The 57,671-nt window shown below is 61.5% G+C and carries 47 protein-coding genes (2 of these 47 cut by a window edge); 26 read left to right on the forward strand and 21 right to left on the reverse strand.

Translation table 11 applies throughout. The features are described 5' to 3' along the window. On the reverse strand, positions 1-7,976 hold the 5' portion of the coding sequence (locus KI237_RS21095; protein WP_212796904.1) for a non-ribosomal peptide synthetase. Its footprint begins 5,011 nt before the window's first position; the window shows 7,976 of its 12,987 coding nt (coding positions 1-7,976); the start codon lies at positions 7,974-7,976; its stop codon lies off the left edge, out of view. A 283-nt stretch (positions 7,977-8,259) separates the two neighbouring features. Between KI237_RS21095 and KI237_RS21100 the strand changes: the two genes are divergently transcribed. Further along, positions 8,260-8,808 carry an RNA polymerase factor sigma-70 gene (locus KI237_RS21100; RefSeq protein ID WP_024619408.1) on the forward strand — a complete coding sequence of 183 codons (549 nt, stop codon included), beginning with the start codon at positions 8,260-8,262 and terminating at the stop codon, positions 8,806-8,808. Between the two features lie 150 nt (positions 8,809-8,958). Here KI237_RS21100 and KI237_RS21105 read toward each other — a convergent pair whose 3' ends face one another. From KI237_RS21105 to KI237_RS21115, 3 genes are all read right to left on the reverse strand, one after another. After that, positions 8,959-9,972 (reverse strand): GNAT family N-acetyltransferase, encoded by a 1,014-nt coding sequence (locus tag KI237_RS21105; protein WP_212796905.1) that lies wholly within the window; start codon positions 9,970-9,972, stop codon positions 8,959-8,961. Positions 9,973-10,042: 70 nt separating this feature from the next. After that, a complete protein-coding gene (locus tag KI237_RS21110) occupies positions 10,043-10,819 on the reverse strand; it encodes a substrate-binding periplasmic protein (RefSeq protein ID WP_212800669.1) in 777 nt (258 codons plus the stop codon). A gap of 115 nt (positions 10,820-10,934) precedes the next feature. Then, positions 10,935-11,561 (reverse strand): TetR/AcrR family transcriptional regulator, encoded by a 627-nt coding sequence (locus KI237_RS21115; RefSeq protein WP_212796906.1) that lies wholly within the window; start codon positions 11,559-11,561, stop codon positions 10,935-10,937. A gap of 180 nt (positions 11,562-11,741) precedes the next feature. Between KI237_RS21115 and KI237_RS21120 the strand changes: the two genes are divergently transcribed. The 6 genes from KI237_RS21120 (at position 11,742) to ppnP (ending at position 19,607) form a co-directional block, all read left to right on the forward strand. Next, positions 11,742-13,556, forward strand: a complete 1,815-nt coding sequence (locus KI237_RS21120; RefSeq protein ID WP_212796907.1) for an acyclic terpene utilization AtuA family protein — start codon at positions 11,742-11,744, stop codon at positions 13,554-13,556. Between the two features lie 157 nt (positions 13,557-13,713). Beyond that, positions 13,714-15,330: a geranyl-CoA carboxylase subunit beta gene (atuC, locus tag KI237_RS21125; RefSeq protein WP_212796908.1), complete on the forward strand. Its 1,617-nt coding sequence runs from the start codon at positions 13,714-13,716 to the stop codon at positions 15,328-15,330. A gap of 33 nt (positions 15,331-15,363) precedes the next feature. Continuing rightward, positions 15,364-16,521: a citronellyl-CoA dehydrogenase gene (gene atuD, locus KI237_RS21130; protein ID WP_212796909.1), complete on the forward strand. Its 1,158-nt coding sequence runs from the start codon at positions 15,364-15,366 to the stop codon at positions 16,519-16,521. A 132-nt stretch (positions 16,522-16,653) separates the two neighbouring features. Beyond that, positions 16,654-18,624: an acetyl/propionyl/methylcrotonyl-CoA carboxylase subunit alpha gene (locus KI237_RS21135; RefSeq protein WP_212796910.1), complete on the forward strand. Its 1,971-nt coding sequence runs from the start codon at positions 16,654-16,656 to the stop codon at positions 18,622-18,624. Between the two features lie 62 nt (positions 18,625-18,686). Next, positions 18,687-19,229 carry a 3'-5' exonuclease gene (locus tag KI237_RS21140; protein ID WP_057451016.1) on the forward strand — a complete coding sequence of 181 codons (543 nt, stop codon included), beginning with the start codon at positions 18,687-18,689 and terminating at the stop codon, positions 19,227-19,229. Between the two features lie 93 nt (positions 19,230-19,322). Beyond that, positions 19,323-19,607: a pyrimidine/purine nucleoside phosphorylase gene (ppnP, locus tag KI237_RS21145; RefSeq protein WP_212796911.1), complete on the forward strand. Its 285-nt coding sequence runs from the start codon at positions 19,323-19,325 to the stop codon at positions 19,605-19,607. A gap of 211 nt (positions 19,608-19,818) precedes the next feature. Here the strand turns inward: ppnP and KI237_RS21150 are convergent, their stop codons facing one another. Beyond that, the gene (locus KI237_RS21150) at positions 19,819-20,628 is read right to left on the reverse strand and encodes an MOSC domain-containing protein (protein WP_212796912.1); all 810 of its coding nucleotides are present in this window, start codon (positions 20,626-20,628) and stop codon (positions 19,819-19,821) included. A gap of 71 nt (positions 20,629-20,699) precedes the next feature. Continuing rightward, positions 20,700-21,623, reverse strand: a complete 924-nt coding sequence (locus KI237_RS21155) for a chemotaxis protein CheV (protein ID WP_003183670.1) — start codon at positions 21,621-21,623, stop codon at positions 20,700-20,702. A gap of 482 nt (positions 21,624-22,105) precedes the next feature. On the opposite strand from KI237_RS21155, the gene KI237_RS21160 reads away from it, so the two are divergent. From KI237_RS21160 to KI237_RS21170, 3 genes are all read left to right on the forward strand, one after another. After that, a complete protein-coding gene (locus KI237_RS21160) occupies positions 22,106-22,576 on the forward strand; it encodes a hypothetical protein (RefSeq protein WP_212796913.1) in 471 nt (156 codons plus the stop codon). 233 nt (positions 22,577-22,809) lie between these two features. After that, positions 22,810-23,703, forward strand: a complete 894-nt coding sequence (locus KI237_RS21165) for a sensor histidine kinase (RefSeq protein WP_212800670.1) — start codon at positions 22,810-22,812, stop codon at positions 23,701-23,703. Further along, positions 23,700-24,359 (forward strand): response regulator, encoded by a 660-nt coding sequence (locus KI237_RS21170; protein WP_212796914.1) that lies wholly within the window; start codon positions 23,700-23,702, stop codon positions 24,357-24,359. The genes KI237_RS21165 and KI237_RS21170 overlap by 4 nt, the downstream gene beginning before the upstream one ends. Here KI237_RS21170 and yegS read toward each other — a convergent pair. Continuing rightward, positions 24,343-25,260 carry a lipid kinase YegS gene (gene yegS, locus KI237_RS21175; RefSeq protein ID WP_212796915.1) on the reverse strand — a complete coding sequence of 306 codons (918 nt, stop codon included), beginning with the start codon at positions 25,258-25,260 and terminating at the stop codon, positions 24,343-24,345. The two genes, KI237_RS21170 and yegS, sit on opposite strands and share 17 nt — an antisense overlap. A gap of 30 nt (positions 25,261-25,290) precedes the next feature. Between yegS and KI237_RS21180 the strand changes: the two genes are divergently transcribed. Next, complete coding sequence (locus tag KI237_RS21180; protein WP_212796916.1) at positions 25,291-25,449, forward strand: hypothetical protein; 159 nt, start codon at positions 25,291-25,293, stop codon at positions 25,447-25,449. Positions 25,450-25,606: 157 nt separating this feature from the next. Beyond that, on the forward strand, positions 25,607-25,915 hold the full coding sequence (locus tag KI237_RS21185; RefSeq protein WP_502937068.1) for a hypothetical protein: 309 nt from the start codon (positions 25,607-25,609) through the stop codon (positions 25,913-25,915). A 59-nt stretch (positions 25,916-25,974) separates the two neighbouring features. Here the strand turns inward: KI237_RS21185 and KI237_RS21190 are convergent, their stop codons facing one another. Beyond that, positions 25,975-27,162 carry a molybdopterin molybdotransferase MoeA gene (locus KI237_RS21190; protein WP_212800671.1) on the reverse strand — a complete coding sequence of 396 codons (1,188 nt, stop codon included), beginning with the start codon at positions 27,160-27,162 and terminating at the stop codon, positions 25,975-25,977. 22 nt (positions 27,163-27,184) lie between these two features. Then, positions 27,185-27,724 carry a molybdenum cofactor biosynthesis protein B gene (gene moaB / locus KI237_RS21195; RefSeq protein WP_212796917.1) on the reverse strand — a complete coding sequence of 180 codons (540 nt, stop codon included), beginning with the start codon at positions 27,722-27,724 and terminating at the stop codon, positions 27,185-27,187. A gap of 78 nt (positions 27,725-27,802) precedes the next feature. Between moaB and mobA the strand changes: the two genes are divergently transcribed. Together mobA and KI237_RS21205 are read left to right on the forward strand one after the other, a co-directional pair. After that, complete coding sequence (mobA, locus tag KI237_RS21200; RefSeq protein ID WP_212796918.1) at positions 27,803-28,405, forward strand: molybdenum cofactor guanylyltransferase MobA; 603 nt, start codon at positions 27,803-27,805, stop codon at positions 28,403-28,405. Positions 28,406-28,480: 75 nt separating this feature from the next. Next, positions 28,481-28,702, forward strand: a complete 222-nt coding sequence (locus KI237_RS21205) for a YgdI/YgdR family lipoprotein (RefSeq protein ID WP_003199454.1) — start codon at positions 28,481-28,483, stop codon at positions 28,700-28,702. A gap of 936 nt (positions 28,703-29,638) precedes the next feature. Here KI237_RS21205 and KI237_RS21210 read toward each other — a convergent pair. From KI237_RS21210 to KI237_RS21220, 3 genes are all read right to left on the reverse strand, one after another. Continuing rightward, on the reverse strand, positions 29,639-30,529 hold the full coding sequence (locus KI237_RS21210) for a pseudouridine synthase (protein WP_212796919.1): 891 nt from the start codon (positions 30,527-30,529) through the stop codon (positions 29,639-29,641). 70 nt (positions 30,530-30,599) lie between these two features. Beyond that, entirely contained in the window at positions 30,600-30,920 is a 321-nt protein-coding gene (locus KI237_RS21215) for a transcriptional regulator (RefSeq protein ID WP_212796920.1), read from the reverse strand. A 92-nt stretch (positions 30,921-31,012) separates the two neighbouring features. Further along, a complete protein-coding gene (locus KI237_RS21220) occupies positions 31,013-31,249 on the reverse strand; it encodes a glutaredoxin family protein (RefSeq protein WP_212796921.1) in 237 nt (78 codons plus the stop codon). Positions 31,250-31,439: 190 nt separating this feature from the next. On the opposite strand from KI237_RS21220, the gene KI237_RS21225 reads away from it, so the two are divergent. Beyond that, complete coding sequence (locus KI237_RS21225; protein WP_212796922.1) at positions 31,440-33,152, forward strand: cation:proton antiporter; 1,713 nt, start codon at positions 31,440-31,442, stop codon at positions 33,150-33,152. Positions 33,153-33,160: 8 nt separating this feature from the next. Here the strand turns inward: KI237_RS21225 and KI237_RS21230 are convergent, their stop codons facing one another. Next, positions 33,161-34,369 carry an ammonium transporter gene (locus tag KI237_RS21230; protein WP_212796923.1) on the reverse strand — a complete coding sequence of 403 codons (1,209 nt, stop codon included), beginning with the start codon at positions 34,367-34,369 and terminating at the stop codon, positions 33,161-33,163. A 339-nt stretch (positions 34,370-34,708) separates the two neighbouring features. On the opposite strand from KI237_RS21230, the gene KI237_RS21235 reads away from it, so the two are divergent. From KI237_RS21235 to KI237_RS21265, 7 genes are all read left to right on the forward strand, one after another. After that, positions 34,709-35,023: an ElaB/YgaM/YqjD family protein gene (locus KI237_RS21235; RefSeq protein WP_092166820.1), complete on the forward strand. Its 315-nt coding sequence runs from the start codon at positions 34,709-34,711 to the stop codon at positions 35,021-35,023. 2 nt (positions 35,024-35,025) lie between these two features. Further along, positions 35,026-35,415 (forward strand): phage holin family protein, encoded by a 390-nt coding sequence (locus KI237_RS21240; protein WP_003199439.1) that lies wholly within the window; start codon positions 35,026-35,028, stop codon positions 35,413-35,415. Continuing rightward, the gene (locus tag KI237_RS21245) at positions 35,412-35,747 is read left to right on the forward strand and encodes a hypothetical protein (protein WP_058545502.1); all 336 of its coding nucleotides are present in this window, start codon (positions 35,412-35,414) and stop codon (positions 35,745-35,747) included. Before KI237_RS21240 ends, KI237_RS21245 begins: the two co-directional genes overlap by 4 nt. A 275-nt stretch (positions 35,748-36,022) precedes the next feature. Next, entirely contained in the window at positions 36,023-37,351 is a 1,329-nt protein-coding gene (locus tag KI237_RS21250; RefSeq protein WP_003199435.1) for a deoxyguanosinetriphosphate triphosphohydrolase, read from the forward strand. 460 nt (positions 37,352-37,811) lie between these two features. Beyond that, the gene (locus KI237_RS21255) at positions 37,812-38,438 is read left to right on the forward strand and encodes a response regulator transcription factor (protein ID WP_212796924.1); all 627 of its coding nucleotides are present in this window, start codon (positions 37,812-37,814) and stop codon (positions 38,436-38,438) included. Positions 38,439-38,449: 11 nt separating this feature from the next. Beyond that, complete coding sequence (locus tag KI237_RS21260; protein WP_212796925.1) at positions 38,450-42,070, forward strand: transporter substrate-binding domain-containing protein; 3,621 nt, start codon at positions 38,450-38,452, stop codon at positions 42,068-42,070. Positions 42,071-42,186: 116 nt separating this feature from the next. Continuing rightward, on the forward strand, positions 42,187-45,135 hold the full coding sequence (locus KI237_RS21265; protein ID WP_212796926.1) for an HD domain-containing phosphohydrolase: 2,949 nt from the start codon (positions 42,187-42,189) through the stop codon (positions 45,133-45,135). 98 nt (positions 45,136-45,233) lie between these two features. Here the strand turns inward: KI237_RS21265 and msrC are convergent, their stop codons facing one another. Together msrC and KI237_RS21275 are read right to left on the reverse strand one after the other, a co-directional pair. Further along, positions 45,234-45,716, reverse strand: coding sequence for a free L-methionine (R)-S-oxide reductase MsrC (gene msrC, locus KI237_RS21270; protein ID WP_212796927.1), 483 nt, complete (start codon positions 45,714-45,716; stop codon positions 45,234-45,236). Next, positions 45,713-46,603, reverse strand: a complete 891-nt coding sequence (locus KI237_RS21275; RefSeq protein WP_212796928.1) for an ATP-binding protein — start codon at positions 46,601-46,603, stop codon at positions 45,713-45,715. The genes msrC and KI237_RS21275 overlap by 4 nt, the downstream gene beginning before the upstream one ends. 163 nt (positions 46,604-46,766) lie before the next feature. Here KI237_RS21275 and KI237_RS21280 point away from each other — a divergent pair, with 163 nt between their 5' ends. After that, on the forward strand, positions 46,767-49,088 hold the full coding sequence (locus KI237_RS21280) for a hybrid sensor histidine kinase/response regulator (RefSeq protein ID WP_212796929.1): 2,322 nt from the start codon (positions 46,767-46,769) through the stop codon (positions 49,086-49,088). Here the strand turns inward: KI237_RS21280 and KI237_RS21285 are convergent. The 3 genes from KI237_RS21285 to msrB form a co-directional block, all read right to left on the reverse strand. Continuing rightward, positions 49,072-49,533, reverse strand: a complete 462-nt coding sequence (locus KI237_RS21285; protein ID WP_212796930.1) for a MarR family winged helix-turn-helix transcriptional regulator — start codon at positions 49,531-49,533, stop codon at positions 49,072-49,074. The two genes, KI237_RS21280 and KI237_RS21285, sit on opposite strands and share 17 nt — an antisense overlap. Further along, a complete protein-coding gene (locus KI237_RS21290) occupies positions 49,530-50,015 on the reverse strand; it encodes a glutathione peroxidase (RefSeq protein ID WP_212796931.1) in 486 nt (161 codons plus the stop codon). The genes KI237_RS21285 and KI237_RS21290 overlap by 4 nt, the downstream gene beginning before the upstream one ends. Positions 50,016-50,197: 182 nt before the next feature. Further along, positions 50,198-50,593, reverse strand: a complete 396-nt coding sequence (gene msrB, locus KI237_RS21295; RefSeq protein WP_212796932.1) for a peptide-methionine (R)-S-oxide reductase MsrB — start codon at positions 50,591-50,593, stop codon at positions 50,198-50,200. Between the two features lie 220 nt (positions 50,594-50,813). Here msrB and KI237_RS21300 point away from each other — a divergent pair, with 220 nt between their 5' ends. Next, complete coding sequence (locus tag KI237_RS21300) at positions 50,814-52,025, forward strand: pyridoxal phosphate-dependent aminotransferase (protein ID WP_212796933.1); 1,212 nt, start codon at positions 50,814-50,816, stop codon at positions 52,023-52,025. Positions 52,026-52,326: 301 nt separating this feature from the next. Next, a complete protein-coding gene (gene htpX, locus KI237_RS21305; RefSeq protein ID WP_003199411.1) occupies positions 52,327-53,214 on the forward strand; it encodes a protease HtpX in 888 nt (295 codons plus the stop codon). Positions 53,215-53,584: 370 nt separating this feature from the next. Here htpX and KI237_RS21310 read toward each other — a convergent pair whose 3' ends face one another. Beyond that, positions 53,585-54,238: a thiopurine S-methyltransferase gene (locus tag KI237_RS21310; protein WP_212796934.1), complete on the reverse strand. Its 654-nt coding sequence runs from the start codon at positions 54,236-54,238 to the stop codon at positions 53,585-53,587. Between the two features lie 104 nt (positions 54,239-54,342). Here KI237_RS21310 and KI237_RS21315 point away from each other — a divergent pair, with 104 nt between their 5' ends. Then, the gene (locus tag KI237_RS21315; protein ID WP_212796935.1) at positions 54,343-55,110 is read left to right on the forward strand and encodes a DODA-type extradiol aromatic ring-opening family dioxygenase; all 768 of its coding nucleotides are present in this window, start codon (positions 54,343-54,345) and stop codon (positions 55,108-55,110) included. 201 nt (positions 55,111-55,311) lie between these two features. Here KI237_RS21315 and KI237_RS21320 read toward each other — a convergent pair whose 3' ends face one another. Next, on the reverse strand, positions 55,312-56,985 hold the full coding sequence (locus KI237_RS21320; protein WP_212796936.1) for a DEAD/DEAH box helicase: 1,674 nt from the start codon (positions 56,983-56,985) through the stop codon (positions 55,312-55,314). Between the two features lie 488 nt (positions 56,986-57,473). After that, on the reverse strand, positions 57,474-57,671 hold the end of the coding sequence (locus tag KI237_RS21325) for a spermidine synthase (RefSeq protein ID WP_212796937.1). It continues 558 nt past the right edge of the window; the window shows 198 of its 756 coding nt (coding positions 559-756); its start codon lies off the right edge, out of view — the gene reads right to left on this strand; it ends in the stop codon at positions 57,474-57,476.

The following is a 57,671-nucleotide window of genomic DNA, read 5'->3' on the forward strand; positions in this document are numbered from 1 at the left end:
TGGGCCTTGAGGTGGTTCTTCAAGGCGTCGCGCAGGGTTGCTTGTCGCTCGCCGTCCTGGCTGGCGATGTCGCTCACCAGGTAGCCGGCCAGTTGCTTGCCGCCGGGCGCGTCAAGGGCCAGCACCACGGCCTCGCGCACCGCGTCATGTTCCAGCAGGCGGCTTTCGATTTCCCCCAGTTCGATGCGAAAACCACGGATTTTCACCTGATGGTCGATCCGTCCCAGGTATTCCACCAGGCCGTCGGCACGCTGGCGCACCAGGTCGCCGGTGCGATAAAGGCGTCCGCCCTCGGTGGCGAACGGGTCGGCGACAAAACGCTCGGCGGTCATGCCCGGACGCTGGTGATAACCCTGGGCCAGGCCGGCGCCGCCCACATACAACTCACCTGTGGCGCCTTGCGGCACCAACGCCAGGTCGGCGTCGAGGATGTACGCCACGCGGGCGCCAATCACGCTGCCAATCGGCACACTGGCCGCGCCCTCTTCCAATCGCTCCGGAGCCAGGCTCGCCAACGGCATGACCACGGTTTCGGTCGGGCCATAGGCGTTGAAGAACAGGTTTGGGCTGAACGCTGCGCGAATGCGCTGCAAATGCTCGCCGGTCAGGGCTTCGCCGCCGGTGATGCACATGCGCACCGGCAAGGTTTGGCCCTGGGTCGCCAACCACTGCGCCAACTGGCTGCCGTAGCTGGGGGTGAAGCCAAGAATATTGATGCGATGCTGGCGAATCAGCCCGCAGATTTCCTCGGCGTCCCATTGTCCCTGGGCCCGCAGCACCACGTGGGCACCACTGAGCAACGGCACCAGCAGACGTTCGGTGGCCGCATCGAAGTTGATGGAATAGAAATGCAGCTCGCAATCGTCCGGGCGCATGCCGAAACGCTGGATCACTGCCTGGCAATGCATGGCGATTTCACCGTGGGACACCACCACGCCCTTGGGCTTGCCGGTGGAGCCGGAGGTGTAGATCAGGTACGCCTGGTGTTGCGGCAAGTTGATCAGCGGCAGCGGCTGATCCGGGCAGTGCGCCAGGGCTGCCGAATCATCTTCCAGGCACCAGCAGCCCACGCCCTCGGGCAATGCACCGAGGGCCTGGAACATCGCCCGATCACTGAGCAGCAGACTGACGCCGCTGTCCTCGATCATGTAGCTCAAGCGGTCCAGTGGGTATTCCGGGTCCAGCGGCACGTAGGCACCGCCGGCCTTGAGGATCGCCAGCAGGCCGATGACCATTTCCAGCGAACGCTCCAGGGCCAGGCCGACCCGCACCTGCGGCCCGACGCCACGCTCGCGCAGCGTCCAGGCCAGGCGATTGGCGCGACTGTTCAGTTGCGCATAAGTCAGGGTCTGCCCGGCGAAGGTCAGGGCCGGCGCATCGGGACGCATCCGCGCCTGTTCGTCGAACAGTTCGTGCAGGCATTGGTCCAGGCGATGCTCACCAGGCTCGACGCCCAGACCGTCGAGCAGTTGCTGCTGCTCGTGGGTGTCCAGCAACGGCAGTTCACTCAGGCGTCGGGCCGGATCGACCAGCAACGCTTCCAGCAGATTGCGCCAATGCCCAGCCATGCGCGCGATACGCGGTTCGTCGAACAGGTCGGTGCTGTAGGTCAGGCAGCAACCCAGGCGCTGATCCAGGTCGGTGACTTCCAGGTTGAGGTCGAACTTGGTGGCCCGGGCGTCGTTGACCAGGTATTCAACCGTCATGCCGGCCAGCGTGCGGCTCTGCTGGAACTCCCAGCGCTGCACGTTGCACATCACCTGGAACAGCGGGTTGTAGGCCGCGCTGCGCGGTGGTTGCAAGGCTTCCACCAGATGATCGAACGGCAAATCCTGATGGGACTGGCCTTCGATGACGGTGTGGCGCACCTGTTCGAACAGTTCGCCCACCGACATCTGCCCGTCGAGCTGGCAACGCAACACCTGGGTATTGAGGAACGCCCCGATCAGCCCTTCGCTTTCCGGGCGGATGCGGTTCGCCACCGGCGCGCCGATGCGCAGGTCGGTCTGGCCGCTGTAGCGATAGAGCAACACGGCCAGGGCGGCGGTCATGGTCATGAACAGGGTCAGGCCCTGTTGCGCGTTGAAGGCACGGACCCGCGCCGCCAAATCATCGCTGAGGTCGAAACGGAACAATTCACCGCGATGACTTTGCACCGACGGCCGCGGACGGTCACCGGGCAGCTCCAGCAGCGGATGTTCGCGGCCCAGTTGCGCGGTCCAATAGTCGAGTTGTCGCTGACGCTCGCCGGACTCCAGCCACTGGCGCTGCCAGACGCTGTAGTCCAGGTACTGCACCGGCAAGGGTTCCAGGGGCGACTCACGGTCGTCGATAAAGGCTTCGTACAGCGCGCTCAGTTCGCGGGCGAAAATATCCATCGCCCAGCCTTCGGTGATGATGTGGTGCAACGTCAGGACAAAGTAATGCTCATGCTCGGCGGTCTTGACCAGGCAGGCCCGCAGCAGCGGCCCGGTCTCCAGATCGAAGGGCCGGTGGGCCTCACTGTCGGCCAGTTGTTGCACCCTCTGCTGGCGGACGTCAGCGGCCAGCATCGAGAAGTCCTTCCAGTCCATGCACAGGCCCGTCTCGCCGTGCACCTGCTGGCGGGCCACGCCGTCGACGCTCGGGAACGTGGTGCGCAGGGTTTCGTGGCGCAGGACCAACGCCTGCAAGGCCGCCTCGAAGCGCCCAACATCCAGCACCCCGCGCAACCGCGCCATGCCACCGACGTTGTAGGCCGGGCTGTCCGGCTCCATCTGCCAGAGAAACCACATACGCTGCTGGGAATAGGACAACGGCACCGGTTGGCTGCGGTCGACCTGCTCGATGGACGGCTGGCGGTTGGTCTGGCCGCTGGCCTGGATCAAGCGCACTTGTTCGGCGAAGGCCCCCAGTTCACTGGCCTCGAACAGCGTCCGCAACGGCAGCTCGACATCACAGGCCTGGCGGGTACGGGAAATGATCTGGGTCGCCAGCAACGAATGGCCGCCGAGGGCAAAGAAATCGTCCCGCAGGCCGATGCACGCAAGGCCCAGCACGTCGCGCCAGATGCCGGCGATTTGCTGCTCCAGGGCGCTGGTCGGCTCGACGTGCTCGCGCACCTGCCACTGCGGTTCGGGCAAGGCGCGGCGGTCGAGCTTGCCGCTCGGCCCCAGGGGCATGGTCTCCAGGCGCAGCAGTTGGGTGGGCACCATGTAGTCGGGCAGCTCGGCGGCCAGGGCGGTTTTGAGTCGAATGTTCAACGCGTCCTGATCCTGGGCGACATCCGGGGCGGTGTAATAGCCGATCAACTGCGGGCCGGCCGAGGTGTCGCGCACCAGCACTGCCACTTGGGCGACGCCGTCCTGGGCCAGCAGGCGCGCTTCGACTTCCTGCGGCTCGACCCGGAAACCGCGCAGCTTGACCTGCTGGTCGAGGCGCCCGAGGTATTCGATCACGCCGTCAGCGTTCCAACGCGCGCGGTCGCCGGTACGGTACAACCGCGCACCGGCCGGTCCCTTTGGGTCGGCGACAAAACGCTCGGCGCTCAGGCCCGGACGGCCGAGGTACCCCCGGGCCAGGCCCTGGCCACCGATGCACAGCTCACCCGGGACACCGGCCGGAACAGGATTGAGGTCGCTGTCGAGTACCCGGCACAGGACGTTGCCCAGGGGGCGGCCGATCGGCGAGCGCTCGCCATCGGCCTCGGTGCAATGCCAATGGGTGACGTTGATCGCGGTTTCGGTCGGACCATAGCGGTTGTGCAATTGCACCGCCGGCAGCTGCGCCAGCACCCGGTTGCGCAACTCGGCCGGCAAGGCTTCGCCGCCAGAGAAGACCCGGCGCAGGCTGGTGCAATGGACGCTCAGTGGCTCATCGACAAACAGGCTGAGCAACGGCGGCACGAAATGCAGCGTGGTGACGCCAAACTGCTGCACCAACTGGGCGATGCGGTGCGGGTCACGATGCTCACCGGGGCCTGCCAGTACCAGTTGGCTGCCGGTGATCAGCGGCCAGAAGCACTCCCAGACCGACACGTCGAAACTGATCGGCGCTTTTTGCATCAACACATCAGCGGCGTCCAGGCCATAGGTCGCTTGCATCCATTGCAGGCGCTCGGCCAGGGCCGCGTGAGTGTTGCCCACGCCTTTGGGTTGGCCGGTGGAGCCGGAGGTGTAGATCACGTAGGCCAGGTGATCGCCGTGCAGGTGCAGGCCCGGCGGATTACTTGGCCATTGCTCCAGGTGCAAGGCGTCCATGGCGATGACACTGACGCCGTCGCAAGCCGGCAAACGTTCGAGCAACGCGGTTTGGGTCAGCAGCAGATCGACGCCACTGTCGTGGAGCATGTAGGCCAGGCGTTCGGCCGGGTAGTCCGTATCCAGCGGCACATAGGCACCGCCGGCCTTGATGATGGCCAGCACACCGATGAGCAGTTGCGGCGAGCGCTCGGCGGCAATTGCCACGCACACGTCCGGGCCAACGCCCTTGTCCCGCAGGTAATGGGCCAGGCGATTGGCCTGGGTGTGCAGCTCGGCATACTCGAGTTGACCACCGTCCCAGCGCAACGCAATGCGTTGCGGCGTGCAGCGGGCCTGCTCGTTCAACAACTCCGGCAGCCATTGGCTGGCCGGCGCGCAGGGGGCCGCGCCCCACTGCTGCTGTTGGCGGTGTTCATCGGTGCTCAACAACGGCACATCACCGATGGCTTGCTGCGGATCCGCGCAGATCGCCCGCAACAGGTTGCAGTAATGCGCTGCCAGCCGCTCGATGGTCGCCGCCTCGAACAGCTCATCGGCGTAATCGAACGACAGCGTCAAGCGGCCGTTGCGATCCTCTTCGCTGTGCAGTTGCAGGTCGAACTTGGCCTCGCGGCTGTGCCACGGCAGCTCCTCGGCCAGCAGCCCCGGCAGGCGCCGCAAGGCACTCAGGTCACGTTGCTGGTGGTTGAACATCACCTGGAACAGGCCTTGCTCGCGCGCTTCGGGAAACGCTTCGAGCAGTTGTTCGAACGGCAGGTCCTGGTGGGCCTGGGCACCCAGCGTGGCTTCCCGGGCCTGGGCCAGCAGCGCGGCGAACGGTTGACGGGAATCGACCTGCCCGCGCAGCACTTGGGTGTTGATGAAGAAGCCGATCAGTCCCTGGGTTTCCAGGCGCGGACGGTTGGCGTTGGGCACGCCGATGCGGATGTCGGATTGACCGGTGTAACGCTGCAACAGCGCCTGGAAGGCTGCCAGCAACAGCATGAACGGCGTTGCGTCGTGAGCCTGGGCCACTTGGCGCAAGGTATCGCCGAGGCCCTTGTCCAGGCGCAGGCTATGCCGCGCGGCACTGCGCTGGCGTTGAGCGCTGCGTGGGTGATCCGTGCCCAGCACCAGGGCCGAATGTTCCGCGCCCAGTTGCTGCTTCCAGTAGCGCAGTTGGTGCTCGGCCTCGCCCTGGGCGAGCCACTGGCGCTGCCAACTGCCGTAGTCGGCGTATTGCAAGGGCAACGGCGCCAGATCGGCGACCTGGCCTTGGGATGCGGCGGCGTACAGCCGGGAAAACTCTTCGATCAATACGCTCAGCGACCAGCCGTCGGCGATGATGTGATGCAGTGTCACCAGCAACTGATGATCATCCTCGTCAAGACGCAACAGGCTGACCCGCAGCAGCGGCCCCTTCTCCAGATCGAACGGCGTGGCCGCTTCGTCTTCTCGAACCTGCCGTGCCCGGGCTTCGCGCAAGTCGGCAGGTAGATCACCGAGGTCGAAGACGCGCAGCTTGAATTCACCTGCCGGATCAACCTGTTGCAGGGCCACGCCATCACGTTCCAAAAAGCGCGTGCGCAGGGACTCATGACGCTCGATCAATTGCTGGAAACTGGCGCGCAACGCGTCTTCGTCCAGCTCGCCGCGCAGATGCAAGGCGCCGGGAATATTGTAGGCATGGCTCGTCGGATCGAGCTGCCAGGTGATCCACAAACGGTTCTGGGCCAGGGATTGCGGCAACGCTTCGTCGCGCGACAATGCGCTGATCGCGCCTTGAGGCTGGCCGCCGTCCTGTTGCTGGTTCGCCACCGCTGCGGCGAACGCGGCCAGGGTCGGGGCTTCGAACAGCAGGCGCAGGTTCAGCGCCAGCCCCAGGGTTCCCCGTAGCCGCGCGATCACCTGGGTGGCGGTGATGGAGTTACCGCCCAGCAGAAAGAAGTGATCGCCAGCCTGGACTTGCTCGACCTGCAGCTGCTCGCCCCAGATTTGGCCGATGAGCGTTTGCAGCTCGGAAGATGGGGCAGGCTCGTCAGCGACTTCTGCCTCGGCCGATGGGAACCGTGCATAACTGTCCAAGCTGCCGTCGGCCAATCGACTGCGGCACGCCGAGCGCTGCAACTTGCCGCTGGAAGTCTTGGGCAACGCGCCGGGATTGAGCAGCACCACCACGCTCGGGGCTTGCTGGCAGGCCTCGGCCACGGCCTGGCGAATGGCTTTGATCAGAGCTTCGGGCGGCAGGATTTTCTGCACGCTGCGGCTGATTTCCGCAGCGATGCCGATGCCTTCCTCGCCGCCATCGTTGACCGCGAACGCGGCCACGCGGCCCTTGCGCACCACCTCCACGTCGCGCTCGATGCTTTGCTCGATGTCCTGGGGATAAAGGTTATGCCCGCGCACGATCAGCAGGTCTTTCAGGCGACCGGTGATGAACAGCTCGCCGCCGCGCAGCAAACCCAGGTCACCGGTACGCAGCCAGGTCCGGCCGTCGTGCTGGACAAAGGTCTTGGCGCTGGCTTCGGGGTTGCGCCAGTAGCCCAGGGCAATGCTCGGGCCAGCAGCCCAGACTTCACCGACCTGGTTGTCGGCCAACGGCTGCAAGGTGGCGGGTTCGACGATCAGCACCGCGTGCCCGGGCTGGCTGACACCGCAACTCATCACCGCCCTGCCCAGCCCCGGCTCGGCTCGGTTTTGCGCCAGCGCCGCGTCATCCACCCGCAGCGAAGGAATGCCGTGGCGGCGTGGCGTACCGGTGACGAACAAGGTCGCTTCGGCCAGGCCGTAGGAGGCCATGAAATGGTCCGGGGTGAAGCCGCACGGGGCGAACTTCTCGGCAAACCGCTCCAGCGTGTCGAGGCGGATCGGCTCGGAGCCGGAATAGGCCACGCGCCAGCCACTCAGGTCGAGACGCTGCAGGGCCGAATCACTGACCCGTTCGCTGCACAGCCGATAGGCGAAGTCCGGGCCACCGCTGATGGTGCCGCCGTATTCGCTGATTGCTTCGAGCCAACGCAGGGGCCGGGCCAGGAAGTAGGCCGGCGACATCAATACACACGGGACGCCGCTGAACACCGGCTGCAACAAGCCACCAATCAGCCCCATGTCGTGGTACAGCGGCAGCCAACTGACGATGACGTCGTCGGGGTTCAGGTCGATGCCAAAGCCATGACGGATCAGCAATTCGTTGGCCACCAGGTTGCCGTGGCTGACCTGCACGCCTTTAGGCAACGCGGTAGAGCCGGAGGTGTATTGCAGGAAGGCAATGTCATCGTCCTGCAGCGTCGGCATCCGCCATTGCCCGGCGCGGGCCGGGTCGAGGGTATCGACGCACAACACCGGCGGCGCCGATTCGATGGCTTGCAACGGCTCGCGCAGATCGCTGCTGGTGAGCAACAGGCGCGGTTCGGCGTCTCTGAGGATCGACAGCAAGCGCTCTTGATGATGGCGACGGGCGGACTCCGGCGGATAGGCCGGCACGGCAATCACCCCGGCATAGAGGCAGCCAAAGAACGCCGCGACGTAATCCGGGCCACTGGGGAACAGCAGCACGGCGCGATCACCCTGCGCGGCCTCGGCTTGCAAAGCGGCGGCGATGGTCCGGGCACGCAGGTCCAGGTCGCGATAACTCAACACCACACCCTGCCCAGGGGTATCGGCGAGGAAGCGCAGGGCCACCCGGTCCGGCGTCAACGCTGCGCGGCGCTGGAGGGCATGAGCCAGGGTGATGGGGAGTTCGAACGCGTCGGTCATGGGGGGTTCCTGCCTGGATTCGGCTTGCAAGTTGTCACCCATGGGAACGGATAGTCCCGACAAATAATTAGTCGAGGAGCCTAGTCACCGAAGCATCGCACCGAGGCGTCCGACAGCCACGCGCCGCGACAATGGGTCGCGGCACCGAGGCTGGACTTCATTGCATCAATAATTCTTCTTCTCAATTGACAATCATTATCATTAAGCCTAATTTGGCGCTCGATGTGTAGGACGAGTACGGCATCCGGGCGTCCTGCTAACTTTTTGCAGCAAGGTGAATTCCATGACGGAACAAGTATCCACAAGCAGGTGCGACTCACCGTTACTCCAGGCATTCGTCGATAACCGATTGATCCTGGTCAAGATCGCGGCACGCATTACCGGCTGCCGATCCCGCGCGGAAGATGTGGTGCAGGACGCGTTTTTCCGGCTGCAATCGGCGCCCCAGATCACCTCTTCGTTCAAGGCGCAGCTCAGCTACCTGTTCCAGATCGTGCGCAACCTGGCGATCGACCACTACCGCAAGCAGGCGCTGGAACAGAAATACTCGGGGCCGGAGGAGGAAGGGTTGAACGTGGTGATCCAGGGAGCTTCGCCAGAAACCTCCCATATCAATTTTTCCACGCTGGAGCACATCGCCGACGCGCTGACCGAACTGCCCAGCCGCACCCGCTATGCCTTCGAGATGTATCGCCTGCATGGCGTGCCACAGAAGGACATCGCCAAGGAACTGGGCGTCTCGCCGACCCTGGTGAACTTCATGATCCGCGATGCCCTGGTGCATTGCCGCAAGGTGTCGGGGGTTCGGGGGGATACCTTCGCCCGGCGGTAACTTGCGGTGTCAGTTCCGGCCTCATCGCGGGCAAGCCTTGCTCCCACAGGTTTTTCTGGCGGACAAATAGTGTGTGAAGCCCGGAGCCTGTGGGAGCAAGGCTTGCCCGCGATGGCGGCCTGATGACCACCACCTGCCCCATGCCAAACCTCACATCAACCCACACCGATCAAAAAACCGCTCACGCCCCAGGATCATCAGCGCCGCGCGCTTGTGGGGGAAATCGAATTCCTTTTCGCAGTGGAAACACTGGTTGTGCAGGTGTCCGATCATCCGGGCATTGTCGGCGCGGGGCTCGGCGACTACGCGCTGGGTGCGCGGATCGTCCAGGAACAGGTAATGCACCAGCGCCGATAGCCAACTGGCCACCTTGTGCGGTCCCCGGTGTTGCTCTTCGCCCACCAGCATGTGGATGCCGCGATCGTAGTTGCCGGCATCATAGAACGGCGCGATCCGATCTTCCTTGGCCCAATAGGCTTCGAAATAAGCGAACGGCTGATCATCGAAACAGCCGATCAAGGTCAAGACCCGGGGATCGGCCTGCAGCTTGCCGAGGTACTCGCGATGCTGTTCCAGGCTGCCCTCCTCCTGCCAGAAGCTCGCCACCCGCGGGCTGTTCTGCCAGCGGTTGAAACGCGTGAGGTCCTGCTCGATTTCCAAGGTGCGCAAGGACACCCAGGCGCCCAGCCGCGCATCGAAACGCCGGTACACCTCGCCACGGGGCTTGAGGGGCCGGCGTGGATGGCGCTGGCCATCGGTGATGATCATGTGTTGCGGGTAACTGCCGTTGAACGACACTCCCAGCCAGGGCTGCGGCAATTGCCAGAACATCGTGCGCTCGCAAATATATTCACCGGCACGTTCAGTGGCGGTCAATAAACCGCTGAGCAAGGCTTCGCCGGGGCGCTCGTCGAGGTGCCAGGTCAGGCGCTGGCAGTCAGAGTCGCGAGCAAACAGCCAATAGCAGGCCGCCCACAGCGCCGGGCCTACCGGTCGGTCGTTGATTTCCTGCAAGTGCACGTGCAACTCGGGACCACGCGCAAGACGCAGGCGGATCAGCGGCGCACCTTCGAGCATCAGGCTCAGGTGGCGTTCGGTTTCATCGGCGCCAAGGCGACGGCCGCCGGGCAAGGGCAACGTCGTCGGGTGATTGAGGTTGGACATGGGAGGGGCTCGCGTATTCGTCGGTAGTCAACGTGGGACGTGAGCCAGGAAGGGAAATTTAGTGGCACATTCAATGGGAATGCACGGGCACCAGATGAATCTGGTAGGGCTGGAAAATCTTCAGCAACTGACCGTTATCCCGCAGCATTTGCAGCAACTGCGCAAACGCCTCACTGGAAATGGGCGCTTGCGGACGGATCAGCGCGTAATGGTGGTAAACCTGATCGATACGTTCCGACACCAGCAATTGCGGGCCGACTTCGGGATTGCGCAATACGTAATCGTTGAGGTACGAACGGGTCACCAGGGCGATATCCGCGCGCCCGCGCAACACCATCAACAAGTTGCTGTCGTGGGAATAGGTCAACGTCGCGTTGTATTGGCCGGCGAGGAACTTGGGATCGGCGTTGAATTCGGCAAAGGCATAGTGATAACCGCTGAACAGTGCCAGGCGCTTGCCCCTGAGATCGGCGAAATAACTTTGCTGTCGATCCGGCTCGCGCTGGGCGACGAAGACTTCCGCGTCCTCCAGCCCCATGTCTACCGAGGTATGCGGCACATCCTGCCAGCCCCATTCAGGGTTCTCGAAAATCGCCATGTCGACCCGGCCCTGCTTGAAATCATTGAATCGGCGCGGGATCGACGTTGGCACCAGCACGAACTGATAGTCGGTTTGCAACTGGTTCAAGGCCTCCACCATTTGCGGCAACAGGCCGGTGTCGGCACCGTTCTCGGGACGAACGGTATAAGGCGGAAAATGCGCCGCGCCGATCCGCACCAGTTGCGCCGCTTCGATCGGCAACGCCAGGAAAACGGCCAGAACAGCCAGCAACAGACGCGAGGTCATCCCCATCGGCGAAAACGTCAAGATAACCCACTCCCCAAAAGTCCCATCAATAACAATCAAGCTAGGCGGTTTCAGCCACTTAGCCAGCCACACGGTCATTCAAGGCATTGCTCGATTATTGTTTTTCTTCAAGCACCAGGATCAGGGCTTGCTCGGCCAGCTCATCGAGGCTCAGGCTGCCTTCGGTGCGAAACCAGGTAGTGGTCCAGGACAACGCGCCCGTGAGAAACCGCCGGGTAATGGACACGTCGCCACGAATATACCCGGCCTCCTTGGCCTGGCCCAGGACCTCGAGCCACAAGTCTTCATAAATATCACGCAGGGCCAGCACCTGTCGCTGTCCTTGCTCCGACAGCGAACGCCACTCATAGACCAGCACCGCCATGGCCTCGCCCGTGCCGCCCATGATCGACTGCAATTCGCAGCGGATCAGCGCCAACACCCGCTCACGTACGCTGTCGGCCTCGGCCAGGGCGGCGCGCATCAATGCGGTGTTGTAGCGGATGGTTTCTTCCATCACCGCCCGCAGGATTTCGTCCTTGCTCTTGAAATGGTGAAAGATGCTGCCCGACTGAATGCCCACGGCACTGGCCAGGTCACGCACCGTGGTGCGCTCGAAGCCTTTGTTGCGAAACAGGTGGGCGGCGGTCTGGAGCAGTTTGCCGCGAGCACTGTCCGGGTCGGTCAGTTGCCCGTTATCGACCAGCTCCCGCATCACGCCCAGGGCTTTTTGCTCATCCACCCATTCTCTCCTACAGTCGATCAACCTACGTACGAGCATTGCACACCAAACCATCACTGGCGCGGGCAATTTAAGCTGACCGAGGCAGCCAAGCAAGCGCTCGGCCAGAAGAACCAGCGACCGTTTACAAACCAAGCGCTTGCTTGGTAGTCTCGAGCCACCTTTGCCGGAGGGAACGCCATGCCAAAAACCATCCGTATCGGTTGCGCCAGCGCCTTCTGGGGCGATACCTGTACTGCGGCGGAGCAACTGGTCGAGGGCGGGGCGCTGGATTACCTGGTGTTCGATTACCTGGCCGAGGTAACGATGTCGATCATGGCGGGAGCGCGCCTGAAGGATGTTTCGAGCGGCTATGCCACGGACTTCATCGAGGTCCTAACTCCGCTGCTACGACGTTTGCATGACGACCGGATCCGCGTCATCAGCAACGCTGGCGGGGTCAATCCCCAGGCCTGTGCGAAGGCCCTGCAAGCGGCCTGCGATCAGGCGGGCGTGCCGTTGAAGATCGCCGTGCTACTGGGCGATGACCTGCAACCGCAAAGCGAACGGCTCGCTGTCCAGGGCTTGCGCGAAATGTTCAGTGGCGAGCCCCTGTCCTGCGCGTGCGTGTCGATCAACGCCTACCTTGGCGCGCCCGGCATCGTCGAGGCGTTGCGCCTGGGGGCCGATGTCGTGATCACCGGCCGTGTGGTGGACAGCGCCGTGGTCAGCGCCGCCTTGGTGCATGAATTCGGCTGGGCCTGGAACGATTACGACCGATTGGCCCAGGCCGCATTGGCCGGGCACCTGATCGAGTGCGGCGCCCAGTGCACGGGCGGCAACTTCACCGACTGGCAGCAAGTGCCGGATTATGAGCACATCGGCTTTCCCATCGTCGAGGTCAGCGCCGACGGCCAGTTCACGGTCACCAAAGCCGAAGGCAGCGGCGGATTGGTCACGCCATTGACCGTCGGCGAGCAGTTGCTCTACGAAATCGGCGACCCGCAAGGCTATCTGTTGCCGGACGTGATCTGTGATTTCAGCCAGGTCAGGTTGATCCAGCAAGGCAAGCACGCCGTGCGCGTCCACGGCGCCAAGGGCTTGCCGCCCAGCGATCAATACAAGGTCAGCGCCACCTGGCCGGACGGTTGGCGCTGCACCGCCACCTGCCTGATCGCCGGCATTGATGCGGTGGCCAAGGCTGAACGGGTCGGCCAGGCAATCGTCGCCAAGACCTCACAGATTTTCAGCCAACGAGGCTGGGCGCCCTACAGCGAAGTGAACATCGAACTGCTGGGCAGCGAAGCTACCTACGGCCAGCACAGCCAGCGCCGGGACAGCCGTGAGGTGGTGATCAAGCTGGCGGTTCGGCACCCGGAGAAACAGCCGCTGGTGCTGTTTTCCAGGGAGATCGCCCAAGCCGCCACCGGCATGGCGCCAGGGCTGACGGGGCTGGTCGGCGGCCGGCCGACGGTGTCGCCGTTGATTCGCCTGTTCTCGTTCCTGATTGACAAAGCCACTTGCCCGCTCGACATCGAACTCGATGGCCAGCGCCACCCTTGCCCACTGCCCGCCTTCGAACCGCTGCACACCGTCGATCTGCCGGTCGCCCCGGACCTGCCCAAACCCCAAGGCCGGGCCGATGCCAGCGTGCCGCTGGTCAAACTGGCGGTGGCGCGCTCCGGCGACAAGGGCAACCACAGCAACATTGGCGTGATCGCCCGGGAACCCGAATACCTGCCCTGGATCGCCGAGGCGCTGACGCCAGAGGTCATGGTCGACTGGATGAGTCACGTGCTCGACCCACTGTCAGGGCGGGTCGAACGCTGGTACCTGCCGGGCACCCACAGTTTGAATTTCCTGCTGGAAAATGCCCTCGGCGGCGGCGTCGCCAGTCTGCGCATCGATCCCCAAGGCAAGGCGTTCGCCCAGCAATTGCTGGAGATTCAAATACCGGTGCCGCAACACATTGCCGACCGAGTCAACGCCTCCCCACACCGCCCTGATGCAGGTTGACCCGTAGGAGCTGACGAGTGCAACGAGGCTGCGATCTTGTCCCAAACAATTGAGTCGCAAGCGAAAGATCAAGATCAAAAGATCGCAGCCTTCGGCAGCTCCTACACAACCTCGCCACGGAGTTTGGCGTTAATGAGTTCGAACATGAGGAATGCCCATGGCGGTGATCGAATCGCACCTTGACCCGCACAGCGCCGACTTCGCTCGCAACCACGCGGCGATGCTGGCCGGTGTCGAACAGCTGCGCCAGCTCGAACAAGCCGTGCTGGAGAAAGCCGCCCAGGCCCAGGGCAAGTTCGACCAGCGCGGCCAACTGTTGCCGCGCCAGCGCCTGAACCTGCTGCTAGACCCTGGCGCGCCGTTCCTCGAACTGGCGAGCCTGGCCGGCTACAAACTCCATGACGACAAGGACGGTAGCCAGGCCGGCGGCGGCCTGATCGCCGGGATCGGCTACGTGTCCGGGCTGCGGGTGCTGGTGGTGGCCAACAACAGCGCAATCAAGGGCGGCACGATCTCCCCCAGCGGCTTGTACAAGACCCTGCGTTTGCAACAGATTGCCATGGAAAACAAGCTGCCGGTCATCACCCTCGCCGAAAGTGGCGGCGCCAATCTCAATTACGCCGCGCAGATTTTCGTCGAAGGCGCCCGCTGCTTCGCCCACCAGGCACGCATGTCGGCCATGGGCCTGCCACAGATCACCGTGGTACATGGCTCGGCCACCGCAGGCGGGGCTTATCAGCCAGGGTTGTCGGATTACGTGGTGGTGGTGCGCGACAAGGCGCGGCTGTTCCTGGCCGGGCCGCCGTTGCTCAAGGCCGCGACCGGAGAAGTGGCCAGCGAAGAGGAACTGGGCGGTGCACAGATGCATGCCCAGGTGGCCGGCACCGCCGAATACCTGGCCGAGAACGACGCCGACGGCGTGCGCTTGGCCCGGGAGATCCTCAGCCTGCTGCCCTGGAATGCGCAACTGCCGCCACAGCCCGAACGGAGCTGGGCGGAGCCGCTCTACCCCGCTGACGAATTATTGGGACTGGTTCCCGACGACCCGAAGAAACCCTATGACGTGCAGGAAATCATCGCCCGCATCGCCGACGGCTCGAATTTCCTGGCGTTCAAAAGTGAGTTCGACGCCCAGACGATTTGCGGTCACCTGCACATTCGCGGCCATGCCTGCGGCGTGATCGGCAACAACGGACCGATCACGCCGCAGGGCGCCAGCAAGGCCGCGCAGTTCATCCAGTTGTGCGACCAGAGCCGCACACCGTTGCTGTTTTTGCACAACACCACCGGGTTCATGGTCGGCACCGAGTCGGAGCGACAAGGGGTGATCAAGCACGGCGCCAAGATGATCCAGGCCGTGGCCAATGCCCGGGTGCCCAAGCTGACCGTCGTGGTGGGCGGCTCCTACGGCGCCGGCAATTACGCCATGTGCGGCCGTGGGCTGGACCCACGTTTCATCTTCGCCTGGCCCAACAGCCACACGGCGGTGATGGGCGGCGCCCAGGCCGGCAAGGTCCTGCGCATGGTCACTGAGGCCACGCAGATCAAGAACGGCCTGACCCCCGATCCGAAGATGCTCGACCTGCTCGAGCAAACCACCGCGCAGAAACTCGATAGCCAGTCCACCGCTCTCTACGGCAGCGCCAACCTGTGGGACGACGGGCTCATCGACCCGCGCGACACGCGCACCTTGCTGGGCTACCTGCTGGACATCTGTCACGAGGCCGAGCAGCGGCCGCTGCAAGCCAACAGCTTCGGCGTGGCCCGTTTCTGAGGACGCTCCACGGCTCACAGGAGAACCATAACAATGATCTTCACCCAGGAACACGAAGCACTGCGGGGCACCGTTCGCCAATTTGTCGAGCATGACATCAACCCTTACGTCGACGAATGGGAGAAAGCCGGGCGGTTCCCCATCCACGAGGTTTTCCGCAAGGCCGGCGAACTGGGCCTGCTGGGCATTTCCAAACCCGTTGCCTTCGGCGGCATGGGCCTGGACTACAGCTATTCGATCGTCGCGGCCGAGGAATTCGGCAGCATTCATTGCGGCGGCGTGCCCATGTCCATCGGCGTCCAGACCGACATGTGCACCCCGGCCCTGGCCCGCTTCGGCTCCGATGAGTTGCGTGAAGCGTTCCTGCGCCCGGCCATCCGCGGCGAACAGGTCGGCTGCATCGGCGTCTCGGAGGTCGGCGCAGGCTCCGACGTCGCCGGCCTCAAGACCACGGCGCGCAAGGACGGCGACGACTACGTCATCAACGGCAGCAAGATGTGGATCACCAATGCCCCCAGCGCCGACTTCATTTGCCTGCTGGCCAACACCTCGGACGACAAGCCCCACGTCAACAAATCGCTGATCATGGTGCCGATGCACAGCCCCGGCATCAGCCTCGGCCAACACCTGGACAAACTCGGCATGCGCAGCTCGGAAACCGCCCAGGTGTTTTTCGACGACGTGCGCGTGCCACAACGCAATCGCATCGGCCAGGAAGGCGCCGGGTTCATGATGCAGATGCTGCAGTTCCAGGAAGAACGCCTGTTCGGCGCGGCCAACATGATCAAGGGCCTGGAGCATTGCATCGACAGCACCATCGAGTACTGCAAGGAGCGCAAGACCTTCGGCGTGGCCCTGATCGACAACCAGGTGATCCACTTTCGCCTGGCGGAGCTGGTCAGCGAGATCGAATGCCTGCGGGCGTTGGTCTACCAGGCCACCGAGCAGTACATCAACGGCCAGGACGTCACGCGGCTGGCGTCGATGGCCAAGCTCAAGGCCGGACGCCTGGCCCGGGAAACCACCGACAGTTGCCTGCAATACTGGGGCGGCATGGGCTTCATGTGGGACAACCCGGTGGCACGGGCCTATCGCGACGTGCGACTGGTGTCCATCGGTGCTGGTGCGGACGAAATCATGCTGGGGATCATCTGCAAACTCATGGGGATTTTGCCGGGGAAGAAAAAATGAGCGCCTTGCCTGGCAGGCCGCTATCGCGAGCAAGCTCGCTCCCACAAAGGAGGGTGAACACAGTTCAGTGTGGGAGCGAGCTTGCTCGCGATGAGGCCCAAACAGACACCACAAAAGTCCTGGGATGACCCCATGCCGACCTTCAGCAAAATCCTCATCGCCAACCGTGGCGAAATCGCCTGCCGGATCCAGCGCACCGCCCAGGCCCTGGGCTATCGCACGGTGGCGGTGTTCAGCGAGGCCGATGCCGATGCGCTGCACGTGCGCATGGCCGATGAAGCCGTGCTGATCGGCGCGGCCGCAGTGCAGCAGTCCTACCTCAACCCCTCGGCCATTCTCGGTGCAGCCCGGCGCTGCGGGGCCGATGCGATCCATCCCGGCTACGGCTTTCTTTCGGAAAATGCCGGATTCGCCAAGGCCTGCGAAGCCGCCGACATCGTGTTCATCGGCCCCAGCCCCGAGGCCATCGACCTGATGGGCAGCAAGCGCCGGGCAAAAAACGCCATGATTGCAGCCGGCATTCCCTGCATCGCTGGTTACCAGGGCGCCGCTCAGGACGACGACACGCTGCAGCGCGAAGCCGGGCGCATCGGCTATCCGTTGATGATCAAGGCCAGCGCCGGTGGCGGAGGCCGAGGCATGCGCCTGCTCCAGCGGGCCGAGGACCTGCTGGAGCAGTTGCGCAGCGCGCGCTCGGAGGCCCTGCACGGTTTTGGCAGCGACGAGTTGATCCTCGAACAGGCCTTGATCGATCCGCGGCATGTGGAAGTGCAGATCTTCGGCGACCACCACGGTCAGCTGATCCACCTGGGCGAACGGGACTGCTCGATCCAGCGGCGCCACCAGAAAGTCATCGAGGAAGCGCCCTGCCCGGTCATGACCGCCGACCTGCGCCAGGCCATGGGGGACGCGGCACTCAAGGCCGGACGCGCAGTGAATTATGTCGGGGCCGGGACCGTGGAGTTCCTGCTCGCCGGGGACGGTCGGTTTTACTTCCTGGAGATGAACACGCGCCTGCAGGTCGAACACCCGGTCACCGAGTTGATCACCGGCCTGGATCTGGTGGCCTGGCAATTGGACGTCGCCGCTGGTAGGCCGCTGCCCCTGCGCCAGGAGCAGGTGACGCTCAGCGGCCATGCCATGCAAGTGCGACTGTACGCCGAGGACCCGGCGGCGGATTTCCTGCCCCAGACCGGGCGGTTGATCGGTTGGGAGCCGCCCATACGGGACGGTGTGCGAATCGACCATGGCCTGCTGGAGGGCCAAGCCATCACCCCGTTCTACGATTCGATGCTGGGCAAGATCATCGTCCACGGCGTCACTCGCGAGCAGGCCCGACGCAAATTGTTGCGAGCGGTGGAAGATTGCGTATTGCTTGGCGTGCAGAGCAACCAGCGATTGCTCGTCGGGTTGCTGGCACACCCGCGGTTCATCGACGGTGACTTCGGCAACGGATTCATTGGGCAGCACTTTGCCAACCATACGGCGCTCCAGCCCCTTGAGCCCTCTGTCGAACAACTCGCCATCGCCACGGCGGCGTTTTACCTGGCCTCTCAAGCACGGCATGCTCCGGGCCTGGGCGGATGGCGCAACAGCATCGGCGCGGCACTGCACTACCGGATCGGCGTCGGGGAGCACGACTGGGCGCTGAGCCTGGAGGCCGAAACCGACGGCGCACTCAACATCCGCAGTGCCGGGTGCTTGATCGAACTGAGGCTGCTCGAGGCTACCCCCCATGGCGCAACACTGGTGATCGATGGGATTGGCCGGCGGTATTGCTGGCGCCTCGATGGCAACGATCTCTGGCTGTTCACCCGCCCTGGCGGCCTACACCTGCAAGATCGGACCCTGGCCCCCAGCGCCGCCAAGGCCAGCCCCGGCGACGGCACACTCAAGGCGCCAATGGACGGCGCCATTGTCGAGCTGCTGGTCCGCGAAGGCAGCACGGTGCGCCAAGGCCAACTGCTCATGGTGCTTGAAGCAATGAAAATGGAGCACCCGCTCAAGGCAGGCGTCGACGGCGTGGTCAGGCAATTGCAGGTCACGCGGGGTGACCAGGTGAAAAACCGCCAGGTTTTGTTGCGCGTTGAAACGGCCCACTAGTCGGATGCCGAGGGTTTGACTACGCTCAAACCCATCAGCACGCCGATACCAGGAACCCTGCAATGCCTCACTGGCTGGTGATTGATCTGGAGGCCACCACCGATGAAGGTGGCTGGCCGGTAACCGAAATGGAAATTATCGAAATCGGCGCCACGCTGGTGAATCGTGACGGCCGCGAAGTGGATCATTTCCAGCGCTTCGTGCGGCCCCTGAGGCGACCGCTGCTCACGCCCTTCTGTCGCGAACTGACCCACATCACCCAGGCCAATATCGACAGTGCCGCGCCCTTGACCGAGGTCTGGCCGGCGTTCGAACGCTGGCTGGCGCCGTATCAGTCGAAGCTGGAAAGCTGGGTCAGTTGGGGTGATTACGACCGCAAGCAACTGCTTCAGGAATGGCAGCACCAGCAGTTGCACAGTGTCCTCGGCCAGGTGCCGCACATGAACCTCAAGCAACGCTTCGCCAAGGCCCGTCGACTGGAGCGACCGCTGGGGCTTAATGGCGCGCTGCAACTGGCGGGCCTGCAATTCTGCGGTCAACAGCACCGTGCGCTGGAAGATGCGCGCAATACCGCGCGGTTGTTGCCCTTGGTGCTTCCGGGTTGAGCGGCAATCACCTATCGGTGCGGCAGATGACGAATGTCGACGCCTTGTGCATACTGGCCGGCCCTTTTCAGCCCCTTTTTCGAGGAATCGCCCATGTTCAAAGTCAACGAGTACTTCGACGGCACCGTCAAGTCGATCGCTTTTGGCACTGCCGAAGGCCCTGCGACCATCGGCGTCATGGCGCCGGGCGAATATGAGTTCGGTACGGCCCAACGTGAAATCATGCACGTCGTCTCCGGCGCCCTGACCGTGAAGCTGCCGGACAGCCGCGATTGGGAAACCTTCGAGGCTGGCAGCCAGTTCAATGTACCGGCCAACAGCAAGTTCCAGCTCAAAGTGGCCATCGATACCGCTTACCTGTGTGAGTATCGCGGCTAATCTGTAGCGAGGGAGTTTAACCCTCTGTGGGAGCAAGGCTTGCCCGCGATGAAGGCGACGTGGTCTCTCAGAGATCGGGGTGGCTGTTTCGCGAGCAAGCTTTGCTCCCACAGAGCGGGGAAAACCCCTCGCCACAAGAGCCCCGGCATGGCATCGGGGTGAATAAAAATGCCCGTGTCCAGTGACACGGGCATTTTTGTTCACGGATCTTTTACTCGAGCACTTCAACCGGCATGCCGACTTCAAGCCGGCCGTTGCCGTCGTTGACCAGGTTCTGGCCGAACATCGCACCGTCCGGTGTCGAACGGTATTGCTGCAACGTGGCAAAGGGTTCGCGATTCGGATCGCGTTCGCCGGTTTGCGGATCGACCGTGGTCATGATGCAACGCGAACATGGCTTGACCAGGCGGAACTCCACCTCGCCGATACGAATGCGCTTCCAGCCGTCCTCGGCAAACGCCTCGCTGCCCTCGACCACCAGGTTGGGGCGAAAGCGCAACATTTCCAGCGAACGACCGACCCGACTCGACAGGTCCTGCAAGGACGCCTGGCCAATCAGCAGCAGGGGGAAACCATCGGCAAAGGCGACCTTGTCGTCATCCTTGCCATAACCGGCGGCGGTGGTACGTGCCAGATCCACCGGCACATGCACCAGGCGGGTAGGATTGCCGATGAATTCGCTGACCCAGGCCGCTGCCTCGTCACCGGCATCCGGCACGCGCAAGGTGTCACGCCAGATGATCACCCCACGCCGCTGTTCCTCCATCACTGGCGGTAGCGACACGTCGATGGCGCCATGGCCCGGCGCGCTGAGCGTCAGGCCGCCCGCGTCGTTCCACAACGCTGAGAGCTGGCTCATCTTCGCCACGGCTCGCTGGGTCAGGAAACGCCCCGTGCCCTCATCCACCAGCATCCAGCGCCGGTCACCGTCCAGCCCGAGCTTGTCCAGGCCGATCCCTTGCAAGGGCTGGCCCTTGCCGGACTTCAACGGATACCGATACAGCGCGCTCAGCCGCAACATGGTCAACTTCCCTGGTGGCGAAAAAAAGCCACCTTATACGAGCCGGCCATTGAAGCAAACCACCATCGGCTTTAGTCGAGCATCAGCCGCTGGCGCACCACATCGACCAGCTTGTCCGGCTGGAATTTGGACAGGAAGTTGTCGCAACCGACCTTCTTGACCATCGAATCGTTGAAGCTGCCGGACAGCGAGGTGTGCAGTACGACATAGAGCCCACGCAGACGCGGGTCGTTGCGGATTTCGGTGGTCAGCCGGTAGCCGTCCATTTCCGGCATTTCAGCGTCGGTGAAGATCATCAGCAATTTATCGGTCATCACCTCGCCGGTATCGGCCCAGGCCTTGAGCATGTTCAGGGCTTTGAGGCCGTCGCTGGCGATGTGCATTTTCACGCCCAATTGCCCCAGGGTATCGCGCAATTGCGAGAGCGCGACGTTGGAGTCGTCCACCAGCAACACTTCGCGACCACGGGCGCGCTCCAGCACCGGGTCTTCGAGCTTGTCGCGGGAGACCTTGGCGTTGTACGGCACGATTTCGGCCAGGACTTTTTCCACGTCGATGATTTCCACCAACTGATCGTCCACCTTGCTGATGGCCGTCAGGTAGTGCTCGCGGCCAGCGCTGGTCGGTGGAGGCAGGATGGCTTCCCAGTTCATATTGACGATGCGGTCGACACCGCCCACCAGGAATGCCTGAACCGAGCGGTTGTATTCAGTCACGATAATGGTGCTGTTGGGGCCCGGTACCAACGGACGCATGCCAATGGCCTGGGACAGGTCGATCACCGGCAACGTCTGGCCCCGCAGATTGACCACGCCGCACACGAACGGGTGGCGCTGCGGCATCAGGGTCAGTTTCGGCAGTTGCAGCACTTCCTGGACCTTGAACACGTTAATGGCGAACAGCTGTCGACCCGCCAAGCGGAACATGAGAATTTCCAGGCGATTCTCACCCACCAGTTGGGTTCGTTGATCTACTGTGTCGAGAATGCCGGCCATCGATGACTCCTGGGCTTGTTCGGATGAATCCAATAAAAGAGATATCGGCTGCACGAGCCGAATCTTGACCCCCGGATAAAATACAAGCGTGGGGCATTGATGTCACATTAACATCATGCTTTACTGGCTTCATGGTTTCATCTGCAACTTATCCATGCCGCGCGACTCTCGTTTGCGCGCTAAGTTCCCCTGCCTAAGGGATTCCCCTAGGCACAATCAGGTCCAACCTGATATTCCCGTTATCCAATAGCCATTAATGTGACGCCATTCTCATTGCTGAACGGAGTCAGGCTTTTGTGCGCGACCACAGGACATCGGACCGCCAGTCTTTCGGCCGATCCCATCCGTGCAATTGTTTGCGAATTCACTTTCGCTGAACGGCATGGGCGTGTCGCCGTGCGTCCGTCCTCGGTCAACCTTGAGATCCAGCCGTTCGTCATCAGCGGTTTTCTTTCGCCTGACATGATGTTGTGGAGATAAGCATGCCGAACGATCGTAGGAACTGGAGTGAGCGTCTTCCCGAACTTCTGATCGAGGCCGAGACGCTATTGGCCAAGTCGGAGGAATGCCTGAGCCATCTGCAATTGATCAACAACGACAAGGATGCCATCGATTGCATGCTCAGCAGCTTGCTGAAACTGTCGAACAAGGCCAATGCCTTGGCGCTGGAAGCCGTTTCGGAGTTTTCACTGCATATCCATGGCTTGCTCAGTCACGCGCAAAACCACATGGAGTTGCATGACGAGGCATTGGACGCCCTGAAGGATTGTTTGACCCTGATGGCCTGGCAATTGGAACTGGTCGATCACACCACCGGCCAGTTGGGCCTGGACAGCAGCGAACAGATCTCGTTGATCGAGGCCTTCGCATTCCAGGTAGGCCAGAGCCCCAGCCAGGCATCGGCAGCGTCACGCCCGCTGGCGTTGGTACCCTACTCCCAGAAACAAGCCTGAGACGATGATGCCGGCTCAGCGCGGCGTGCCTGATTCGCAGCGCTTTCACCGCGCCATGCCGAGCGCGACCAACGATAGGCGAAGTGGTACTATCTCGCGCGTCAGCCACTTCAAGACAGCGCCGTAAAAGCCGCCGACCGAAGCTGCCCTCGACCTGAAACGTTTACCCGACCGGGCCTGTCAGATACGCTGACCGGCCAGCCCGCAGCGAACATTCATTGGCTCCATCCGCTATGTACGCCAGTCTCAAGTCATTCATCACCTGGCCTCCCTCCCGAGAAAACGCCCGTCGCTTCACATTGTTATTGTGCATCTGCTCGACCGTCGGCTGCCTGCTGGCCTACCTCTACGCCCACACGGTGCCGTTGAGCTTGCTGGCACTGAATGTCGCGGCGATGACCTGTGTCTGGATCCACCATCGATTGTCGCGCAAATCCATCAAGTTCCAGCCCCAGGAACTGGCCGACCGGTTGCTTGAGGTGCAGGAAAACGAGCGCCATCGGCTCAGCCGCGAACTGCACGACGACATTGGCCAGTTGCTGACCGCGGCGAAGCTGCAAGGCGAATGGCTCAAGCGCCGGATGCCGGAAGAACTGCAAGGCCAATGCGCGCTCCTGTGCGAGACGCTGGACGAAACCCTCAACAAGGTCCGCGATGTATCGGCGATCCTCAACCCCAGGGAATTGACCAGTCTTGGGCTTGAAGCCAGCCTGCGGGCGCACCTGCTCAAGACCCTGGCCAATGCCCCGGTGAAGTGGAGCCTCGATTGCCAACAGCGCATGGCAGGCATCCCGGAGGAAATGTCGGTCGCGGTGTTCCGGATCACCCAGGAAGCGGTCACCAACATCTTGCGCCATGCCCGGGCGACGAATCTGCTGGTACGCTTGCAACGCCTGCCCGACGGCCTGACCCTGCTGATCAGCGACGATGGCCAGGGGTTTGTCCCGGCCACCCACCCCGCGCGCGAAGGTCAACGGGGCATGGCCGGCATGTCGGAGCGGGTCGAACAGTTGGGCGGCACCCTCAAGGTCATCAGCGAGGCCGGCAAGGGCACGCACATCGAAGCACGCTTTCCCTGGGCGCCGCGAGCCCTGGAACGGGCCAGTAAGAATAAGGTTCTCCTTTGATTTGTAATTTGCTCCTGGTAGATGACCACTCCCTGATCAGGGCCGGCGTACGCGCGCTGGTCATGGATATCCCGGGCTATGCCGTCATTGGCGAAGCCAGTGACGGCACGCAATTGGTCGAGTTGGTCGAACGGTTGAACCCCGATATCGTGCTGCTGGACATTTCCATGAAGGACACCAGCGGCCTGGACGCCTTGCAACAGCTCAAGCGGGTGCGCCCCCACAGCAAGGTGCTGATCCTGTCCATGCATACGGATCCGGCGCTGATCATGCAGGCGCTGGAATCAGGAGCCCATGGCTACCTGCTCAAGGACACCACCGCCAATGAGCTGAACCACGCCCTGGAGGCGTTGCGCAACAACGAACGCTACCTGAGCCCGGCCATCGCCCATACCGTGATCAACCAGGCACTGACCCGCGTCCAGAAACATCAGTCGGACCCTGCCCGGGCCCATAACCTGACGGCACGCCAGCTGGAAATACTGCGGCTGATCGTGCGCGGCAAGTCCACCCGGGAAATAGCCAACGGCCTGAACCTGAGCATCAAGACCGTGGAAACCCACCGTGCGCAAATCATGAAGCGCCTGCAGATCCATGACGTGGCCGGCCTGGTGCTGTTCGCGGTGCGCGAACAGATCATCAGCCTGGACGATTGAGCGCCGTCGCGCCGCCCAACAGCGGCGAATCGGACGGCAGGTGCACGCGCAGTGCTTTTGGGCGGACCGTGAAACGCAGGGCGTCTACCTGCAACGGCTCGCCGTCGAGATTGATATCCAGGCCTTGCGCGACCTTGATCTCCACCCATGGCAAGCGCGCGCGGACGAACATGTTGTCGATGCCCAGGCCACCCGCCAGCAAGTCCCTCAACGTACTGACCACCTCCTGAGGCGCCGGCAAGATGCTGATGTCCAGCAACCCATCATCGGCCCACGCCTGCGGGCACAGCTCGTGGCCGCCCCCCGCCTGACGGCCATTGCCGATACCCAGCGCGAGCAAATCGCCTTGCCAGTGAAAATCGGGCCCCTGCAACTCCCCATAGGCGGCACTCAGCTCACTGAATCGTGACAGGCCGGTGAACAGGTAGGCCGCGCCCCCCAGGACTTTCTTGAGGTCCTCGGAGGTGTTCGCCGTCACCTGGCTGCCAAAACCGCCGGTGGCCATGTTCAGGAAAATCCGACCGCAGACTTCACCCACATCCACGGACTGCGGCGCAACGTCGAGCAAATCCAGGGCCTGCGCAGGCTCCAGCGGAACACCGGCCGCCCGGGCGAAATCATTGGCAGTTCCCAGCGGCAGCAGTACCAGGCTGGCATCACTGGAATTGAGGACAATCGCTTCGGCGATATCACGCAAGGTCCCATCACCGCCGCCGGCGATCAGTCGGGTATAACCGGCCTCCAGCGCCTCATCGACGCATCGTTGGGCGTCACCGGCCTCCCAGGTCAACCGTACTGCCAGGTCCCAGCCCTGCTCACGCTTGAGCATCACTGCCGCGCGAACCTCTTCGTTGAGCGCTTGCTTGCCATGCAAAATCAACAGCGCCTTGCCTTTGCTCATCGTTGTCTCCGTCATTGCCAGGTTCAGGAAATGGGACCACTCAATCGCGCGAAAAAGCCCAAAACATCTCAATTTATTGAAAAAGCAGGAAGACTTACCCCGGGAGAAAACCCGCAGGGCCACTCGCTCGACCGGGACGCCTTGATTCGAAGAGTTTTCTTACAAGATCTGGCGAATCAGCTCAATTGACCCTCTAGCGGTATTGAGACACCTTGGCCTTCTGTTTTGCTGGAACGCTAAAACCCTCATCACACAAGGAAGCACTTACCCATGGATGGATACGTCACGGCCCGCTGGGGCCGGATCAGTCGTTCGAACAGTTATGACCAAGGGGATGAACTGCCCCATGCATAACCGTGAATACAAGCTGATGCCCCGGCAGCACGCGCCTTTTGGAAGCGGGCGGGCCAATACTCAGGACGAATGCAAAAGTTGCAGTAATCCCGTTGGAGGAATTGATTTGGAACCGCGCGTCGTTGAACTGGAAACCCACCTCAAATACATCCGCAAAGACATGGATGAAATTCGCACCGACGTAAAGGTGATCCGCCACAGACTAGCCTATTCGGCTGGTGCTGCAGCGGTGGTGCTCGGCCTGCTGGGCTGGATTGCGAACAATCGATTCGATCAGGTGGTGATGCTGCTCACACGATGAAGGTGAGGCGCGTGAAGGCCCGAGGATCCGACTCGGGCCGCAGAACACCCGCCACAGTGCTAGCCCAGGACTTCGCTCAAGGGAATGAAGCCCACTTCATCGCCCTCCACCAGCGTCCGTCCTTCGAGCACTTCGACCAGCCCTTCGGCCCAGGCGGCACTGCGCAGGACACCCGAGCTTTGATTGCGGTAGATGATCGCCCGACCGTTCTCAATTCGGCCTCGCAAGTATTCTCGTCGACTGCCCGCCTTCGGCCAGACGAAACCGGCCGGCACCTTGAACTTGAGCGGCGCCACCGACTGAACGCCTTGGCGTCTTAGCAGGTAGGGCCGTGCCAGCAGTGCGAAAGTCACGAGGGTCGAGGCAGGATTTCCAGGCAGGCCTATGACCGGCACGCCACGGTAATGCCCGAACGTCAGAGGCTTACCCGGCTTGATGGCGAGTTTCCATAGTGCCAGCTCGCCGTCCTCGCGCAAGGCGATGCCCAGGAAGTCCGCCTCCCCCACCGATACCCCACCGGTGGACAGGATCAGATCGACATCAGACAACTGTGCCAGGCGCTCGCGGGTGGTCGATAAATCGTCGGGCAGAATACCCGCGTCAACCACTTCACAACCCATGCGTTGCAGCCAGCCACACAACAGCACGCGGTTGCTGTTATAGATCTGGCCTGGGCCCAACGCCTGCCCAGGCTCGACCAGCTCATCTCCTGTGGACAGGACTGCGACGCGGACTTTGCGCACCACTTGCAGCGATGCACAGCCCAAGGAGGCGGCCAGCCCCAACTCGATCGGCCCCAGGCGCGTACCGGCAGAGAGCACCTGCTCGCCGACGGTGGTCTCCTGCCCCTGGGGGCGAATGTTCTGTCCGCTGACCATAGGCTCGGTAAACCGCACCCGCTGGTCGTCTTCAAGCACGGCATTTTCCTGCATCTCGACGCAATCGGCGCCAGCAGGGACTGGCGCCCCGGTGAAGATCCGTGCACACGTGCCAACGGCCAGCGGCTCCGGGGCCTGCCCGGCAAAAATCCGCTGGCTTACCATCAACGGCTCGCCGTTCCAGTCAGCCAGCCGCAAGGCATAGCCATCCATTGCGCTGTTGGGCCATGGCGGCAAATCAAGGGTCGACACCAGATCCTCGGCGAGCACTCGCCCTAGCGCCGCGGCCAAAGGCAAATGCTCGCGCTGGACAATCGGCGTGGCCGCCGCCATCTCGAGCAGTCGCTCCAACGCGACCTCAACGGCCATCAAGGCGCCGGCCTTGCCCGGTTTACCCACGGGATTCACAAGGCGCTGCCTGTTTCAGATGAGCCACGAAGTTGCACGGCCGATGCCGCACATCCAGTTGTTCGGCCAGGATGCCATCCCATCCGGTACGCACCGCGTTGGTCGAACCCGGCAGGCAACACACCAGCGTGCCATTGGCCAGGCCTGCCAGCGCGCGGGACTGCACGGTGGAAGTGCCGATGTCGGCCACGGATATCTGGCGGAACAACTCGCCAAAACCATCAACCTGCTTGTCCAGCAGGCACGTGACGGCTTCCGGCGTGCTGTCACGCCCCGTGAAACCGGTGCCGCCAGTGATCAGCACCACCTGCACCACCTCCTCGGCAATCCAGGTCGCCACTTGCGCACGGATCTTGTACAAATCATCTTTGAGCAGGACCCGCTCCGCGAGGTTGTGGCCGGCAGCCGTGAGCCGATCGACGAAGACCTGCCCGGACGTATCGGTTTCCAGGGTACGGGTATCACTGACAGTCAGCACCGCGATATTGAGCGGCACGAAAGGTACATCAGCCTTGGCTTTCATAGGCTCGTCCAGTTGTGAAGGAAACAGCCCGGTGTTATATCACAGCGCTTCATTTTTTCGCCCGTGCGGAGACACGCCATGACCTCGATCACGCCATTGCCACCCTGCTCCATCCTGCTCTTGGCGGGCGGGCGCGGACAACGCATGGGCGGCCAGGACAAAGGCCTGGTGCCGTGGCAGGGCGAACCGCTGATTGCCCATCTGCATCGTCAGACCCGCGCCATGAGCGATGACCTGATCATCTCCTGCAACCGCAACCCACAACATTATGCGATGTATGCCGATCAGTTGGTGCATGACGAGGAAGGCGACTTTCCCGGGCCGCTGGCAGGCATCCGGGCAGGCCTCAAGGCAGCGAGGCATCCGTATTTGCTGGTGCTGCCGTGCGACGTACCGCAAATCGACTCGAGCCTGCTCGACAACATGCGCAAGACGGCCAGCCAGCACCCCGACAAACCGCTGATGGTGCGGCACGGCGAGCACTGGGAGCCGCTGCTGTGTGTCATCCCGCTGGCACTGGCATCGAGCTTCGAACAAGCCTGGCGCGAAGGCGAACGCAGCCCCGGGCGTATCATGCGTGCACTGCACGCGATTGCACTGCAATGCCCAGCCGACGATCCCCGCCTGGCAAATCTGAACACCCCGGAGTTATTGGCCCGACACAAAGGCGTGTCAGATTGACACTAGCCAGGAACTTGCGCGCGATGTATACGTCTGAAGGTCAGTAACTTGAAGAATCCATTTCGGAGAAACACCATGACACAACGGACCCTCGCCACGTTCATGCTCGCTCTGGGCCTCGCCACCCTTGCCGGGTGCGCTTCGCCAACAGTGATCACCTTGAATGACGGTCGCGAAATCCAGGCCGTCGATACCCCCCATTACGATGAAGAAAGCGGCTTCTACGAATTCGAGCAGCTGGATGGCAAGCAGACTCGCGTGAACAAGGATCAGGTTCGTACCGTTAAGGATTTGTAATCTGTAACGCTGCTGCCCTATGTCGCTAGAAAAACGGCGCTTCCTGGAGAGGGGAGCGCCGTTTTTTTTGGGCTTGTTTTGGGGGTATATCCGTTATTTTGGTAACGGCTACTTAGGGTTCCGCCCTTACGGCGGGTCACTTTCGAAAAGCGCGAAAGTAACCAAAGCGCTCCTGCCCCACCACTCGGCACCTCGCTTAGGCTCGGTGTGCCCTCACTCCGGCATTGCTACGTGGGCCCGCCGCGAAGGGCCATCCATGGCCCAGCGCGGCTATCCCGGCATCCATGCCGGGATGCCCACTCCACAATGCCTGCGTTCGGCCAGCGTGGTTAACGGGGCGCCGAGATCAACGTCCGCCGCGAGGCGGCCTTATAGCCGACCTGGTTTTGGGGGATCGCGTTTCTCCTGTGGGAGCGGGCTTGCTTGCTCGCGAAAGCGGAGGATCAGTTTGCGGTGATGTTGGGTGTGCCTGCCTCATCGCGAGCAAGCTCGTTCAGGTTTGGCGATGCACATGAATTCTGTGTCCGCTGAAGATCCAATGTGGGAGCGAGCTTGCTCGCGATAGCAGTGGCTCAGCCACATAGATGCCGGACATGCCCCGCTCTTGCTTTGCTTTACTTTGGCTTTTGATCTTGATCTTGATCTTGATCTGGGAGCCCCGTTAAACCACGCTGGCCGAACGCAGGCATTGCGCAGTGGGCATCCCGGCATGGATGCCGGGATAGCCGCGCTGGGCCATGGATGGCCCTTCGCGGCGGCCCACGGAGCAATGCCGGAGTGAGGGCATGCCGAGCCTAAGCGAGGCACCGAGTGGTGGGGCAAAAGCGTTTTTGGTTACTTTTGGCGCTCTTCCAAAAGTGACCCGCCGTAAGGGCGGAACCCTAAGCAGCCGTTACCGCAGCAACGGATATTCACACCGCCCCCTCCAACAGAAAATCAAAACTGCAACACGATACGGCTCTCGAACACCCGCTCCTGACCACTAACCGGATCAACAAAACGCAACCCTTGCGCCAGCAGCTTTAAAGGATTCGCGTAATCATCCTCAACATCCCGAAGCACATCAGGATAAAACGGATCATTGCAGATCCCCGCTCCCAGGGCACTCATGTGAACCCGCAACTGATGTTTCTTGCCTGTGACCGGATACAGGCCGTAACGCCACAGTTCCCCCTTCCTTTCCAGCACTTCGATAGCCGTTTCGGTATTGGGCTCGCCCGGCCCTTCCTGCATCCGGAAGAACGGCTCGCCATCGATCATTCGGCTTTTATGCACTCGGGGAAAGGTCAACCCAGGCAACGCGCGGGCAATGGCCTGGTAGCGCTTCTCGATCTGCCGCGTCGGAAATAACGACTGATACGCCGAACGGGTGTGCGGGTTGGCCGAAAACAACACCAGCCCGGCCGTGTGCCGGTCGATGCGGTGCAGGGGCACCAGATGAGGATTGTCCAGCCGCCGGATCAGCCGTCGCAACAAGGTTTGCTCGACGTATTCGCCCGCCGGGGTGACAGGCAGGAAGTGCGGTTTGTCTGCCACCACCAGGTGCTCGTCGGCATACAGGATCGACTCCACCACCGGAATCGGCTTCTCGTCGGGCACTTCACGAAAATAGTGGATGCGCAGGCCTTCGCGGTAGGGCAGGTCGACACCGATGGCCTTGCCCTCCCCGTCCAATACCCGGCCCCGAGCGATCCGGTCCAGCCACTGCTCGCGACTGATGGTGCTGAAATGCTCGCACAAGCACTCCAGCACTGTCTGCCAGGAACCGGGCGGCAGGTACAGCGTACTGGCCTGATGATGAGCGGCGGAAAACGATGAACCGGACATTGAAAACTCTTAGGCATTTTGCAGGGTGACATTATCCGACAGTCCCACAAGCCAGCCCAGCAATGATTGCTTACGCCGTGACCGACGTGGATTTTGCCGCCGCTTCGATGAACTCTTTCAACCAGCGCAACACCTCCACCGCCTCCCAGCGGCCTGGGTCGTACAGCGCGTACAGCAGGCCCTGATAACCCACCACATCCAACTGTTTGTGATAGCCGGCACGCTGGAACAACGCTTCGATCTCGGCGAAACAGGTGTTGAAATGCAGTTTATTGAAGGGTGTCTTGCCTTCGGTAACCAAGCCATCCAGGCGCAGCTCAAGGACGGCCTCACGCACAACGTCCGCGGACATCCTGTTCACGCTGCTTTTCAGTTGTTCGACATTGACCAAGGGGATGCACTCCAGATAGCTGTATGGGCATACAGTAACCGAAGCACGGTGCTTTCGCCAACCGCCGTATCAGCAACCGACGGATGAACTGCTCAACCGAGAAACTTCACGATCTGTTCGGCCTCGAAGGGCCAGTCCAGCTCGGCACCGGTATCCAGCCTGCGCAGCACGGGAATACGCAGCCCATAACTGTCCACCCAGGCTTCGCGTTCTGAAATGTCCACCAGCTCCACCAACAATCCATGTTCGACGAAAGGCATCAGTTCAGCTTCGGCCACTTCGCAAAGATGACACCCCAGGGTGCCGAACAACTGGCATTCAGGAAGCATGGCGGGTAGACCCAAAAAAGATAGACGGTCATTCTAGGCCCGCCCCGGGAAACCGTCGAGTCGCAGGCTCGCTTCAAGGTATTTCGGTAAAACGCTGATGCAAATCACTGAGCGCCCATGCTTTTCCAGCGACGCTTGTCGCATTTTTCCCCTCTACGCTGTGCATTGAAACCTTGAAACGGAGTTCCCCTTGTTTGCCAACCTACTGATCATCCTTGCCTCGTCCCTGGTGGTCATCGCCTTGTTCAGGCGGCTGCGCCTGCCACCGGTGCTGGGTTATCTCTGCGTCGGGCTGGCGGTCGGGCCGACCGCGCTGAACTGGGTGAACGACAGCGAAGAACTGCCAGATCTGGCCGAACTCGGGGTGGTGTTCCTGCTGTTCTCGCTGGGGCTGGAGTTTTCCCTGTCGAAAATGCTCGAACTGCGTCGGGTCGTGTTCGGTCTTGGCAGCCTGCAAGTGTTGTGCTCGGGGGCAGTCCTGGCGGGCTTGCTGGCATTGGGCGGCGCACCTGTGATCGCCGCGTTGTTGCTCGGTGCGGGGCTGGCCTTGTCCTCCACTGCCATCGTCAGCAAGGAATTGACCAGCCTGGGAGAGATCTTCAGCAGCCATGGCCAAAACGCCATCGGCGTGTTGTTGTTCCAGGACGTTGTCGCGGTGCTGTTGTTGACCCTGGTACCGGTATTCGCCGGCAGTAGCGAACACCCGTGGTACTGGGCGCTGCCCTTGACCCTGGGCAAGACCCTGGTTTTGTTCGGTGGCCTGCTGCTGGCCAGTCGGCTGCTGTTGCCCCGGCTGTTCCATGAGGTGGCGGCGTCCCGATCCGCGGAACTGTTCGTGCTGCTGGCCCTGGTGATTGTGTTGCTGACGGCATGGCTGACCCACCTGCTCGGTTTGTCGCCAGCCCTGGGAGCTTTCCTGGCGGGCATGCTGCTGGGGGAAAGCCACTACCGGCATCAGATCGAAGCCGACATACGCCCGTTCCGCGACATCCTGCTGGGGCTGTTCTTCGTCAGCATCGGCATGCTGATCGACCTGCAACTGTTCCTCGATGACGGCTTGCTGATCCTGGGATTGACCCTCGGCCTGATGCTCATCAAGGGCTGCGTGGTTGCCACCCTGGTGAAATGGCGCGGCAGCGACGTTGAAACCGCCTGGCGCAGTGGCCTGGCGCTGGCCCAGGGTGGTGAATTCTGCTTTGCCCTGATGGCCCTGATGCAGCAGAACCGCCTCATGCCCGCCGACATCAGCGGCCTGCTGCTGGCCGCGACGTTCTGCTCGATGCTATTGACTCCCCTGTTGCTGCGCGCGGCGCCACACATCGCCGCGCGCCTGCATCGCAAACCCAACGAAGAAGCGCAACTGGACCAGATCAGCGCACTCAATGCCGGCTTGTCGGGCCATGTAGTCATTTGCGGCTACGGGCGCGTCGGTCAATCCATCGGGCGGTTCCTGCGCCGCGAAGGCCAGGCATTCGTCGCCCTGGATGACGACCCGGTGATCATCCGGGAAGCCACCGTCGGGGAAAACTGCGTGCATTATGGGGATTCGCGACGAGGAGACTTGCTAGCGGCCGTTGGCTTGAGCCGCGCCAGACTGCTGGTGATCGCGGTGGACAAGACCGACATCGCCATCACCGTGCTCAAGGCGGCCCGACAGGTCAACCACCAGGTACCGATCCTTGTGCGTACGCGTGACGACAGCCAACTGGCCGAGTTACAGGCTGCCGGGGCCAACGAAGTAGTCCCGGAATTGCTGGAGTCGAGCCTGATGCTGGCCTCCCACGCCCTGATCATGCTCGGCCTGCCCGAGCAGCAGGTCCGGCATCATGTGGATCAGGTCCGTCACGACCGCTATCGCCTGCTCCATGGCTTTTATCCCGGCAACCAGGACAAGGAGCCTTAGTGCAACGATCAGTCCTGGCTAACGGCACCGATCTTGTGAATCGACAGGTCGGCGCCGTAATACTCTTCTTCCTGGGTCAGACGCAGCCCCAGCACGGCCTTGATCACGCCATAGACCGCAAACCCGCCGGCCAGGGCGACGACAACGCCCAGCGCCGTGCCGATCAATTGGCTGATCAGGCTGACCCCACCCAGGCCACCCAAGGTGCTCTGGCCAAAGATGCCACAAGCAATGCCGCCCCAGACCCCGCACAGCCCATGCAGCGGCCAGACACCGAGCACATCGTCGATCTTCCACTTGCCCTGGGCTGCGGTGAAGCACCAGACAAACAAGGCACCGGCAATGCCCCCCGTGACCAGCGCACCGACCGGGTGCATCAGGTCGGAACCGGCACAAACGGCCACCAACCCGGCCAGCGGGCCGTTGTGCAGGAAGCCCGGGTCATTGCGCCCGACAATCAATGCCGCCACGGTACCGCCCACCATGGCCATCAACGAATTGACCGCCACCAGCCCGCTCACCCCGGGCAAGGTCTGGGCACTCATCACGTTGAAGCCGAACCAGCCGACAATCAGGATCCACGAACCCAAGGCCAGGAATGGAATGCTCGAAGGCGCGAACGCCACCAGGCGACCGTCCCGGTAGCGGCCGTTACGCGGGCCGAGCAAGAGCACGGCAGCCAACGCCAACCAGCCGCCCATGGCATGCACTACCACGGAGCCGGCAAAGTCATGGAAACTGGCACCGAACCGGGCTTGCAGCCAGGCCTGCAGGCCAAAATTGCCGTTCCAGGCCAAGCCTTCGAAAAACGGATAGACAAACGCCACGATCAGCACCGTGGCGCACAACTGCGGTGCGAACCGCGCACGTTCGGCAATACCGCCGGAAATGATGGCCGGGATCGCGGCGGCAAAGGTCAGCAGGAAGAAAAACTTCACCAGGCTGTAGCCGTGATCGGCGCTGAGCACCGCCGCCGGTTGCAGGAAGGTCACACCGTAGGAAATCCAATAGCCTATAAAGAAATAGGCCAGGGTCGAGACCGCGAAATCGCTGAGGATTTTCGACAGCGCATTGACCTGGTTTTTTTGCCGGACCGTTCCCACTTCAAGAAACGCAAAGCCGGCGTGCATGGCCAGAACCATGACTGCGCCGAGCAGGATGAACAGCGTATTGGAGCTGTGGACCAGACTGTCCACGGCACTTTGCATATTTTCCATGGTATTGGCAGACCTGAAAAAGTTGAAAAAAGCACCAAACCGGTTCGTCCAACCTACCAACGCACCAAGTTGAAACGACTCATTGGCCGAGCGCAGGCCGCTGAACCGCTTTGGTGCGCAAGAACGGTAAAAACGAAATCCCGCTTGGAGGTGCTTCGCGGGTTTTGATTATTTGGGTTAAGGTTTTTCGGGCTTTCGCCCAGCTTCAGCGCACTGGCGCAGGCTGACGCACCAGTACATGGCAAAAGCCTGAGCAAAAGTTGTACCAGCCACTTGTACTGAACCTTCCGGCAAGGCTCATACTCGAACGTTTCAGACGTCACTTACGGAGATTCACCGATGGCCAGAACCCAGGCAAAGACTGCTCAAGAAATCCTGATGGAAGATTTCCAGACGCTGGTCAGCGACACGGAACGGTTGCTCGATCACACCGCGACACTGGCAGGCGATCAAGCCGATGCATTGCGCAGCCAGATTCACGAAACCCTTTTGCGCGCCCGCGAAACGCTCAAGCTGACGGAAGACTCCATGCGCGAACGCGGCCAGGCTGCGGTGGTCGCCACCGAGGAATATGTACAGGCCAACCCTTGGCAATCGGTCGGCATTGCCGCAGGCGTTGGCTTCCTGATTGGTCTGCTGGCGACACGGCGCTAATGATGGGTATCGACGAATCCGGCTCGTCCGAAGCGGGCACACAACCTACAGCACGCCGCCTGGGCGCGGCGTTCCTTGGTTTGCTGCATAGCCACGTCGAATTGTTCGGCATGGAGTTGCAGGAACAGAAAGCACGCACCGTCAGCCTCCTGCTGTTCGCCGGCCTTGCGCTGGTGTTCGGCTTGCTGTTGTTGGTCGGGCTTTCGGCGCTGGTCCTGATCCTGGTATGGGACACCTATCGTCTGGCCGGCATTATCGGCCTGTGCCTGTTTTATCTGCTGGCCGCGCTGTTCTGCGGGCTTCGGCTCAAGGCAGCGATCTATGACGAGTCCTCTCCTTTCCATGCCACCCTTGAAGAATTGGCCAACGACCGGGAGCGCCTGCTGCCATGAGCCTGCCTGATATCCCTCAAGCCCGAACCCGACAGGAAATGCGCAAGGCGCTGGTGCGTCTGCGCATGGAAATGCATCGCCAGGAAATCCGTCAGGAAACGCGCCAATTGCTACAGCCCTTGCAACGGGTGCGCGGCTTGACGCAAAGCTGGCACGAAGGCTTCGGCATCAAGCACGCGCCACTGTGGGGCGTGGCGGCGGTGTCCCTGCTCGGTTTCCTCACCGGTAAACGGACCCGCACGGGTGGTGGCGGTGGCTTGACTGGCCTGATTCGCCTGGCAACGACATTGCTGCCGTTGATCAAGCTGGCCAACAGTGTGCGCAAGCCTTGAGGACCGATACACCATGATGAGCTTGCCCCGCGGGACTGCGTAGTAAGCGCTATGTACGAGCTGTGTAGGAGCTGTGTAGGAGCTGTGTAGGAGCTGTGTAGGAGCTGTGTAGGAGCTGTCGAGTGCAACGAGGCTGCGATCTTGCCCCAGCCAATTGAATCATCAATGCAAGAAAAGATCGCAGCCTTCGGCAGCTCCTACCCCCATAAGCCTTGCAGGGCAGCCCACGAACCGGGAAGCTAGGACACCGACATCATCAAACGGAGCAACCGGCCTTGGATTGGCATACCCTGCTGACTCGCGAACGCCTCGGAAAACCGCTGCACAGTCCGCAAGAGCTGGGCCGCAGTCCTTTCCACAAGGACCACGACCGCATCATCTTTTCCGGAGCCTTCCGCCGCCTCGGACGCAAGACGCAAGTGCATCCGGTCTCCAGCAACGACCATATCCACACGCGCCTGACCCACTCCCTGGAAGTCAGCTGCGTCGGGCGTTCCCTGGGCATGCGCGTGGGAGAAACCATCCGCAACGCCTTGCCTGACTGGTGTGAGCCAAGCGACCTGGGCATGGTGGTGCAATCGGCCTGCCTGGCCCACGACATTGGCAACCCGCCGTTCGGTCACTCCGGCGAGGATGCTATCCGCTATTGGTTCCAGCAGGCCGCCGGCCGTGGTTGGCTCGATGCAATGAGCGAAGCCGAGCGCAACGACTTCCTCAACTTTGAAGGCAACGCCCAAGGATTCCGGGTCCTCACCCAACTTGAATACCATCAGTTCGACGGCGGCACGCGGCTGACCTATGCCACCCTCGGCACCTATTTGAAATACCCCTGGACTGCCCGCCACGCGGACTCGCTGGGCTACAAGAAGCACAAGTTCGGTTGCTACCAGAGCGAGCTGCCGCTGTTGGAGCAGATTGCCCACAAGCTCGGTCTGCCACAGATCGAGGATCAACGCTGGGCACGGCACCCCTTGGTGTACCTGATGGAAGCCGCCGATGACATCTGCTACGCGCTGATCGACCTGGAAGACGGCGTGGAGATGGATCTGCTGGAATACCCCCAGGTGGAGTCGCTGCTCCTGGACCTGGTGGGCGACGATCTTCCGGACACCTACCGGCAGCTGGGGCCGCTGGACTCGCGGCGACGCAAACTGGCAATCCTGCGGGGCAAGGCCATCGAACACCTGACCAACGCCGCCGCCCGGGCCTTTGTCGAACAGCAGGAAGCATTGCTTGCCGGCACATTGCCAGGGGATCTGGTGGAGCATATGCACGGCCCGGCAAAACGCTGCGTGTTGAATGCCAAGGACATGGCGCGCCGGAAAATTTTCCAGGACAAGCGCAAGACTCTGCATGAAATCGGCGCCTACACCACGCTGGAAATCCTGCTCAACGGATTTTGCGGGGCCGCCCTTGAACAGCACGGGGGCCGTACGCCTTCATTCAAGAATCGCCGCATTCTCGACCTGCTGGGTAACAACGCGCCGGATCCCAACGGCCCTTTGCATAGCGCTTTCCTGCGAATGATCGATTTCATCGCCGGGATGACTGACAGCTATGCCAGCGAAATGGCCCAGGAGATGACCGGCCGCACGCGCCAATAATATGGAGCGTGCAGGCATCTCGAAAAAAGTGGGAGCGAGCTTACTCCGGGTGGCGATCCTGCGATGACGCAGGCACATCCTACATCGATGCACACAGATCCACCGCCATCGCGAGCAAGTTCGCTCCCACTGGGGGTTGGCAGTGCATTTGCATTTTGCAGCGCTGCCCCACAGGGAGTTGAAGTAGATAAAATAATGCATGGCTTACGCAAACCCCGATTAAAACGCTTCCTTTGTTTGCACAAACAACACAATCAAAGAAATATCCTTTCACACTTCGCCAACTCTTCCCCCTCCTATTGTCACCCACCTACTAAAAAACCGATTACATCGTAATATCTTGCCTCTTTTTTTGTAGGAAACTTCTGAAATTGAAGTTGCATGCCTGTCTCTTCGTACGGCCCTGGTTGTAAGTGGGCTAAGGTGCGCGCTTTATTCAAGTTCGCAGGGTAATTTATTCATGAACTCCGTTTTCATTGTCGACGATCATCCGGTCATCCGCCTCGCCGTTCGCATGCTTCTGGAGCATGAGGGTTATAAGGTCGTAGGAGAAACTGACAACGGCGTCGATGCGATGCAAATGGTGCGCGAATGCATGCCAGACCTGGTTATCCTGGACATCAGCATTCCCAAACTCGACGGGCTGGAAATTCTCTCGCGCTTCAACGCCATGACCACTCCGCTCAAGACGCTGGTGCTCACGGCCCAGTCGCCGACGCTCTTCGGCATTCGATGCATGCAGTCCGGTGCTTCTGGTTACGTTTGCAAACAGGAAGACCTCAGCGAACTTATCAGCGCAATCAAAGCGGTATTGTCCGGCTATAACTACTTTCCCAGCCAGGCGCTGAATCCGGTACGTCCGGATGACCCACGCAGTATCGAGCTGGACCTTTTCAAAAGTGTCAATGATCGGGAACTGATGGTACTGCAACTTTTTGCCCAGGGTCGTACCAACAAGGAAATAGCCAAGGGAATGTTTTTGAGCAATAAGACCGTCAGTACTTATAAGAAGCGGCTGATGCAGAAGCTCAAGGTCAAGTCCTTGGTCGAGCTGATCGAAATGGCAAAGCGCAACGCGCTGGTGTGAGAAAAAACAGGATGCTCAGACGCATAACCGAATGTCTCCTGCTGATCAGTGCAGCGTTATATGCAGGAATGCTCGCGGCGGCAGCGAATGCACCCGAGCAATATACCCTGCTGGGCCGCTCGTCCATGGCCCATACAGAGGTCAAGCTGGATAATGTTCACCGCGCCTGGCTACAGGATCGGCAGGCGCTGGTCCTGGGAACTTCCGCCCCGGATTACCCGCCTTTCGATCTCTCCACCAGCGGACGCGACTACGAAGGCCTGACGGCCGATTACGCCGACATCATCGCCAAGGCCACCGGCCTGCCCATGAGCGTCCTGCGCTTCGACTCCCGCGAGGCGGCCATGGCCGCACTCAAGGATGGGCAAATCGATATGCTTGGCACCGCCAACGGTTTCGAGGCGCGTAACCCCGACATTGTGCTGTCGACGCCGTACGCAGTGGACCAACCCGTGCTCGTCACCCGAACGAGTGAAAGCCGATCCCTGCCTGACGATCTCGATGGGTTGCGACTGAGCATGGTCTATCACTACCTGCCGTTGCGGGAAATTGAAAAACTCTACCCCAAGGCACTCATCACCACCTACCCGTCCTACCAGAATGCCATTAACGCCGTCGCCTTCGGCCAGGCCGATGTATTTCTCGGCGATACACTTTCCACCCACTACATGATCAACAAGGGCTACTTGAGCAATATCCGCATGGCCAGCTTCGGCAAACACGAATCCCATGGGTTCGGTTTCGCCGTACGACGTAGCGACACCCGCTTGTTGGAAGTCATCAACGCGACGCTGAACCAGGTCTCCATTGCCGAGCAAGCCGCCATCTCCAAGCGTTGGAGCGCAGGCAGCGACCTGTACCTCACGGACCACAGGATACAACTGACCGACCGCGAGCAACGCTGGCTGGCGAGGCATCCGGTGGTTCGAGTGGTGGTGAACGAAACCTCGGCGCCCTTCACCTTCTTCGATGCGCAGGGGGACTTTCGCGGCATCAGTGCCGACCTGCTGGAACAAATCCGACTGCGCACCGGCCTGCGCCTGGACATCCAGCGCCGCCAGAACGACAGCGAAATGATTGCTGCGGTCCTCAACGATCAAGCCGACATGATCGCCGCACTTTTGCCCAGCAGTGAACGACAACGCCAGTTGAAGTTCAGCCGCCCCTACATCGACAGCTCGTTCGTCCTGCTGACCCGCAAACAGTCCGACACGCCCACGACACTCGATCAGTTCGGCCACGCCAGCCTGGCAATCGCCAAAGGCAATCCGGTCATTGAATGGCTACGCAGCCAGTACCCAAACATTCAAATCATCGAAACGGACGGCCCCTTGCGCGCCGTGGAAATGCTCGCCCACGGCCAGGTCGACGGCAGCGTGAACGCCCAGGTGATGGCCAACTACTTCATCTCCTCCTATGCGTGGCGCGACAAATTGCAAATCAGCAGCACGGTGGGTACCCAACAGGCCATGTTCGCGCTGGCCACGGCAAAAAACGCCACAGCATTGAACGCCATTCTCGACAAGGCCCTGACCAGCATCGACCCTGACGAACTGGGCGTCATCAACAACCGCTGGCGCGGTTACGTCTCGCCCTCGGAACACACCTGGCGCACCTACAACCGCCTGTTCCTCCAGGTCGGCGCGGGCATTGGCCTGTTGCTGCTGTTTTCCCTGGCGTGGAACGCCTACATGCAGCGCCAGATCAGGCAGCGTCAACGGGCGGAACTGGCCCTCAATGATCAGCTCGAATTCATGCATGCGCTGCTCAACGGCACCCCTCACCCCATCTACGTGAGGGATCGCAACGGCATCCTGCAAAGCTGCAACGACAGTTACCTGCAAACGTTCCACGCCAAACGCGAAGACGTCATTGGCAAGAACCTGATGCCAGGTTCCATGAGCAACGCCTTCGAAGCGCAGGAGTACCAGGCGGACTACCAGCGTGTCATGGCCGAAGGCACCGCCCTGATCGTGGATCGGCCACTGCACATCGGGGACAGGCAACTGACGATCTATCACTGGATCCTCCCCTACCGAAACTCTGCCGCCGAAGTGCAAGGCATCATCGGCGGCTGGATCGACATCAGCGAGCGGCGCCAGCTGTTCGAGGAACTGCGCGCGTCCAAGCAACGGGCCGATGACGCGAACCGCGCCAAAAGCACGTTCCTGGCAACCATGAGCCATGAAATCCGCACCCCCATGAACGCGGTGATCGGCATGCTTGAGCTGGCCCTGAAACAGGCCGAAAAGGGCCGAGTGGACCGTTCGACCATCGAAGTCGCGTACGAGTCGGCCTCCGGCATGCTCGAACTGATAGGCGATATCCTGGACATCGCCCGTATCGAATCCGGCCACCTGAGCCTGGCCCCCGAACGCGTCAATCTCAGGGCCCTGTTGCAATCGGTCATTCGGGTATTCGAGGGTGTGGCCCGGCAGAAAAACCTGGCGTTGTCCCTGCAGTTCGACACAGCCGAGGGCAGCCCTGACGTGTTGATGGACCCGTTGCGGTTCAAACAGGTGCTGTCGAACCTGATCAGCAATGCCCTCAAATTTACCGAGCAGGGCCAGGTAGCGATCAAGGTCCGGCTGTCTCCAACCGACCGGGACGACGTCCTGCAAATGCACCTGGAGGTCAACGACAGCGGCATCGGTATTGGTCCGGCGGACCTGCAACGTTTGTTCGAGCCGTTTGCCCAGGTCGATAACACCAGCCGGATGGCTCGCAACGGTGCGGGGTTGGGGCTGGTGATCAGTCGCAACCTGTGCCGGATGATGGGCGGCAGCCTGCACATGAACAGCCAACCCGGCACCGGCACCCAGGTCCTGGTCTGCCTGCAACTGACCGTCCTGTCGACGGCGCCGGTTCTCCCCCCACCTGAACCTGTCATCGAAACGGCCCAGGCCACCCTGAACGTCCTGATCGTGGACGATCATCCCGCCAACCGCCTGCTGATGTCACAGCAATTGGAATACCTGGGCCATCACTACCAGGTCGCCCATGATGGTGCCCACGGGCTCGAGGTCTGGCAAAAGAACCATTTCGATCTGGTCATCGCCGATTGCAACATGCCCATCATGAGCGGCTACGAACTGGCCCGGTCGATTCGTCGCGATGAGTCCGAGCAGCAACGACCGCCTTGCACCCTCCTGGGGTTCACTGCCAATGCCCAGCCGGAGGAAAAAAAACGCTGCCAGGACGCAGGAATGGACGACTGCCTGTTCAAGCCGATCAGCCTGAGCGCCTTGAGCCAATGGATCAAGGCGGTCAAACCCGCCAGTTGCCCGGCAGTTTTCAGCATACAAAGCCTGCAAGCGTTGACCGGCGGTGACCCGTCATCCAACCGGCGGTTGCTGGCCGAATTGCTCAGCAGCAGCCGCTCGGACCGCCAGGAGTTGCTCGACGTCGCCCACAGCGCAAACCGGCCGGCGCTGACCGAAATAGCGCACAAGATAAAAGGCGTCGCCCGCATCGTCCAGGCGACCTCGCTGATCCAGCGCTGCGAGGCGTTGGAGCTCGCTTGTCACCAGGCGCAGGCACCTGGGCGAATCAACGATTGCATCGACGCCCTCGACCGCGCCATGAGCGAACTGGAACGGGCCCTCGAAACGGAGATCGCCAGGGCAAAATAATCCAGCGTTTACTATGCTATCCGCTCAGCAGTGCGTACCTGGGGGGTTCTCGATCGGTTTCCCCTGCACGCGGGAACACCCATCGAGAACGCCCCCTGACACTTGGAGTGACTGCAATGCCCAGCGCACCGCGTCCGGAAAAACGCCGGTTCCCCCTGCACGTCCATATCAGCGTGATGTTTACCCTGCTTTTGTTGCTGACCGGGGTGGTGCTGGGGATTTTCAATTACCGGCAAACCACGCAAATCATCCTGTCCAGCAGTGAAAAACTGTTCAACCGCATTGAACGGGATGTGCGTCTGGACCTGTACGACACCTACGAACCCATCCGCCACCTGTTGAGCCTGCTGGCCGACTATCCGGCGACGCGCACGCCCCAGATGGCGCAACGCCTGGCCCTGCTCGTGCCCTTCAGCCAGGCACTGCGGGACAACCCGAACCTGGCGTCGTTGTACCTGGGCGATCATCAGGGCAACTTCATGATGGTCCGGCCATTGCGCACCGCGGCCCTGAAAGCCGCCCTGCAGGCGCCGGCCGAGGCGTTCTACCAAGTCTGGACCGTGGAGCGGGCAACCGAGCAAGGCCCGGTTCATTCCCAGTCGCTGTTCTACGACGAGACGCTGACGCTCATCGGGCGCCGGGACATTGCCGACGAAACCTACGACCCCCGCAGTCGCAGCTGGTTTCGCAGCGCCGCCGACAGCCCCGAGCAGATCACCACCGAGCCCTACGTTTTTTTTTCCACCCATAACGTCGGCACAACCCTCGCCCGGCGCAGTGGCGAGCAGGCTGTCATTGGCGCCGACCTGACCCTGGCGGCCCTGTCCCAGACCCTGGCCAAGCATAAGGTGACCACCGGCACCGAAGTCGTCTTGCTCGATCCCAAGGGCAACGCAGTGGGTTATCCCGACAGCAGCCGGCTGCTCGCCGACGCCCAGTCGGCACGCCTGATCAAGGCCCGCGACCTCAGCCCGGCCATCGCCGCCGCGCTCGACGACAACACCGACACCACGCGCCTGGAAGCGGCCGGACGCCAGTGGATCGTCTCTCGCAGCCACATGCAGGAAGGCGGGCCCCAGGGCCTGGAACTGGCGCTGCTGGTCCCTGAAGATGAGCTGCTGGACAATGCCTATCGCATGCGCTGGCAAGGCGCGCTCATCACCCTGGCCACCCTGCTGCTGTGCCTGCCCCTGGGTTGGCTGACGTCCAGGATCCTGGTCAAGCCTTTGCGCGAACTGGTGCGGGAGGCCGACGCCATTCGCAGCTTTGACTTCAACTACCCGGTGTCCCGTCGCTCCCCGGTGCTGGAGGTCGATCAGTTGAGCGTATCGATGGCGCGCATGAAAGAGACCCTGGCGAGTTTCCTTGAAATCACCGCCAGCCTGCGCGCCGAAACCCGCTTCGCCCCGTTGCTGGAACGGGTGTTATTTGAAACCGTGAAAATCGGCCAGGCCCAGGCTGGACTGATCTACCTGCGCGAGAACGACGACAATCGGTTCAAGCCGTATGGGCTGGTCATCAATGAAACGCCCAGGGACCTCGAGGTCTTCAAGTTGCGCAGTCATGAGCTCCAGGCTGGCGACAGCCCGCAATGGCTCCAGCAACTGGCCACCTCGGACAACCTCGTGGTCTCCCTGGGCTTCGAACAGGCGGGCGATCTGCAGAGTGTCCTGCGGGAGCTGGACTCGCCGCGGGTCCATCTGATCGGTATTCGCCTGCGCAATCGGCACCAGGAGACTGTCGGCGTACTAGTACTGCTGATCACCGACAGCGGCACCGAAGCCGACCTGGAAAAACTGCAGCCCGACCGCATCGCCTTCCTGCAGGCGGTTTCCGGTGCCGCCGCCGTGAGCATCGAGGGCCAGCGCCTGCAAGCCAGGCAAAAGCAGTTGCTGGACGCCTTCATCCAATTGCTGGCCGGCGCGATCGATGCCAAGAGTCCTTACACGGGTGGCCATTGCCAGCGGGTGCCGATCCTGACACTGATGCTCGCCCAGGCTGCCGCCGCCAGTCAGGCACCGGCATTCGACGCCTATCGGCCAACGGAAGATGAATGGGAAGCCCTGCACATCGCTGCCTGGCTGCACGACTGCGGCAAGGTGACCACCCCCGAATATGTGGTCGACAAGGCCACCAAGCTGGAAACCCTGAACGACCGGATCCACGAAATACGCACCCGCTTCGAAGTGCTCAAGCGCGATGCCTGGGTCGATTACTGGCAGGCCGTGGCAAGCGGCGGCGAGCCGTCATCCCTGGCGCAGCAGCGCGACGCGACATTGACGGCCCTGGATGACGACTTTGCTTTTGTCGCCCGCTGCAACCTGGGCTGCGAAGCCATGGCCGAGGCCGATCTGCAACACCTGCGACAGATTGCCCAACGCCCGTGGACCCGGACCCTCGACGATCGCCTGGGCGTTTCCTGGGAAGAGAACCGACGCCAGGGTCGGACGCCCAAGCCGACACTGCCGGTCATTGAGCCACTGTTGGCAGACAAGCCCGAGCACCTGTTCGAACACCACGAAGCCGAACTGATCCCGGCGGACAACCCGTGGGGCTTCCAGCTCGACGTACCGGCGTGGAAATACAACCGTGGCGAACTCTACAACCTGAGCATCGCCCGAGGCACGCTGACCCGCGAAGAGCGCTACGTCATCAACCATCACATGGTGCAGACGATCCGGATGCTCAGCCAGTTGCCCTTCCCCAGCCACTTGAACAATGTCGCGGAGATCGCTGGCGGTCATCACGAGAAGATGGATGGCAGTGGTTATCCCAAGCGCCTCAAACGCGAACAGATGAGCCTGCCGGCGCGCATGATGGCCATTGCCGACATTTTCGAAGCGCTGACGGCAGCCGACCGCCCCTACAAGAAAGCGAAGACACTGAGCGAGGCCCTGGGCATCATGGCCACCATGTGCCGTGACGCCCATATCGATCCCGAGCTGTTCGGGCTGTTCATCGAAGAAAAAATCTACGAGAGCTACGCCAGCCAGTTCCTCGACCCGCACCAGATCGATGAAGTCGACCCCGACGCACTGCTAGTCAAGGCAGGGTTGAAGGCATGAAAGCTATCCCTGCAGGCGCTGCGATCTTTCCACTGACGCATGAATCCCAAGCGAAAGATCAAAGATCGCAGGCTTCGCCAGCGCCTACAGCAAGCGAGTCAGCAATCCGTCAGGCGCAGGAATATCGCAGCCAACGCTTCAATGCCGGCCTGGTCATGCTCGGTAAAACGCGCCAGTTTCGGACTGTCCAGGTCGAGCACGCCGATCAGGCGCCCGTCCTTGACCAACGGCACCACCAGCTCGCTGTTCGACGCGCTGTCGCAGGCGATGTGCCCGGCGAAGGCATGGACATCTTCGACGCGCTGGGTCTGCCGGGTCGCGGCCGCCGTGCCGCACACGCCGCGACCGAAGGGAATCCGCACGCAGGCAATCTGGCCCTGGAATGGCCCCAGGACCAACTCTTCGTTGCGATTGAGGTAGAAACCGGCCCAGTTCAGATCATCCAGCTGACTGGACAGGAAAGCCGAGAACTGCGCGGCGTTGGCGATGAAGTCACGTTCATCGGTCAACAAGGATTCCAGCTGTGCCGATAACAGCGCGTAGCCGTCAAGGCCGACTCCGGTGCCCTTCAAATCGATCATGCCTTGTGCTCCAACAATTTCAGGCCTACCCAATAACGGGCAAACTGATAGGCGCAACGTCCGTTGCGGTTGCCGCGACCGGTTGCCCAACGCACCGCCAGCACATCCAGCGCGTCGTCGCGCTGCCAGGCCAGCCCGGCCTTGGCCGCCAGTTCGCCGATCCAGTGCTCCACCACGTTGAGGAAATGCTCCTGGGTAAACGGATAAAACGACAGCCACAAGCCAAAGCGATCGGACAAGGCGATCTTGTCTTCTACCGCTTCGCTGGGGTGAAGCTCGCCATCGACCCGTTTCCAATTCTCGTTGTCGCTTTCCTTTTCCGGCACCAGGTGACGACGGTTGGAGGTGGCATACAGCAGCACGTTGTCCGGCGCCTGCTCCAGGGATCCATCCAACACGCTCTTGAGCACGCGGTAATCGCCTTCACCGGATTCGAACGACAAGTCATCGCAGAACAACACGAAGCGCTGGGGCAGTTTCGCAACCTGCTCGACCACGCGAGGCAGATCGGCCAGGTGATCGCGTTCGATCTCGATCAACCGCAGGCCATGCTGGGCATGTTCGGCCAACAAGGCGCGTACCAGGGACGACTTGCCGGTGCCACGCGAGCCCCAGAGCAAGGCATGGTTGGCGGGCATGCCATCGATGAACTGCCGGGTGTTGCGGCCCAGTTGTTCGACCTGGCGGTCCACGCCGATCAGGTCCGACAGGCGCATGTCGAGGCTGACCTGCAGCGGCAACAGGTAGCCACTGCGCCCGTCACGCTGCCAGCGGGCGGCCAGGGTCTGGGCCCAATCAATGGCGGGCCGGGGCGCCGGCAGCAAGGGCTCGATCCGGGCCAGCACGGCATCGGCACGCTCAAGAAAAGCATTCAATCGCGAGTCCACGTCTTCTCCTCGGACAGGTTCACAGTAATGATGGCGCTCGAGCTACGAAACGCCGTATCCAATGGCGGGTCTACTTCACACAATACACACCGGCTGCACCGGTATTCAGAGATGATCAGCTATGCTTGACCGGCGAAGGGAAACGTAAGTGGCTCATCACTCAATGGACATCAGATTCACCCAACGGCTTTCCTATAAGCAGGCTCGCCTGACCGTCCTGGTGGGCTTCGTGCTGGGCACCTTGCTCAGCCTGGTGCAGATCGGCATCGATTATGCCAGTGAAGACGCGTCGATCAACCGTGAAATCCTCTCGCTGCTGGAAATCAGCCACAACCCGGCTTCGCGCATCGCCTACAACATCGACGCCGAGCTCGCCCAGGAACTGTCCATGGGCCTGTTGCGCTCACCGGCCATCATCGGCGCCGAGCTGATCGACAACAACAATACGGTGCTGGCCAGCGTCAAGCGGCCTGAACTGCAAAGCAACTACCGGTTCATCAGCGACTTCATGTTCGGCGCCCAGCGTCAGTTCGAGGATCGCCTCTACCTGGACCACCTGCCCGGTGAATCCCTGGGCATGCTGCGACTGGACGTCGACACCTATGCGTTCGGCAGTCGTTTCCTGCGCCGTGCCGAGGTCACCCTGCTCAACGGCTTCGCTCGCAGCCTGATCCTGACCGGCCTGTTACTGGCGCTGTTCTACGTGATGCTGACCAAACCCCTGGTGCGAGTCATCCGCGAATTGAGCAGCCGTGATCCGAGCAGCAGCGAACAGAACCGCTTGGAATGCCCTGCCGGTCACCAGTCCGATGAAATCGGTGTACTGGTGTCGGTCGCCAACCAGCAGTTCGAAAATATCTCCACCGAAATCCAGCAGCGACGCACGGCCGAAAACCGCCTCACCGAATACCTGGCGCAACTGGAAAACATCGTCTCGGCACGCACCGCCGAACTCAAGGCCATCAATACTCGCCTCAGCCAGTCCAATGAGGAGTTGGAGGTGGCCCGGCGCACCGCCCTGGACATGGCAGAAGCCCGCTCCGCGTTCCTTGCCAACATGAGCCACGAGATCCGCACACCGCTCAACGGTCTGCTGGGCATGATCGCCCTGTCCCTGGATGGCCCCCTGACAGCCGAGCAACAGCAGCAGCTATCGATTGCCCATGACTCGGGCAAAGTATTGGTCGAACTGCTCAACGACATCCTCGACCTGTCGAAATTCGACGCCGGTCAACTGGAGCTCGAACGCATCCCGTTCGACCTCGGATCCCTGGTGGAGGACACCGCCAACCTGCTTTCCCAGAACGCGGCCCCCAGTGTCGAACTGGCCTGCCTGATCGACCCGCAGTTCCCGACGCAGGTCCTCGGCGACCCGACCCGGGTGCGCCAGATCGTCAGCAACCTGCTGTCCAACGCACTGAAGTTCACGCGCTTTGGCCGGGTCGACGTGAAGTTGAGCCATTACGAAGACGGCGTACGAATCGAGATCTGCGACACGGGCATCGGCATTCCCCTGGAAGCCCAGGCAAGAATCCTGCAGCCGTTCACCCAGGCCGGCGCCGGGATTACCCGCCAGTTTGGTGGCACCGGGCTGGGCCTGGCACTGACCTACAACCTCTGCGAAGCCATGCAGGGCCGGTTGACGATCAGTTCCGAAGCCGGCTTTGGCAGTCAGTTCTGCGCCGACCTGCCCCTGCCTTGCCACCTCCCGGCAGCGCCAGTGGAACCGTTGCACGGCAATGTCGTCGCCATCACCGCTAGCAGCAGCGGGCTGGCCGAGTTGCTGGGCATGCTGTTGCCAGGATGGGGCCTGGGTTATGTGCAGCGCACCATCGATGACGGGTTGCTGGGGCTCACGCCCGACGTGCTGATTACCGACTGCCCGGAATGCCTGTTCAACTTGCGGCCCACCTTTGACGCACCGATCCTGCTGGTGACTGCCTATGGCAGCTTCATGCCGAGCGAAGAAGCCGCCGCCCTCGCGCCGCTGATACAACAAGCCCGGCCACTGGCGCGCCATGCGCTGTATCAGATTCTGCGGCGCGCCATGCAGAGCGAGACGACCATCATCAATGACGCACAGATCGAAGCCCTGGCGCCGTCCAAGCGTGGACGGGTGCTCCTGGTGGAGGACAACCCGGTCAACCAGTTGGTCGCCAAGGGGATGTTGGTAAAACTGGGCTGCGAAGTCACCGTCGCGGCCCACGGTGCCGAAGCCCTGTCTCAATTGGAACAGCGGGTGTTCGACCTGGTGTTGATGGACTGCAACATGCCGGTGATGGATGGTTACGAAGCCAGCCGACAGATCCGCCGCAGCGGGCGCTGGTCAGACCTGCCGATTGTGGCCCTGACGGCCAACGCGATGCCCGAGGAGCGCGAGCGCTGCCGCGCGGCCGGCATGAACGATTACCTGTCCAAGCCATTCCGTCGCGAAGAACTGGCGGCAGTGCTGGACCAGTGGGTGCCGACTACGTCAGCGCTTTGATCTGGCCCAACAGGTGATCCAGACCGTCTCGCAATGCCCCCAGGCGGTCCAGGTCAACGCCACTGTCGCACAACAGGCGGGCCTTGAGCGGGCCGACCTGTTCGCGCAAGGCTCGTCCGGCAGCCGACAGGCTCAAGTGCACCTCACGCTCGTCCCGGGCCGAACGTTGGCGCTGGACCAGGTCCAGTTGTTCCAGGCGCTTGAGCAGCGGCGTCAGCGTGCCGGAATCCAGCAGCAAACGCTCGCCCAAGGCTTTGACCGTCGGCTGTGGCGGGGCCGTGTCCTGCCATTCCCACAGCACCAGCATCGCCAGGTATTGCGGATAGGTCAGCCCGAGGCGATCGAGCATTGGCTTGTAGCCACGGATCACCGCACGCGAAGCAGCGTACAGCTTGAAGCACAACTGGCTGTCGAGCTTCAGCGAATCGACTGACAGGTCATTCATTTGAGCAGCGCTTCGATCTCACCGGTCAGGTCCTGGGGCTTGGTGGTCGGGGCAAAACGCTTGACCACCTGACCGTCCTTGCCGATCAGGAACTTGGTGAAATTCCACTTGATGCCTTTGGACCCCAGCACACCGGGCGCCCGCTGTTTAAGCTGGACGAACAAGGGATGAGCGTTGGCACCGTTGACCTCGATTTTCTTGAACAGCGGAAAACTCACGCCGAAGTTCAGCTCGCAGAACTCGGTAATCGCCCCCTCGTTGCCCGGCTCCTGCTTGCCGAACTGATTACAGGGAAAGCCCAGTACCACCAGGCCCTGGTCCTTGTAGGTCTGCCACAGCGCCTCAAGCCCCTTGTACTGCGGAGTGAACCCGCACTGGCTGGCCGTGTTGACCACCAGCACCGCCTTGCCGGCGTAATCGGCCAGGGTCTTTTGCTCACCCTTGATGGTGGTGCACGGGATGCTCAGCAGGTTGTCGCTCATGGCAAGGCTCCGAAGTAATGGGACTGGCGTGCAAGATAGCGAGCAATTCAATTGTGTGCAATTTAATAATCAACAATACCCGAGTCACACACTGTGGGAGCAAGGCTTGCCCGCGATGAAGGCAACATGGCCTTTCAGAGATCGAGGTGCCTGTTTCGCGAGCAAGCTTTGCTCCCACAGGGTTACTCGCGGGGCACGAGATCCAGGCACACCGAGTTGATGCAGTACCGCAGTCCCGTAGGCGGCGGGCCGTCGGGGAAGACGTGGCCCAGGTGGGCGTCGCATGTGGCGCAGACCACCTCGGTGCGGATCATGCCGTGGCTGACATCGCGCACCTCCACCACCGCACTGCCCTCGATCGGCGCGTAGAAACTCGGCCAGCCACAGCCGGAATCGAATTTGGTCTGCGAATCGAACAACGGCTCGTTGCAGCAGATGCAGTGGTACACGCCGTCGGTCTTGGTGGCGTTGTATCGACCGGAGAACGGTCGTTCGGTGCCCTTCAACCGACAGACGTTGTACTGCTCCGGGTCGAGCATGGCGCGCCATTCTTCAAGGGTTTTCTGCAACTTTTCCATCGTCCTACCTCGGCAATTGAAAAAGCCCGATCCGACGCTTTTCCGCAGATCGGGCGGCACGTATGATTGCGCCTCGTCAGACGCCAGTCTGGCAGTCACGTCATGCGCATTCAAACGGATTGTGGCGCCTATACCGCGTCAGGCCTGGGCACAGACGCAGGATTCCCAGTACGGTAGTTCATACGCCGCCTGGATCGTTCATTTTCGGGAACACATCGCCATGCAGGTCAGCAAATCGAACAAGCTCGCCAACGTCTGCTACGACATTCGCGGCCCGGTGCTCAAGCACGCCAAACGCCTGGAAGAGGAAGGCCATCGCATCCTCAAGCTGAACATCGGCAACCCGGCCCCCTTTGGTTTCGAAGCGCCCGATGAAATTCTCCAGGACGTCATCCGTAACCTGCCGACCGCCCAGGGCTACAGCGACTCCAAGGGCCTGTTCAGCGCGCGCAAGGCGGTGATGCAGTATTACCAGCAGAAACAGGTCGAAGGCGTCGGTATCGAGGACATCTACCTGGGCAATGGAGTGTCCGAACTGATCGTGATGTCCATGCAGGCCCTGCTCAACAACGGCGACGAAGTGTTGGTGCCGGCGCCGGACTACCCGCTGTGGACTGCCGCCGTGAGCCTGGCCGGTGGTAACCCGGTGCATTACCTGTGCGACGAACAGGCCGACTGGTTTCCCGACCTGGCTGACATCAAGGCCAAGATCACGCCCAATACCAAGGCACTGGTGATCATCAACCCGAACAACCCGACCGGCGCGGTGTATTCCAGGGAAGTGCTGCTGGGCATGCTGGAACTGGCCCGCCAGCACAACCTGGTGGTGTTCTCCGACGAGATCTACGACAAGATCCTCTACGACGACGCCGTGCACATCTGCACCGCCTCCCTGGCACCGGACCTGCTGTGCCTGACGTTCAACGGTCTGTCCAAGTCCTATCGGGTCGCCGGTTTCCGCTCCGGCTGGATCGCCATCTCCGGCCCCAAGCATCACGCCCAAAGCTACATCGAAGGCATCGACATGCTGGCCAACATGCGTCTGTGTGCCAACGTGCCGAGCCAGCATGCGATCCAGACGGCGCTGGGCGGCTACCAGAGCATCAACGACCTGGTCCTGCCCCAGGGCCGGCTGCTGGAACAGCGCAATCGCACCTGGGAATTGCTCAACGACATTCCTGGCGTCAGCTGCGTCAAGCCGATGGGCGCGCTGTATGCCTTCCCGCGGATCGATCCGAAGGTCTGCCCGATCCACAACGATGAAAAATTCGTCCTCGACCTGCTGCTGTCCGAAAAGCTGCTGGTGGTCCAGGGGACGGCTTTCAATTGGCCGTGGCCGGATCACTTCCGCGTCGTGACCCTGCCGCGGGTCGATGACCTCGACCAGGCCATTGGCCGGATCGGCAACTTCCTCAAGTCCTACCGCCAATAAGCCAGACAGCGTGCGGGGAGCCCTCGCCTCGCACGCTGTTTGATTCAGCAACACATCCGTTCTGCTGACTCCGCCAAGCCTTCTACACTAGGGGGTGGACAGCCAGCTGGCACCCCGGCTCAACGTTCACGGGGGGCAGGCGCCATATTTTTTTCCCCAGTCACTTTCAGAAAAGTCTTTCAAACATTTAGGACGGCTGTAGGACACAGTTTGAAATAGTCAGCGAGTTGAATAGCCTGCGGCGGCACCTTATATACCCCGCATAACGCTACATCTTTAGCACGAGGAGATTTTCACAACCATGATGCGCATCCTGCTGTTCTTGGCCACTAACCTGGCGGTCGTGCTGATTGCCAGCATCACCCTGAGCCTCTTCGGCTTCAACGGGTTCATGGCGGCCAATGGGGTTGATCTCAACCTCAATCAGCTGCTGATTTTCTGTGCGGTGTTCGGTTTCGCCGGTTCCCTGTTCTCGCTGTTCATCTCCAAGTGGATGGCGAAGATGAGCACCAGCACCCAGATCATCAGCCAGCCGCGCACTCGCCACGAGCAATGGCTGCTGCAAACCGTCGAGCAGTTGTCCCGTGAAGCCGGTATCAAGATGCCGGAAGTCGGTATCTTCCCGGCCTACGAGGCCAACGCCTTCGCCACCGGCTGGAACAAGAACGACGCGCTGGTCGCCGTCAGCCAGGGCTTGCTCGAACGGTTCTCGCCCGATGAAGTCAAGGCCGTGCTGGCCCACGAGATCGGCCACGTCGCCAACGGCGACATGGTGACCCTGGCGCTGATCCAGGGCGTGGTGAACACCTTCGTGATGTTCTTCGCCCGCATCATCGGCAACTTCGTCGACAAGGTGATCTTCAAGAACGAAGAGGGCCAAGGCATCGCCTACTACGTGGCGACCATCTTCGCCGAGCTGGTACTGGGCATCCTTGCCAGCGCCATCGTCATGTGGTTCTCGCGCAAGCGCGAGTTCCGCGCCGACGACGCAGGTGCACGCCTGGCGGGTACCAGCGCCATGATCGGGGCCCTGCAACGCCTGCGCGCCGAGCAAGGCTTGCCGGTGCACATGCCCGACACCCTGAATGCCTTTGGCATCAACGGTGGCATCAAGCAGGGCCTGGCTCGCATGTTCATGAGCCACCCGCCCCTGGAAGAGCGTATCGACGCACTGCGTCGTCGCGGCTGATCGCCGGGTTCAAAAAACCCGCAGTAATGTTGTTCACTTAGAAAAAACGGCGCTTCTTTCAGAAATGGGAAGCGCCGTTTTTTTGGCTTTTTTTGCGGTACTTGTTTTGGTGTGTATATCCATTGCTGCGGTAACGGCCACTTAGGGTTCCGCTCTTACAGCGGCTCACTTTTGGAAGAGCGGAACCATAAACCGCCGTTACCGCAGCAACGGATATGCACTCGATCAACAAAATCCAGGCCACCTGTCAGGGCACCTTCGCGAGCAAGCTCGCTCCCACAGGGAATCCTTGGTGGAACACAGAGGTTTGTTCACAGCCGATCAATGTGGGAGCGAGCTTGCTCGCGATGGGGTCATTCCAGCCAACACATCAATCACTGGAAATCCGATACACCCGCTCATCCAGCCGCTTCACGCCCGCCTGCAAAAACTTCCAGCTCTCCCCCAACACATCCTGCTCCTGCAACACCTCCAACTGCCAAACACCTCCCAGCAGCCGCTGCACCTCATCATTCCCTACAGAGAACGGTGGACCAGGCATTTCATCCTGGTTGTAATCCAGGGTAATCAACAATCCGACGCCGTCGGGCAAGATCTCCTGCAGATGGGCCGCGTAGCGTTCCCGCATCGGCATAGGCAAGGCAATCAACGCAGCGCGGTCGTACAACCCCGCGCAATCGGCCACTTCCTGCGGGCCGAGGGCAAAGAAATCACCGCAGCGAATCTCGATATCACCGGCACGGAACACCTTGAAAGCACCCTCTTCACTCACCCTCGGCTCAAGCTGATGCTCAAGGAAAAAATCAGTGGCGGCTTTTTCCGACAACTCCACGCCCAGCACCGAGTACCCCTGATGGGCAAGCCACAGCAGGTCCAGGCTTTTCCCACACAATGGCACCAGCACCCGACTGCCCTGGGCCAAGCCCAATTGCGGCCAGAAACGTTGCAGGTACGGGTTTACCTGCGGCGAGTGAAAACCAATCTGGTTCGATGACCAGCGCTTGTGCCAAAACTCGGGCTCCATGCTTCGCTCCAAATAATTCGATCAAAACGGGCTAAAACTTATATTAGATTTAGATCATTGACCTGACGGAAGATGATTACATCTTAACGCTCAGGAGCCCCTTCATGCTGCCCAGCCTGTTTATCTCCCATGGCTCACCAATGCTCGCCCTGGAGCCCGGCGCCAGCGGTCCGGCATTGGCTCGCCTGGCCACTCAATTGCCCAAGCCCAAGGCCATCGTCATCGTGTCCGCCCACTGGGAAAGCAACGAATTGCTGGTCAGCGCCAATCCGCAGCCGCGCACCTGGCACGACTTCGGCGGCTTTCCACCAGCCTTGTATGAGGTCCAGTACCCCGCGCCTGGCGATCCTCAACTGGCGACGCAAGTCGCAGCCATGCTCAACACCGCGAACCTGCCGGCACGCCTCGACCCTCAACGGCCGTCCGACCATGGCGTCTGGGTGCCATTGTCCTTGATGTACCCCGAGGCCGACATCCCGGTGGTGCAGGTTTCCCTGCCCAGCCGCCAGGGCCCGGTGCTGCAGACACAGGTCGGCCAGGCCCTCGCGAGCCTGCGCCAGCAAGACATCCTGCTGATCGGCTCCGGCAGCATCACCCATAACCTGCGCGACCTGGACTGGAACGCCGGCCCCGACAGCGTTGAGCCCTGGGCCAAGGCGTTTCGCGACTGGATGGTGGAGATGCTGGCGGCCGACGATGAGGCCGCGCTGCATGATTACCGTCGCCAAGCGCCGAACGCCGTGCATAGCCACCCCAGCGATGAGCATTTGTTGCCGCTGTATTTCGCCCGGGGTGCAGGGGGCAAGTTCAGCGTTGCCCATGCGGGATTCACGATGGGGACGCTGGGGATGGACATCTATCGGTTCGATTGACTGATGGACCGGTCGCTTCAATCGCGAGCAAGCTCGCTCCCACATTGGATTTTCGGCGCTCACAAAACCCTTGTGGGAGCGAGCTTGCTCGCGATTGGCGTCCACACCACTCTCCCTGAAGAAACATCAAACGACAGGCAAAAAAAAATCCCCGAACCAGTCGGGGATTTTTTATGTTCGATCAATCAGCCCAAGAGCCGATCAATCTTCGCGATAGCGACGCAGCTTGAGCTGCTTGCCGGCTACACGAGTGTCTTTGAGCTTGGTCAGCAGCTTCTCCAGACCGTCTTCCGGCAGCTCTACCAGGCTGAAGCTGTCACGCACCTGGATGCGGCCGATAGCTTCACGGGCCAGGCCGCCTTCGTTGAGGATGGCACCCAGCAGGTTCTTGGCAGCAATGCCGTCACGGGCACCCAGCGCGGTACGGCAGCGAGCACGACCTTCGGCCAGCGGGATCGGAGCACGACGCTCGCGATCACCACGGTCCGGACGATCACCGGTGCGCTCAGGACGATCGCCACGCGGTGCGTTGTTCGGCACCAGGGGACGTTCCTTCTCGATTGCAGCCAGGTTCAGCGCTTGGCCATTGGTGGCCTTGCGCAGCAGTGCGGCAGCCAGGGCACGTGGGGTGCAACCGATGTCGGCGGTCAGGCGATCGAGCAGATCACCGTGGGTCGATTCGGCGTCAGCCACCAGTGGCGACAGGCTGTTGGTCAGTTTCTTGATGCGAGCATCGAGAACGGCCTGGGCGTCCGGCAGGCGAACTTCAGCTACCTTCTGGCCAGTTACACGCTCGATCACTTGCAGCATGCGACGCTCACGCGGGGTGACCAGCAGCAACGCACGGCCTTCGCGACCGGCACGACCAGTACGGCCGATGCGGTGAACGTAGGATTCCGGATCGTACGGCATGTCCACGTTGAATACGTGGGTGATGCGCGGAACGTCCAGGCCACGGGCGGCAACGTCGGTCGCCACAACGATGTCCAGGCGGCCATCCTTGAGGGAATCGATCACGCGCTCACGCTGGTTCTGGGCAATGTCACCGTTCAGCGCAGCGGCTTTGTAGCCTTTGGCTTCCAGGGCACTGGCCAGGTCCAGGGTCGCTTGCTTGGTGCGCACGAACATGATCAGGGCGTCGAAGTCTTCCACTTCCAGCAAGCTGAGAACGGCAGACGTCTTCTGGTCGGCGTGAACCAACAGGTGAGCCTGTTCGATCGCGGTGACGGTCTGGGTCTTGGTCTGGATCTTCACGTGTTGCGGATCGCGCAGGTGGCGCTCGGCAATGGCACGGATCGATTGCGGCAGGGTAGCCGAGAACAATACAGTCTGGCGGGTCGCTGGCAGGGCCTTGAAGATGACTTCCAGGTCATCCATGAAACCCAGCTTGAGCATTTCGTCGGCTTCGTCGAGAACCAGGTGGTTCACGGTAGCCAGGACTTTTTCGTCACGACGCAGGTGATCGCACAGACGACCCGGAGTGGCGACAACGATCTGCGCGCCATTACGGATGGCTTTCAGTTGTGGGCCCATCGGGGCACCGCCGTAAACGGCCACAACAGTAACGCCAGGCATCTGCTTGGAATAGGTTTCGAAAGCGGTTGCTACTTGCAGCGCCAACTCACGAGTTGGCGCCAGGATCAGGGCTTGCGGTTCGCGCTTGGCAGGATCGATGCGATGCAGGATAGGCAGGGCGAACGCAGCGGTTTTACCCGTACCGGTTTGCGCCTGGCCAATCATGTCGTGGCCGGCCATGATGATCGGGATCGATTGCTGCTGAATCGCCGAAGGTTCTTCGTAGCCGGTCGCAATGACGGCAGCAAGAATGTTCGGGTTGAGATTAAAAGCGGCGAAGCCGCCGGTTTCCTGGGTCATGGGTCTGCCTCTAAGTGCATCCGCAAAGACCCATGCTCCAAAGCTGCGCGTGCCGTGTTGAGACTCAAGAGTCGCCCTGGCTGCTTTGTCGGCGGGGATTTGCGAAAACGAATGAATGAAAAAGAACGTCCTGGAAGCATCCGTTGTGCGGACATGCAACCGAAGCTGACTTCGGGGAATTGCGCTACCTTGACGCGGCCCGGCTAAAGGCCGGCGCGCACTATACCGGAATTCGCCCGAAAAGGGAGCTTTTTTTATCGGAAAAGCCCGGCATATGGCTCTCTGCCACAGACTTTGGGGATAACTGCAAAACCTTCTGTTTCGCAAAGACCCAGCGCTGCGGGGGCAGGATGCTAAAACGGTTCATCTTTAGCTGTGGGAGCAAAGCTTGCTCGCGAGGCAGGCACTGCGATTCCCGCAAGTACTGAGTTGTGTTTATCGCGAGCAAGCTTTGCTCCCACAGGCGGTTGTCACACCCTGGACGTGTTTCAGGTCGCCGGGCGGATGGCCTTGATCAACGACTGCAACGAATAACCCAGTCGCGGTGCCAGCCCTTCGGCCCTGGCGACCAGTCCCTGCATGTCCAGCTCCTGGTCCAGGTCCGCCGGCACGATCAGGATCACATTGCCCTCCTTCACTGGCAGCTCCCAATAATGCCGATGGTACAAGCCGCGCAACAGCGCCGC

The sequence above is a fragment of the Pseudomonas sp. St316 genome, from assembly GCF_018325905.1.
Taxonomy (GTDB): domain Bacteria; phylum Pseudomonadota; class Gammaproteobacteria; order Pseudomonadales; family Pseudomonadaceae; genus Aquipseudomonas.

Coding starts and splice junctions, on each gene's coding strand:
- KI237_RS21100 (WP_024619408.1), top strand. CDS start 8,260: ATGACGGAACAAGTATCCACAAGCAGGTGCGACTCACCGTTACTCCAG.
- KI237_RS21105 (WP_212796905.1), bottom strand. CDS start 9,972: ATGTCCAACCTCAATCACCCGACGACGTTGCCCTTGCCCGGCGGCCGT.
- KI237_RS21110 (WP_212800669.1), bottom strand. CDS start 10,819: ATGACCTCGCGTCTGTTGCTGGCTGTTCTGGCCGTTTTCCTGGCGTTG.
- KI237_RS21120 (WP_212796907.1), top strand. CDS start 11,742: ATGCCAAAAACCATCCGTATCGGTTGCGCCAGCGCCTTCTGGGGCGAT.
- atuC (WP_212796908.1), top strand. CDS start 13,714: ATGGCGGTGATCGAATCGCACCTTGACCCGCACAGCGCCGACTTCGCT.
- atuD (WP_212796909.1), top strand. CDS start 15,364: ATGATCTTCACCCAGGAACACGAAGCACTGCGGGGCACCGTTCGCCAA.
- KI237_RS21135 (WP_212796910.1), top strand. CDS start 16,654: ATGCCGACCTTCAGCAAAATCCTCATCGCCAACCGTGGCGAAATCGCC.
- KI237_RS21140 (WP_057451016.1), top strand. CDS start 18,687: ATGCCTCACTGGCTGGTGATTGATCTGGAGGCCACCACCGATGAAGGT.
- ppnP (WP_212796911.1), top strand. CDS start 19,323: ATGTTCAAAGTCAACGAGTACTTCGACGGCACCGTCAAGTCGATCGCT.
- KI237_RS21150 (WP_212796912.1), bottom strand. CDS start 20,628: ATGTTGCGGCTGAGCGCGCTGTATCGGTATCCGTTGAAGTCCGGCAAG.
- KI237_RS21155 (WP_003183670.1), bottom strand. CDS start 21,623: ATGGCCGGCATTCTCGACACAGTAGATCAACGAACCCAACTGGTGGGT.
- KI237_RS21160 (WP_212796913.1), top strand. CDS start 22,106: ATGCCGAACGATCGTAGGAACTGGAGTGAGCGTCTTCCCGAACTTCTG.
- KI237_RS21165 (WP_212800670.1), top strand. CDS start 22,810: ATGTACGCCAGTCTCAAGTCATTCATCACCTGGCCTCCCTCCCGAGAA.
- yegS (WP_212796915.1), bottom strand. CDS start 25,260: ATGAGCAAAGGCAAGGCGCTGTTGATTTTGCATGGCAAGCAAGCGCTC.
- KI237_RS21180 (WP_212796916.1), top strand. CDS start 25,291: ATGGGACCACTCAATCGCGCGAAAAAGCCCAAAACATCTCAATTTATT.
- KI237_RS21185 (WP_502937068.1), top strand. CDS start 25,607: ATGCATAACCGTGAATACAAGCTGATGCCCCGGCAGCACGCGCCTTTT.
- KI237_RS21190 (WP_212800671.1), bottom strand. CDS start 27,162: ATGGCCGTTGAGGTCGCGTTGGAGCGACTGCTCGAGATGGCGGCGGCC.
- moaB (WP_212796917.1), bottom strand. CDS start 27,724: ATGAAAGCCAAGGCTGATGTACCTTTCGTGCCGCTCAATATCGCGGTG.
- mobA (WP_212796918.1), top strand. CDS start 27,803: ATGACCTCGATCACGCCATTGCCACCCTGCTCCATCCTGCTCTTGGCG.
- KI237_RS21205 (WP_003199454.1), top strand. CDS start 28,481: ATGACACAACGGACCCTCGCCACGTTCATGCTCGCTCTGGGCCTCGCC.
- KI237_RS21210 (WP_212796919.1), bottom strand. CDS start 30,529: ATGTCCGGTTCATCGTTTTCCGCCGCTCATCATCAGGCCAGTACGCTG.
- KI237_RS21220 (WP_212796921.1), bottom strand. CDS start 31,249: ATGCTTCCTGAATGCCAGTTGTTCGGCACCCTGGGGTGTCATCTTTGC.
- KI237_RS21230 (WP_212796923.1), bottom strand. CDS start 34,369: ATGGAAAATATGCAAAGTGCCGTGGACAGTCTGGTCCACAGCTCCAAT.
- KI237_RS21235 (WP_092166820.1), top strand. CDS start 34,709: ATGGCCAGAACCCAGGCAAAGACTGCTCAAGAAATCCTGATGGAAGAT.
- KI237_RS21240 (WP_003199439.1), top strand. CDS start 35,026: ATGGGTATCGACGAATCCGGCTCGTCCGAAGCGGGCACACAACCTACA.
- KI237_RS21245 (WP_058545502.1), top strand. CDS start 35,412: ATGAGCCTGCCTGATATCCCTCAAGCCCGAACCCGACAGGAAATGCGC.
- KI237_RS21255 (WP_212796924.1), top strand. CDS start 37,812: ATGAACTCCGTTTTCATTGTCGACGATCATCCGGTCATCCGCCTCGCC.
- KI237_RS21260 (WP_212796925.1), top strand. CDS start 38,450: ATGCTCAGACGCATAACCGAATGTCTCCTGCTGATCAGTGCAGCGTTA.
- KI237_RS21265 (WP_212796926.1), top strand. CDS start 42,187: ATGCCCAGCGCACCGCGTCCGGAAAAACGCCGGTTCCCCCTGCACGTC.
- msrC (WP_212796927.1), bottom strand. CDS start 45,716: ATGATCGATTTGAAGGGCACCGGAGTCGGCCTTGACGGCTACGCGCTG.
- KI237_RS21280 (WP_212796929.1), top strand. CDS start 46,767: ATGGACATCAGATTCACCCAACGGCTTTCCTATAAGCAGGCTCGCCTG.
- KI237_RS21285 (WP_212796930.1), bottom strand. CDS start 49,533: ATGAATGACCTGTCAGTCGATTCGCTGAAGCTCGACAGCCAGTTGTGC.
- KI237_RS21290 (WP_212796931.1), bottom strand. CDS start 50,015: ATGAGCGACAACCTGCTGAGCATCCCGTGCACCACCATCAAGGGTGAG.
- msrB (WP_212796932.1), bottom strand. CDS start 50,593: ATGGAAAAGTTGCAGAAAACCCTTGAAGAATGGCGCGCCATGCTCGAC.
- KI237_RS21300 (WP_212796933.1), top strand. CDS start 50,814: ATGCAGGTCAGCAAATCGAACAAGCTCGCCAACGTCTGCTACGACATT.
- htpX (WP_003199411.1), top strand. CDS start 52,327: ATGATGCGCATCCTGCTGTTCTTGGCCACTAACCTGGCGGTCGTGCTG.
- KI237_RS21310 (WP_212796934.1), bottom strand. CDS start 54,238: ATGGAGCCCGAGTTTTGGCACAAGCGCTGGTCATCGAACCAGATTGGT.
- KI237_RS21315 (WP_212796935.1), top strand. CDS start 54,343: ATGCTGCCCAGCCTGTTTATCTCCCATGGCTCACCAATGCTCGCCCTG.
- KI237_RS21320 (WP_212796936.1), bottom strand. CDS start 56,985: ATGACCCAGGAAACCGGCGGCTTCGCCGCTTTTAATCTCAACCCGAAC.